Genomic DNA, 57,671 nt, shown 5'->3' on the forward strand with positions numbered 1-57,671 from the left:
CAATGTTCTGGTCACCATGAGTAGTGAGCGGTTTCGCGGGGAAGAAGAACGCGGAGCGAGCTTTCGGGATGAATTGACCCGCCGAAATCCGAAGCTAAGACTCGTCGATGCCAGCGGGGGGCACGGCCTCGACAGGGAAACGGAGAAGCGAGTCAAGCGGGCCGTTGATGCAGAGCGCAAAATTGTCGCGGTCTATTCGATGGGNGGAGGCAACGTTGCAATACTCCGTGCGCTCGGCNCGCTGGGTCAGGCGCCGAAATGTTTTATCGGGCATGACCTTGACAAAGATAACGTTGACTTGCTGCGTGACGGCAAACTGAGCGCTGTGTTGCATCACGACCTCCGGCAGGATATGCGCAGCGCGTGCCACTCCATCATGCATTTTCATAAGCTGTTGCCGGCGTCGGCCGTCGACCTGTCCTCGTCGGTCGTTGTGATTACGCCGACAAATATCCCTCAAACTGTCGAGCATCGCTTTGCAGGCGTGCGACCGGCAGGTACCTGAAAGCAAAGCAAGGAGGCCCAACTAAGGCCGCCTGCTTCAAAGGCAGCATATTGTGAGACAGGCTGCGTTCGCGAGATACGCAGGACAGTACGACCGCAAGTTTCCAATCGTTTCTTGGCCCAGCGGAAGCGGGTGGCTTCAATAGGTCTCCACTAACTGACAGCCTTTGAAGCCATAGCTTCAGGCGCGTTCGGTCGAGTCTAAACGACATCGTCAGCGACGGCAGCACAGTGTCAAAGCTGCCCGCGAAGGATATCCCAGTTGCGTCGAGGTGCTCGTTGACGATGGACTCAGCAACAGCGTCAAATAAGTTCCGATGCTCGCACTGGAACCGCCGGTTCAGGTTACGTGGACGAACCTGATGGGCGTCTCAGGTGTGGGGTATCCGGTATCCGGGTAGCAACCATCCGGGCGCAGAAATGGCGGCCCTTCGCGATGAGTTGCCCGAATCGTTCGAAGAATTTTCAGGAGCGCGCCTTCAATGTCTGGCTTACGCGACTGACAAATGACCTTCCCAAGACCGTGCCCCAATTTGCGATGGCTACCGGTGTGAGAAAGCTTTCGCCGGCCCCAAAGAATCGGCTAGAGGCGTGGTTGAAGAAATCGTGACGACCAGGAATGTTAATCAGGAGCGGGATAGCAAGGGGTAGGGACTAATTTGGCACCAAGTACGTTGTATTCCACTAAGCGCTAGACGAGCCCGGGGGCGGCCCCGGTTCGTCGGATCGAAGAGAGTTCCAGCGGATAGTCCGCGCGCGTCAGCGCGTCAGCGCGTCAGCCCTTGAGATCGTCGGGCACTTTACCACCGTTCTCCGCGAGCTTCTGCATGACCTGCTTGTGCAGCCAGACGTTCATCGCGGCAGAGTCTTCGGTGCTTCCGGTGTAGTGCAGTTCCGATGCCAACTCCTTGCGAGCCGCGAGGCTGCTGTCGAGGCCAAGCAGCTTCAACAGGTCGACGATGGACGTCCGCCAGTTCAGTTTTTCGCTGCTGCTTTCCTGCATCCTGGTGAGAACGGCTTCGACGTCGACCGTTGGCATTGGTGTGACCGGAGGCTGTGAATTTCCGGCGGCGGCGGTGGAGGGCGTCGGTGGCGTTCCCGCCGGAGCATTTGCGCTGCCGGGCGCCGCGGTGGCCGCGGCCGCCGCGCCGGCTACCGCGCCGGAGCCGGTGTTGGCGGGATGATCGTGTGGGAAGATCTTGTTGAGAATTGTCGAAAAAATACTCATTTGTCGCTCCTGGTTCGCGCCGGTCAATGCGGCCGGCGTGTGAGGCGCGCAACGCTCATGCCTGTGCGGCGCACTTTGATGCGGGGCGTCGCCGGTGCTGTGGCTTGAACTCGTCAATGCGTCTAGTCGCGGCGACCGGGAATAATCGTCGTCCTAACTAATAAACCCGAGCGCAACTACGAGGCGTCAATGCATTCCTGAAGGCACGGTGCTTGCTGAATCTTCTCCACTCAACGGAAGAGAGGGAGGTTCAGATGGCCGAGTCTTATCAAAACACGAGTTCGGGTTCCGCCGATGCATCGCGCGACGACAGCCTCGCGGCAAGGTCGAACGGCAGCGATGAAGCGCGTGCACGCAGCGCGCTGAAACTTTCCGAGTTGAAGGACAGGCTTGCCGGTGCGCAGGACGTAGTGAAAACGAAATATCGGGTCGTGTCCGAATCCACCGATGATTTCGTTCACGACAGTCCGTGGAAAGCGGTGACGATGGCGCTGATCGGCGGGCTCATCATCGGTATGCTTGCTGCCCGCTAACGCGCCGTTCCGTGATTTAAAGGTGATTTGAAAAACGCTTGCCGCCTGGGTCCACTGTCCATGCCACCGCATTGCAACGCGGTGGCATGGACGTTCAGGTGCCTGCTGCGGCTGGCGCGCTAATTTGCGTCAGTGCTCGCTTGGCCGGATGGCGGGGTCGTCCTCGACGACGTCACGGGTCGCGGACCAGTACGGCTGCCGGTTGTAATAACTGTAGGTCGACTCGCCCCACGCGATATCAGCCATTGCCGGCCAGTGATCCTTGTCGAAGCCTGGGTCGTCCTTCAGTCGCTGCGCCGTGATATCGACGAAGAAGCACTTCTGATCGGTATCGAGCGTCAGCGCGCTCCACGGAATGGCGTGCAGGTTAGCTCCCATTCCGAGGAAACCGCCTTCCGATAGCACTGCATAGGCGATGCGTCCGTTGCGGACGTCCAGCATGATGTCGGAAACCTTGCCGACATGTTCGCCGTCCGAAGACATCACCTTGGTTCCGTCGAGCGTCGCCGCGGCCATTACATCGGGCCCCGGACCTTCGCCGATGCCGCCGCCGACAATTTTCGCTCCGCCGCCAGCGGCGCCTTGCGGGTTGATTGAGCCCATCTTTCACCTCCTTACGGTTAAAGAGTGCGCAGAGTGGGCGCGCAAGCGTTGTGCCCGCCGGGCGCCGCGTGAGAGCGGCACGCAGCGACATCGTCGCGCAAGAAGGGAATAAGAGAGGGCGCACGCGCGAAGCCGCGCCTAGCGAGAGAGCAACGTAACCGTGGCAATACCGAGCACCGTCATGATCAGCGAGGCGCCCACGTGAATCGCGACTTCGCCGGCGGCCCAGCCAAGGCGGCCGTCCTGCAGATGCTGGACGACTTCGGCGGAGAATGTGGAAAAAGTGGAAAGACCGCCCATCATTCCGGTGATGACGAAGAGCCGCCACTCCGGCGCAATATGCGGCGCGCGCGCGAAGCCCGCGACAGCCACGCCGATCACATATCCGGCGACGACATTCGCCGCGAAAGTGCCGAGCGGCAGCGACGGAAAGAGGCCGTTCAGGCGCAGGCCGAGAAACCAGCGAAACAGCGAACCGAGTGCGCCGCCGATGGCGACCGCGAATATCGACCAATACATGAGTGGGGCCTGGCGAAACGGGAGTGAACAGGCCGGGCTGAGCGGCGAACACGCAATGCCGCTCGCGCGCCGGTCTGGCGAAGCAGGCATCGTTCAGCACCAGGCGGTGAATGGGATATGCGATACCGATGCCGCGGCAAACCCCATTGGACAATGCCTTTTTCAGCGCGCAAGTCTAACATTCGCAGTTCGATGTGGACAGGTCGCATCGAGCCGCGGATGTCAGACGCGCGCGCATCGCTCACGGCCTCAGCCGAGACTTTCGCGCTCCGGCGTCGCGGAGATCTTGTGGATCGACAGGTCGGCGCCGTTGTATTCGTCCTCCTGGTCGAGGCGCAGGCCGACGGTCAGGCGAATCGCGCCGTACACAAGCGTGCCGCCGAGCGTCGCCACGACGATTCCACCCAGCGTGCCGATTAGCTGCGCGCCGAACGAGACGCCGCCCAGCCCGCCCAGCGCCCTCAAGCCGAAGATGCCGGCTGCGATGCCGCCCCAGGCGCCGCACAGGCCATGCAGCGGCCAGACGCCGAGCACGTCGTCGATGCGCCAGCGGTTTTGCACGCACGTGAACATATAGACGAACAGCACGCCGGCCACACCGCCCGTAACGAGCGCGCCGAGCGGGTGCATCAGGTCCGAGCCGGCGCACACGGCGACCAGTCCGGCGAGCGGCCCGTTGTACGTGAAGCCCGGATCGTTGCGTCCGGCGAGCCACGCGGTCAGCGTGCCGCCGACCATCGCCATCAACGAATTGACGGCGACGAGGCCGCTGATCTTGTCGACGGTCTGCGCGCTCATCACGTTAAAGCCGAACCAGCCGACCGCGAGCACCCATGCGCCCAGCGCGAGAAACGGAATGTTCGACGGCGGATGCGCGGCAATGCCGCCATCGCGCTGATAGCGGCCGTGGCGCGCGCCGAGCAGCAGCACCGCGGGCAGCGCGACCCAACCGCCGAACGCGTGCACGACGACGGAGCCGGCAAAGTCGTGGAACGGCGCGCCGAACGCGTGGGTGATCCAGTCCTGCACGCCGAAGCGCGCATTCCACGCGATCCCCTCGAAGAACGGATAGACGAAGCCGACCAGAACGAACGTCGCAAAGAGTTGCGGGTTGAACTTCGAGCGTTCGGCGATACCGCCGGAAACGATCGCAGGGATCGCCGCGGCGAACGTCAGCAGGAAAAAGAAGCGCACGAGTGCATAGCCGTTGTGGGCCGCCAGCGATTGCGCATTGCCGAAAAACTGCACGTCGTACGCGATCGTATAGCCGATGAAGAAGTAGGCGATCGTCGAGACCGAGAAGTCCACCAGAATCTTGACGAGTGCGTTGACCTGGTTCTTCTTGCGCACCGTTCCGAGCTCGAGGAATGCGAATCCCGCATGCATCGCGAGCACCATAGCGGCCCCGAGTAGAAGAAAGAGGGTATCGGTGCCGGTTTTCAAGCTTTCCATCGATTGTTCCGCTCGTGCCAAAAAGACGGGCACCGAACGCAAGAAGCGGGCCAAAACGGTGCTCTCAGGCGCAGGCCCGGTGCAAAGCGGCACCGAATGGGATTTATCAGGCCGGCTTATCTCCCGAGCGCTTCTATGCGCACCTTATTGGGCTCTGGCACGCACAAGATATGTGCGTCGATGTGCCTTTTTGGTTCGCGCGAACCATCGTGGACCGGAAGTTTTCGTTCTGCTTACGCGAACTGCCTGCGTGCTGATCTGCGCCACGTCAGGTTCGCGCCCAAGGTGTCAACCCGTCTTCCGAGCGGGCCCTCGCCTGTGGCACGATCCTTTGTTTCTGAAGCAAACGCCGACATAATGTGCCGTACCGCGCACGATCTGCCGGCTCACACCTCCAATGCGCACGCATGCGACTCACCACTAAAGGCCTGCTGCTGATCGCGATCCCGGCTGTATTCGAGCTGGCGCTGCTGTCCGGGCTGGTCAAGGCGCAGTCCGACGCTGCCGAGGCCCAGCGCCGGGCTATTCATGGGCAGGAAGTGATGCGCCAGACCGCGGCGATCGTCGATCCCGTGCTGGGCGAGTCCGTCGCGCTGCGCGGCGCGGTGCTCGCCGCCGACAACCGCTTCGTGACGCCGCTGTCCGTGTGGGTCGATGTCGATCGCCGCATCGATCAACTCGCGGAACTCGTCTCGGACAATCCCGCGCAGGTCGAGCGTGTGGTCCAGGTGCGTCAGGCGGTGCAGGCGTATCGCCAGTGGTCCGATCGCATACAGGACATGTTGCATTCGGGGCGCCGCAACGACGTCGTCGACCGGTTTCGCGAGTTGGCTCAGGCCGATGCGCTCGATCGCTTCCGCGAGCAGGTGGCTGCCTTTCAGGCAGAAGAGCGGCGCGTCGACACGCAGCGCGCGAGTGTCGCCGATGCCGCGCGCGAGCGGCAGCAGACGCTCGTCGGCGCAGCGGTGTTCGGCTCCCTGCTGTTCGTGGCGCTGGCCGTGTGGCTTTTCACGCGCGGCGTGCGCGGCCGGCTTGCGCTTCTGTCCGACAATGCCGGGCGCCTCGCGGGCAACGAGCCGCTTGCGCCCATCACGCCCGGTCACGATGAGATCGCGCGTCTCGATCTGACCTTGCATGAGACCAGCCGGCGTCTGCTCGAAGCGGAGCGCATCCAGGCGCGCTTTCACGCCGACCTCGCGCGCCGTGCGGACGAACTCTCGCGCATCAACGAGAGCTTGCGTCAGCAGACGCAGGAAAACGAGATGTTCATTTATAGCGTGTCGCATGATTTGCGCGTGCCGCTCGTCAATCTGCAAGGCTTTTCAAAAGAACTGATCCGCGCCTGCGAGGAACTGCGCGCGGCCGTCAGCGACTCCTCGCTCGCGACGCAGACGCGGCAACGCATCGAGCGGGTAGTCGACGAGGATATCGGTGAAGCGCTGCACTATCTGCAGACGGCGGTGCTGCGCGCGTCGCACATCATCGACGCGTTATTGCGGCTTTCACGTATCGGCCGCGTCGAATACAGGCAGCAGAAAGTCGAGGTGCACGATATCGTGCCGCGCGTGATCGACGCGATGCAGGGATCGATTCGTGCCCGGCGTGCGCAGGTGCATGTCGGCGAACTGCCGGCGGTGTGGGGCGACCCGACCGCGCTCGAGCAGGTGTTTGCCAATCTGATCGGCAATGCGGTGAATTATCTCGACCCGTCGCGCGAAGGCCGGATCGAGATCGGCACGACGCCGGCGCCGCCCGGCGTGCAAACGCTGCGGATCTTTTACGTGCGAGACAACGGTTTGGGCATTCCGGCGATTGCGCTGCCGCGGCTATTCAATGCGTTTCAGCGACTGCACGGCACGGCGGCTGCGGGCGAGGGCATCGGCCTTGCGCTCGTGCGGCGCGTCGTCGAGCGGCACGGCGGACGGGTGTGGGCGGAATCGACGGAAGGCGAAGGTACGACGTTCTATCTGTCGCTGCCCGAGGCCGGCGCACGATCCGCATCGACGGCTGGCGAAGCGCGTGCCGCGGCGGCGCAGGCCGCGAACGATCAGGCGATGCGAGGCGAGCAGGGGAATGCACGGATGGGGCCTTGAGTTGGGCGGTGGGGTTGGGCTCTTGATTCGGACGCTCGATTCGGCTCTTGACTCGAGCCTTCAAACCGGGCTCTAAGGTGTGGCCCTAAGCCGGGTCCTCAAGCCAGGCCCAAGACGGCCCGAAGTCAGGCCCTTAAGCCGCGCTCATGAACTGGGTGCTTAAGCCCGTAGCACATCAAGGCGGCTGGCGGCGCGGTTTGAGCACCGCAGCCGATTAGCAAGAAACAAACAGACGGCGCGACTTCAGCAGCCGCCGGCCGCGAATCGACCAGTAGCCGCCGCACGCAAGCAGAATGGCGACGACGAACACCACTTCCTGAAGCGTGAGCCGCAGACCTAACAGACCGTCGAGCGCGAACACGCAGCGCGCTACGATCAGCGATGCTGCCCAGACGGAGCAGGCCGCCTGCGCCAGCATCCGCGTGCCCGCGAGGCGCCGCGCGCGGTTCTCGCGCGACCAGCCGGCGGGCGTGCGTGCGCAGCAAAAAGCAATCGCCGTCAAGGTGACGGCGAGAATGACGATCCAGTCGATCAGTTCCATCGAAAAGCGCTCCAAAGTCAGCCCGTGACTATAGGAAGGCCCACCGGTGCGAACCATAGGACGACTCTCAAATGCCGCGCCGGCTCGCTATCGCCGCGCGCGGCGCTTGAACTGGCTCAAAGCTCGATACGCGTGCCGAGCAGAACGAGGAACTGACGCAGCCACTCCGGATGAGCCGGCCAGGCAGGTGCAGTCACGAAATTGGCGTCGGTGATCGCGGCGTCGACCGGAATGTCGGCGTACTCGCCGCCGGCCAGTTTGACCTCGGGCGCGCACGCCGGGTACGCGGAAATGCGCTTGCCGCGGATTACATCGGCGGCGGCCAGCAATTGCGCGGCGTGACAGAGAGCGGCGATCGGCTTGCCGGCTTCAGCGAACTGCCGCACGATATCGACCACTTTCGGATTGAGCCGCAGATACTCGGGCGCGCGCCCGCCGGCGATTGCAAGCGCATCGTACTGGCGCGGGTCGACATCTTCAAACGACGCATTCAGCGCGAACAGATGCCCCGGCTTTTCCGTGTACGTCTGATCGCCCTCGAAGTCGTGAATCGCGGTCTTGATCCGATCGCCCGCTTTCTTGTCGGGGCACACGGCGTCGACCACATGTCCTACTGCCTGCAGCGCCTGAAACGGCACCATCGTTTCGTAATCCTCGGCGAAATCGCCGGTGAGAAACAGAATCTTCTTTGCCGCCATCGTATGCTCCCGTCGATCAATGGACACAGCGCTTGCTGCGATTGCGCCCGGCCAGTCTACCGCACAATGTTTGACAGAACGGCGACTGCGCCAAGGCCCACCAGTTGCGTCGATTTGTCCTGCATGAATTCGTTGCGCGGCGCTCTTTGGCAACGGCGTATGATGGGCGCGTTTTCGTCAGCTAAGCCGCCTCGCGCGGTTCAAAATACACATGACTTCATCTATCCGTTCTCCGCTGCTGCGCCGTGCCGCCGTGGTCCTCTTCATATTCGGCGGTCTCGCGGCCTGCCAGAAGAACGATGCGTCGGCGGGCCAGGTGGCCGGCAAGCTCAACGACGCTGCGCAAGCCGCCGGTCAAAAGCTCGATCAGGCGGCCAGCTATGTAGGCCAGAAGGTCGATGAGACGAAATCCGCTGCCCAGCAGAATGTCGAATCGGCCTCGGCGCCGTCGGTAACCGTCGACCCGAATGCGCTCGCTTCGAGCGCGCAAGCCAATCTGCAAAACGCCGCCAGCGCGGCCAACGCGCAACTCGGCAAGGCGGCGTCGCTGACCGGCCAGAGCCTCGAGAACGCCGGGCGCAAGCTGCAGGAGTGGTCGGCGCAGAGCACGGCTTCGTCGACGAGCGCGGCTGCATCGTCATCCGGTTCGGGCTACGGCGGCGACGCGCAAAAGCAGATGGACAAGTGAGAGGCGCATGAGTCCGTCGAATCGCATGCGCTCGGTCGAGCCGTTTGGCATTGCGCTTCACATTGCATCTGGCTGCGTGTTTAACAGTACGTTGAGCGACAGGATCGACAGCACGTTTGACATTGCCGGTAAGTGTAATTACTATGGTTACACATTGTCGTCGCAAGGCGGGTTGTTGTGAACACGAGTAGCCGGTTTGCATTTGCGGTGCATGTGCTCGCACTGCTGTCGTTGCAGGAGGGCGCGCCGCTTTCTTCGGAGATGATTGCGGGCAGCGTGAATACGAATCCCGCGCTGATCCGGCGGCTGTTGACCATGCTCGCCGAGGCGGGCCTGACCACCTCGCAACTCGGCGCGGGCGGCGGCGCGCTGCTCGCCCGCGCACCCGAGCAGATTTCTCTCCTCGACGTGTACCGCGCGGTCGACGACGCGCAGTTGTTCGCGCTTCATCGCGAGGAGCCGAATCCGGCGTGCATGGTGGGGCGCAATATCCAGGTCGTGCTGCGCGGAATCATCGACGAGGCGCAGCAGGCTCTCGAGGCGTCGCTCGCGCAACGAACGCTGGCCGATGCGACAGCGGACCTGCGGCGCGCCGAGCGGGCGAGGGAGCGCAAACGGCGGCCGCACGCATGACGCGAACGCTTTGACCGGGAAGCGCGCGCGTCGATTGACGACATACCTGCCAATAAGTTTTTTCGTAATGACGCATGGGGCCTGAGCCCTCTTTTTTCCAATGTATATGTAACTAACTAAGTTACATATAAGTAATAACAGGAGCATTGAAATGAGCAAACAATTGAAGATCGCATTGTTCGGCGCCACCGGCATGATCGGTTCGCGGATCGCGGCCGAAGCGGCCCGTCGCGGGCATCAGGTGTCGGCGCTCGCGCGCAACCCCGCGCGCGTGCCGGCCGACGTGCCGAATCTGAATGCGGCGCAAGCGGACCTGCTCGACGCAGCGAGCGTCGGCGCGGCGGTGCGCGGTCACGACGTGGTGGCGAGCGCCTATGCGCCGCCGCAAGACGACGTCAGCGTGCTCGACAAGGTGACCCGCGCGCTCGTCGACGGTGTGCGGGCGGCGGGCTTGAAGCGGCTCGTCGTGGTGGGCGGCGCGGGTTCACTTGAAATCGCTCCGGGCAAGCAACTTGTCGATACCGAAGGTTTTCCGGACGCCTATAAGGCCGTCGCGTTGGCTCATCGCGAAGTGCTGGGCTACTATCGCGGCGTCGCGGACCTCGACTGGACGTTCTTTTCGCCGGCCGCGCTCATCGCTCCGGGCGAGCGCACCGGTACGTTCCGCACCGGCACCAACTCGCTGATTGCCGACGCGCAAGGCAATAGCCGCATTTCCGCCGAAGATTACGCAATCGCCTTCGTCGACGAACTCGAGCAGGGCCGTTTCATTCGCCAGATCGCGACGGTCGCTTATTGAGCGTGGATGCGGGCTCGTTGCGCGGCGCGGCGGCGGGGCGGCCACCGCGCAGCAGGTCTTGAGAGTCCCACGCGATGGGCGGCCACCGCGCAGCAGCCTAGCCCGTCCGGCGCCGCGTGCTTGCATGAATTCATGCAAGCGTCCTAACAATCGGTTACGCATGTCCGGTTGCCGGCGGGCAAACTGAGGCTACACTGGCGTCTCCCGTTTTCTCACGGATTGCCATGCAGTCATGCCCGTCGCGGCGTGAGTCCGAGGCTGCGCCGTCAAACGGCGGGCTTTCTGCGATTCGCGCTGCATTTCTTCGATTTTTCGCTTATATCGGATGTGTGCTCCGTAGCGGCGCGCGTGCGCGCGGCGCAGGCCGGTTCAGCGCCCGTTGCGCGGCGATCTGCGTCGTGCTCATTGTTTGCGCCGCGTGCATGCCCGCTGCCGCGCAGGCCGCCGGCGCCGGCGCCAGCACGCCCGTCATACCTGCGTTGCAGAGCCTGATCAACAGTGCGACTGTGGCGCCCGCATCGGCCGCGTCCGGCGCATCGGCTGCGGATGCGGCGTCCGCGCCGTCGCCCGCAAGCCAGGCGGAAATCGCGCGTTCGCTCGACAGCGTGATCGCCACGCTCGATAACGACCGGCAACGCAGCGCGCTCGTCGCCCAGCTGAAAAAACTGCGCGACGTCTCCCGAACCGTCGGCCCACTCGCGCCCGCACCTGCGCAGCCGAGCCCCGGTCTGCTCGGCGCAATCGCGTCGGGCATCGCGTCATTCGAATCCGACGTGCATGAAGGCCGCACGCCTGTGCGCTACTGGGGCGGGCGCTTCAACGCGGCCGGCAACGAGCTCTACACGATCATTTCCGGCCAAGGGCACGAAAGCCTCGGCCGCATTCTCTTTTCGATGTTCGCGATGCTGGCCGGCTGGGGCGCATGCGCCGCCGCGCTGATCTATCTCCAGCACAGGCTCTACCGGCGGCTTGGCATCGTGATCGGCCTCAATCCAAATCCGACCACACGCGAGCTGCTGATCTTCGCGTTGAGGCGCGTCGGGCCGTGGATCATCGCGTTCGTCGCCGCGCTGCTGTTCGTGCGCGCGATGCCCGATGCGCTCGGCCGCACGCTCGGCATGGTCGTGGCGTACGCGATTGTCGCGGGCGCGGTGTTTTCCGCGATCTGCCTGATCATGTTTTCGCTGTTCGGCTCGGGGCACCGGCGAATCGCGGTACGTCTGCTGATCGATCACGCGCGGCGCCTGCTATTCGCGGTTGGCATATGCGGCGCGCTCGGCGACGCCGCGGTCAACTACGACGTCGCGCATCAGCTCGGCTCGAATCTGGCCGCGCTGATTTCGACCGCCGCCAACATGACGGCCGCCGTGCTCACCGGCTATTTCGCGCTCGCGTTCCGCCGGCCGGTCGCGCATCTGATCCGTAACCGGCCCTACGAGCAACGTAACGATCATAAGGCGGCGACCGATGCGTTCGACGTGCTTGCAGCGCTCTGGCACGTGCCGGTTCTCGTGCTCGCGACGGCGTCGGTGGTCGCCACGCTCGGCGGATCCGGTTCGAGCGAGAACGTGCTACAAATCTCAGTGGTGACGGCGCTGCTGCTCGTGCTGGCCTTTTTCCTGTCGGCCATCGTGCTGCGCATGACGCGTCCGCGCAGTCCGCGCGCGCGTCGCCGCTCGCCTTACTTGACGCGCTTGCTGCGTTTTTGCGGCACCTTGCTGACGCTTTTCATCTGGCTGTTCTTCTTCGAGCTGGCGGCGCGTTTGTGGGGCGTGTCGCTCGCGGCGGTCGTCGAGGAAAACGTCGCCGCGCGCGGCATCGCCCATGCGGTGACGGCCATCGTGGCCACTGTGTTTATCGCGTGGCTGCTGTGGATTCTCGTCGACACGGCGATTACCGAGGCGCTCAACCCGGGCAGCGCGCGCAACAAGTCGCGCAGTCCGAGCATGCGGGCCCGCACGATGTTGCCGCTCGTGCGCAACGTGCTGCTCGTCAGCATCATGACGATCGCGGGCATCGTCACCGCGGCGAATCTTGGCATCAACGTGACGCCGCTGCTCGCGGGCGCCGGCGTGATCGGCCTTGCAATCGGTTTCGGCGCGCAGTCGCTCGTGACCGACCTGATCACGGGGCTTTTCATCATCATCGAAGACACGATTTCGGTGGGCGACTGGATCGATGTGGACGGCGGCCATGCAGGCACCGTCGAGCATCTGTCGATCCGCACCGTGCGCCTGCGCGACGGCCAGGGCGCGATTCACGCGATTCCGTTTTCGCAGATCAAGATCGTCAAGAACCTGTCGCGCGACTTTGCTTATGCCGTGTTCGAAGTGCGAATGTCGTTCTCGACCGACGTCGACGAAATCACTCAACTGATTCGCGAAGTCGGCGCCGATCTGATGGCCGATTTCCGTTACCGGCGCGAAATGCTCGGGCCAATCGAGGTGTGGGGCCTCGACCGTTTCGATCCGAACTGGATGGTCGTCAAAGGGCAGATCAAGACGCGGCCGCTGCAGCAATGGAGCGTGGCGCGGGCGTTCAATCTGCGGCTGAAGCGCAAGATGGACGAGGCGGGCATTGAAATTCCGGTGCCGCAGATGCGCTTGCACGCGTCGTCGAAAGATAGCGAGGGCCAGCCTTTGCACGACGATGACATGCGCGAGGCTGCTGGGCACGAGCCCAAGCATGCGGGCGAGCACGAGCATGCAGGCGGGCATGTGGAGAAGGCGCCGGCAATGCGCGGCGCGCATCCGGCTGTCGTGGTGGCGCGCGATGTGTCGCATGAACCGCGGCCGGCTCCGCCGCCGACCGGACAGACGGCGCCGATTCCGCCGCAAATTCCCACGGCGGGCGAGGGCAAGGCTTGATTGTCGAGCGAGGCCGGAAGATGCCGCCGCTAGCGGAACGGGCTCGTAGCGCAATGCGCATCGCCTACGAATGAACGGCTGCGTCCAGCTACGGTTGATAAGCAGGAAACTCGATACGATGAGCGCGCAAACGCTCGGGCATTGACGCGCGCCTGCGGTCAGACAAGCGCGGGCGCGGCGCGCACCACATCGTTGACGTGGGTGCCGATGTGCGCGCCCGGAACACCGTAAACATGCAACGACACAGCAGGCGCATCGCTGCTATTGCCCAGCCGATGAATGCTGCCGCGGCCGCCCCGCACGAACGACACCGCGCCGCGGGTGCGCGCCTGCGAGCGCGTTGCCATTGCGCAGTCCTGCGTGTCGTCCCATTCGAAAACCGTTTCGCTCAACGCGCCGTCGATCACCGCGTATCCGCACCAGGTTTGATGCGCATGCACGGGGCTCGCCTGATGCGGCAGCCAGACGAGCGCGGCAATCGCATAGCGACCCTGCGGATCGGCGGCAAGCAGATGCCGCCGGTAGTTCTCCAGCGATGCTTCGCGTTGCCCGGGCTTTAGCAGCGTGGGATCCGCAACAGCTTGCGCGAGAGCAATGCGCATGCTGCGCGCGAAGAAGGTGCAATGCGACGGTTCGCTGACATGCGCGCAGGCTTCGAACATCGCGTCGAGCGCGTTACACAGTCGTACGAGAGGCTCGTGATCAACGGCGTGCGACACGGCGTCGCGCTGACGGCGAGCTTGCGCAAATGCATCGAGGAGGCGAGCGGGGGAAGAGTGATCGTGGTTCAAGGCGGTTGAATGGCAATCGCTGCCGATGTTTTTGAGTTCACACGTTTATACCGTTTTGTCCGGAGAAAGAGTTTCCATATAATTCCCCCTGCAATTTGAAAAGTAGAATAATTTCCTAAAGGGGCGAGACGATGGGAATGGATATCATCGACCGGAAGTTGCTGGAGTTGTTGCAAGAAGACGCGACCATGCCGATTGCCGAACTGGCACAGCGGGTGAACCTGTCGCAAACGCCGTGCTGGAAGCGGCTCCAGCGTCTGAAGGAGACCGGCGTCATCCGCGCGCAAGTGGCGCTGTGCGATGCACGCAAACTTGGTGTGGGCACAACGGTCTTCGTCGCTGTGCGCACGAATCAGCATACCCAGGCGTGGGCGCAAAGCTTCACGCAGGCGGTGCAGGACATTCCGGAAGTCGTCGAGGTCTACCGGATGAGCGGCGAGACGGACTATCTGCTGCGCGTGGTGGTTTCCGACATCGACGACTACGACCGCGTCTACAAACTCTTGATCGCCGCCGTTCCGCTGTATGACGTGAGTTCGAGCTTCGCGATGGAGCAGATCAAATATTCGACGGCGCTGCCGGTGCGGCCTGCCGCCGTCGTGTAGGGCGGCGCTAGAGCGAGGCGCGCGGTTCGCCGCAGACAGACCGTAGCGCTTCGCCATGCCGTTCAGCCCTGCCGGCTGCAAGGCGAGTGCAAGGTGCCTCGGCGTAGAATGCCGCCTTCTCCGCTATCTTCCGCGATTTGCCTCGCGGTCCGAGCCGTCTCATGAACAAACCGCCGCGCAGGAAAAATCCGACCTTGGGCATCGCCGTATTCATCGTGGTCGCGGTACTGCTGGTCATCGCCACGCTGTTCTACAACGCGATCAAGGAAAAGCGCGAGTTCGAGAGCGACAACGCGCCGGCGGCGTCCATTTCATCGGGCGCGGCGGCGGCGGCGACTGCGACGAGCGCGGCGGCTACCGCTGTTAAGCCCGCGAGCGGCACGGCACAGTGAGGTTGCCGCGCGCTCATCGTGCATGAGCGCCGGTAGGCCTATCAAGGGGTGTGTCGCGCGGGGCAGGGGAGCCTCCGCAGTGCGTGTGTCGAACGAGCGTCCGACGATATGTCGGACGAGCGTCGGACGTCTCTGGCCCTGCCGGGCTTATGTCGGACCCGTTCCGATCGCGTCACTCGTCACTCATCAGGCAGGCGAATCACGCTCGCATCCTTGCGAATCAGCGCCGACGCCGCCAGCATCTGCTTGCATTGATGCGCGAGCAGCTTCATGTCGTGCACTGCATCCGCCGAATAGTCCTGCGACTTCTCCGCCTCGACCACCATGTTGTCCAGGTCGCGCGTGAGTTGCTTTATCTGTTCGGCTTGATCGCCCGGCGGCGTACTGCCTGCTTCGGCCTCAGTGAGATTGTCGCGCACGAGGCTCAACGCGCGTTGCAGCGGTTGCAGCGGTCGTAGCGACACGCCGTCGGCCTGTTGCGCGGACGTGCGCAGTAACGGCGCGGCCGCTGTGATCTGCGAAGCGAGCACATGGCTGCGCACCAGCAGCCCGTTGAGTTCGGGCACGAACTTCTGCGCCGATTTCGGTTCGAGCATCATTCGCTGAAACGCCTGTCCGAGATTGGCGAACGCGACGTGGACGTTCTTGCGCGCGAGCCGGTAACGGTAATCGCGATCGAGTGCGGTCGCCGCAGCCGCGGCGGCGGGCGATGCGCCGGCGACGGGCTTCGCCGTCGTATTGCCGAGCGTTGAAACGCCCAAGCCAGCCAGCGCGTTTCGTCCCGCACCGGTCTTTGTTTGAGCGCTGGTATTTGCCGGATCGCCGGTTTGCGAACTGTTTTGACCGGCGTCTCCGACTACGCGGGCTGCAACTGCCCGCGCCGGCTTGCCTAAGTCGATGGCCGGATCCGCCATTGCCGCGACCGGCGCCCGCGCGCCGGCTTCCGTCACCGTGGCGACCGCGGCGGCGGCCGGTTTGCCGCTCCACCACCAGCTTGCTTCAAGAAACTGACGGGTGGCGCCGATCATATTGTTGACGAGCTTGCCCATCAGACGATATTCCCAGTACGGGAACAGGTGGCTCGCGGCAATCGCGATCGCGCAGCCGACCACCGTGTCGATCGCGCGTTCGCCGATGATGCGCATGCTGCCCGGCGCGAGCAGGTGAAACATCAGCAGCACATACGATGAAGTGAACACCACGCTCGCGGTGTAATTGAACAGCAGCAGGCTGTAGCTCATCACCATCGACGCGAACATGACCACCAGCAGAATGTGCGGCTCCTTCACGAAAATCATCAACGCGATGCTCGCCGTACAGCCGATCAACGTTCCGACGATCCGCTGCCCGTTGCGCTGTTTGGTCAGCGAGTAGCCCGGCTTCAAAATGATGACGGTGGTCATCACGATCCAGTATGCGTTGGTGAGCGGCAGCAGGCGACCGAGCCAGAAGCCGACCGCCACCGCGATCGTCACGCGCAGTGCATGACGAAAGCTCGGCGAGGCCATCGTCAGGTTCGAGAAAATCTGGCCGAACGGCACGCGGCGGCTCGACACAAAACGGTTCAGCGCCTGGTCGAGACGCAGCTCGGTTTCCGTCGTGCCCGGATCGCTCGACAGGCTCTTGCGCATCTTGTCGATCAGACGCGTGGCGCTCCAGATGCGGCGGAACGTGGACGACACCGCCGAATAGGCCTCGGGATTCTTCGCTGGCAATTCCTGCTTGCGCATCAGCTCGATCTCGAACTCGATTGCGCGCAACTCGGCCTTCAAGTTCACGCGCGTGCGGGGCGCATGGTTTTGCAACACAGCGAGTCCGATCTCCTCGAGATCCGCGGCGGCCTTGCGGATCAGGTCGCGGTAGAACACCAGCAGGTCCGTGCCGCCGAAGGTATTGCGCACGAGCGGATAGTCCGTATGCGCGCCGACAAATAGCTCGTGCAGATCGACCGTGTTGATGAACAGATTGAACAGCATCGCGCGGCGCGGCTCGAGCTTGCCGCTTTTGAGTTTCGGCAGATTGCGCAGCACGATGTCGCGCGCGGCGTCCTGCCGTTCCACCGCGGCAATCTGCTTGTCGACCAGATCGCGATAACACTCGTCCAGGTCGTTATCGAGATCGTAGAAAGCGGCGCGCGCGAGCAGATAATCGGCGCAGGCAAAGACGCTTTCTGCCAGCGCCTGCTGCTCGATGCGATGCATCATCCAGCGGCTCACGGCGGTCGACCAGTACGTGTACCAGAGACCGCCCAGAAGAATCCACGACGCGTTGACGAGCGCCTGCATCGGCGTGAAATGCTCCTCCAGCGTCATGATCATCATGAACAGCGTAGCGAAGCTGATCTGCGGCCAGCGGTTGCCATACACCACGATCAACGAAAGCACGAACGTGAGTGGCACCACGGTGCACCACAGCGCCACCGGGTTTACGGTGGCAAGACCGGTGGCGAGCGCGGACAGAAAACCGATTACCGAGCACGCCAGCATTTCGTTGTGCTTGTACTTCAGCGGACCGGGCATATCGACGACGCACGCACCGAGCGCGCCGGTTGCAATCGTGAAGCCGAGCTCGCGGTTGTGAAACACGATCAGGCACAGCATCGCTGGCAAAGACACACCGACCGCGATACGCAGGCCGCCATAAAAGTACTGGCTGTAGAGGAATTTTTTTATTTCAACCGAATAGCGCATCGACTGCCTGATTCCATTCACTGACAAAAAGCGGTTGAAGGTACAAGCCCGGAGACAGCCCCAAAACTGCCGACGAGTCTAACTGATTTTGTGTCTGATCTGACCTCGTCCATTCGGCCAGGTTCTATGCGGCGAGCGGCTTTGTTATGCTGTCGCTTCAATGTCTGCCGCGTTTTGCGCGTTTGTCGCAAATGCGGCAAAGCCACGTCGCCTCGTCCCGGATCCATGCTCCAGCTCTTCTACTCGAACCGCTATGAAACGCTTGTCGGCGCGCTGCTCGACGACCTTGCGCAAGCGCCGTCCGATGCGTGGACCGCGCAGCCCGTGATCGTACCGAGCGCCGCTGTGCGGCGCCGGCTCGAGCTCGATATCGCCGCGCGCCAGGGCATCTGCGCGAACGTCAGCTTCGGTTATCTCGCACAGTGGCTGTGGGCGCAAATCGGCGGTGTCATCGAGGTGCCGCGGCATTCGCCGTTCGCGCCGGACCGGCTCGTGTGGCGCTGCTATCGGTTGTTGGGCGATGCGGACGAGGCGCTGCCGTGGAATGCTTCGCCGCGCTTGCGTACCTATCTCGACGCAGCCGATGCATCGATGCGCTATGAACTGGCGCGGCGCGTGGCGACCGTGCTCGATCACTATCTGACCTATCGTCCGGAATGGCTGCTGCAATGGCAAAAGGGCGGTTCGATTTTCGCTAGCGGCGCGGCGGACGGCACGGTCCCGCGCCTCGTCGGCGCGAGTGACGCGGCGCGAGAGGACGAACGCTGGCAAGCGGCGCTGTGGCGCGCGGTGCTGACCGAACTCGCCGGCGACGCGCAAACGCCCGCCGCCGCATTACCGCCCGCGTACCGCTTTCTCGATGAGATCGGCACACTCGATCTCGACGCCATCGCCAAAGCGAATTGGCCCGAAGCGGTGAGCGTATTCGCGCTGCCCACCATGCCGCCGCTGCACGTCGCATTGCTGCGCGCGCTGTCGCGTTGGGTCGACGTGCGTCTGTACGTCATGAACCCGTGCCGCGAATTCTGGTTCGACGTGGTGAGCGAAGGCCGCGTTCAGGCGCTCGACGCGGCAGGTCAGCTCGACTATCAGGAAGTCGGTCATCCGCTGCTTGCGGAGTGGGGGCGTCAAACCCAGGCGCAGTTGCATATGCTGCATGAGCTCACCGAAAGCGCGGCTTCCGGCGAGACGGGAGACTTCTCGGAGAATCCGGAACCGAGCTGGCTCGCCGCCGTGCAGAACGGCATTCTCGATCTGCGTTCGGAGACGGAAGCCGACGAGCCACCGTACGAGCACGGCATTGAAGTTCACGTGTGTCACAGCCTCTCGCGGCAGCTCGAAGTGCTGCATGACTGTCTGCTCGGCTGGTTCGACGAATTCGACGATCTGCAACCGTCGGATGTGCTTGTCGCCGTATCCGATCTGGCCGCCGCCGGTCCATTGATCGACGCGGTGTTCGGCACGACACCCGTTGGTGATACGCGCCGCATTCCGTACCGGATTACCGGCTTGCCGCCTTCGCAGGCCAATCCCGTCGCGCGCCTCGTGCTCGACTGGCTGGCTTTGCCCGAACGCAGCGTCGGCGCGCCGGACCTGATCGAATGGCTGCGCGTCGACGCGGTTGCCGTGCGCTACGGGATCGACGCGAACTCGCTGGAAGCCGCGCAGGAATGGCTAGCGGCGGCCGGCGCGCGCCGTGGGCTGTCGCCTGCCGAGCCGAGCGGCGAACACGTGCCAGTTGCGCGTCATACCTTCGCCGATGCGCTGACCCGTTTGTACCTCGGCTATGCAATGCCGGACGGCGGCGAGCCGGTCGATGCCTGGTTACCTGTCGAGGGCGCCGACGGTTCCGACGCGGAGTTGCTCGGCCGCCTGTCGCGTTTCGTCGACGATATCGATAGCTTCGCGGCGCGTTGCGCGAGCGAACAGACACCGGCCGAATGGACGCAATTGCTGCTCGAAACGCTCGCGCAGTGTTTCGACGGCGGCGTGGAATTCGCGGAGTCGCTCGCCGCCGTGCGCGACGCGATCGACACGATGGGCGACGCGATGCAGGCCGGCGCGCAGGAGGTCACGATGCCCGCGGCGGTCGTGCGTGGCGCGCTCACTGAAGCGCTCGATGATCCCGCGCGCGGCGGCGTGCCCTGGGGCAGCGTGACGTTTTCGTCGCTCACCAGCTTGCGCGGTTTGCCATACCGCGTTGTCTGTCTGCTCGGCATGGACGACGGCGTATTGCCGAGCCTCGCCCGCGCCGACGAATTCGATCTGATGGCCGCGTTCGGCAAAGCCGGCGACCGGCAGCGCCGCGACGACGAGCGCAATCTCTTTCTCGATCTGCTGCTCGCCGCGCGCAGCCGCCTGTTTATCGCTTATACCGGCCGCAGCATTCGCGACAATGCGCCGTTGCCGCCGGCCGCGCTCGTCGACGAACTGCTCGACTATCTGGCACAGGTGTCGGCGGGCGAGGGCGCGAGTCCCGCGCAAGTCGAGCATGCGCGCCGCGCGTTCATTGTCGAACATCCGCTCCAGGCGTTCGCGTCGGAGTACTTTGCCGCGCAGTCCGAGCTTTTTACCTACGACGCCGATCGCGCGGAACTCGCCACCTTGCTGGCGGCGCCGCAACAGCGGACCGCCATGCCGTTCTTCGATCAACCGTTGCCGCCGGAAGATGCCGTGCCCGTCGCGTTCGACGAATTCGTGCGCTTCTGGCGTCACCCGGCGCGCGCACTGCTGCGCGATCGCCTCGGCATTGTCTTGTCGGACGCGCAAGGCGAATTGCTCGACACCGAGCCTTTCGAACTCGATTACACAGGACGCGATGCATTGGCCGGGCGTCTGTTGCCCGTGCTGCTCGATGCCGACATCGAAGACGACGATCTCATGTTCGAGCGCGTACGGCGCGTTGCGGAGGCGAGTCCCGAGTTGCCCGGCGGCGCGACCGGCGCGGTGTGGCGCGCGCGGGAACTCGGCGCGTTGCGCCAGCTCGCCGACAGTGTGCGCCGTGAGGTCGCGGCGGGTGTCGAACGTTTGCCGTTCGTGCTCGACGTCGCGCCGCGCTGGCCGGATCACGCGGACGTTGCGGGCGAGCTGTTCGGCGCTCATGACGCGCAGCTTCGCGAAGCCGCTCTAACGCCGCTGCAACTGCTCGGCACGTTGAATCTGCTGACTGAAACCGGACAAGTGATCTTTCGCTACGCCAAACCCACCGCGCGCGACTATCTGTCTGCATGGCTCGCGCATCTCGTGTACTGTGCGGCTCGTCCTGACGGTCCGCGCCGCACTGTCTGGCATGGCAGCGGTGAGAGCTTCGAGCTCGCGCCCGTTGCTGCGCCACTCGACGAACTCGCGCCGCTCGCGGCGCTGTTCAGATCAGGGCGCAGACTGCCGCTGCGTTTTTTCCCGAAGAGCGCATGGGCGAAAGTAAGCGAAAGCGATTCGGCGGCGCAGGGAGTATGGATCAACGACCGCGTGCGCGGCGAGTCCGACGACCCGGCATTGCGCATCGCGCTGCGAGGTACGTCGCTCACGCTCGACGAACCGTTTGGCAGTCTCGCGTCGATCGTTTTCAAGCCGTTGCTGCAGCATCTGCGGAGCGTGTCATGAGCGGCGCGCTGCATCCTCATGCGCTCGTCGCTGAAGAGCTCGATGTATTCGCGTGTTCGCTCGACGGCGTCAATCAGATCGAGGCGTCGGCGGGCACCGGCAAGACCTGGAACATCTGCGCGCTCTACGTGAGGTTGCTGCTCGAAAAGAATCTCAACGCTGATCAGATTCTCGTCGTGACCTTTACGAAGGCCGCGACCGCAGAATTGCACGAGCGCATTCGCGGGCGGCTCGCCGAATTGCATCGCGCGGTCGAAATGGACGATGACGGCGGCGACCCGTTCATTCGCCGTCTTTTCGAAACGACGCTCGCGCCTGAGCGTGGCATCGACCGTGACGCGGCATTGAAGGTGGTGCGCCGCGCGCTTCGCACATTCGACCAGGCGGCGATCCACACCATCCACGCGTTTTGCCAGCGTGCGTTGCAGGAGGCGCCGTTTGCGGCCGCCATGCCGTTCGCCTTCGAGATGGAAGCTGACGACGCCGCTTTGCGCTTCGAAATGGCCGCCGATTTCTGGCGCGAGCAGGTCGAGCCCGTCGCGCATGCGCATCCTGCATTCGCCGCCTGGCTTGTGGCTAAGCGGGCAGGCCCTGCGTCGCTCGACGAACAACTCGCGCGGCGCCTCAAAAAACCGTTGGCGCAACTGCGCTGGGGCAGGACCGAGGGCGAGGCAAGCGCCGATCCCCAAGCCGGTTTCGACGCTGCGTGCGAACTGTGGCATGCGGAGCGCGATGCGATCATGCGGCTTCTCGAACAGGCGCAAGACCGTTTGAGCAAGACCACGCACAAGCCTGATCATGTCAGCGCAGCGATTGCCGCATGGACCGAGTATTTCGCTCAGGGCGATTGCCATGCACCGCCGCCGCGGGCCGCGCTGAAATTGACGGCTTCCGCGTTGAAAAAGGCCACCAAGGTCAAATTCGAACCGCCCGAGCATGCGTTCTTCGAACACGCGGAAGCGCTGGCGGCGGCCGTCGTTGCTTCGGAAGCGGCGCAACGCGCGCGCTGGCTCGCGTTGATACAGACGTGGCTCGACTACGCGCCCGCGGAACTGGTGGCGCGCAAGCGCACGCGCCGTGTCGTTTCGTTCGACGATCTGCTGTCGAATCTGTATCGGGCGCTTGCCGCGCATCCCTGGCTTGCGGATGCATTGCGCGCACGCTATCCGGCTGCGTTGATCGACGAGTTCCAGGATACCGATCCGCTGCAGTTCGCAATCTTCAACCGCATTTTTGCGCCGACGGGTCCGCTCTTTCTGGTCGGCGATCCGAAGCAGGCCATCTACAGTTTTCGCGCGGCGGATCTGCACACGTATCTGGCGGCGCGCGCGTCGGCTTCGGCGCGCTATACGCTGGCCGTCAACCAGCGCTCCACGGCGCCGATCGTCGAAGCGTGCAATCGGGTCTTCGAGGCGAACCCGCAGGCATTCGTGCTCGATGGGCTCGACTATCAGCCGGTGCGTGCCGGCGAGCGGCGCAGGCCGCCTTTCGTAGACCCGGATGCTGACGCTGGCGACTTCCGCATCTGGACGCTGCCGCAGGGCGAGAACGCGTTGACCAAACGCGAGGCCCAGCGCGAAGCGAGTGAGGCGTGCGCGGCTGAGATCGTGCGACTCCTGCGCGGTGCGCGCGAGGGCACTGTGACGATCGGCGACGCGCCGCTCGCACCGGGCAACATCGCGGTGCTCGTGCAAACGCACAAGCAGGGCAGCCTCATCAAACGCGTGCTGGCGGTGTGGGGCGTCGGCAGTGTGGAGCTCGCGCAGGCTTCGGTGTTCGCAACGCTCGACGCCGAACAGATCGAGCGCGTACTTGCGGCTGTCGATACGCCTGGCGACCTGCGCCGTTTGCGCGCGGCGCTCGCAACCGACTGGCTCGGTCTCGACGCCGCGGCGCTGTGGCGTCTCGAACAGGTTGCCGACGCACCCGCCGTCGCGGACGATCCCGCGCACGCGGCAGACGCAATGGGCTGGGTCGAGCGGTTTTCGCGCTACCGCACGCTCTGGCATGAGCGCGGCTTTGCCGTCATGTGGCGAACGCTGATGCGCGAGCTGCGGGTCGCGCAACGGCTCGTCGCCGCGCCGGACGGCGAGCGGCGTCTTACCAACGTCAATCATCTTGCGGAGCTCACGCAGGCGCGCGCGGCTACGCAGCCGGGCATTGCGCCGACGTTGCGCTGGCTCGCCGCGCAGCGCACCCAGGGTGGAGGCGAGGAGGCGCAACTGCGGCTGGAGTCGGACCGCAACCTTGTGCAGATCGTCACGGTGCATAAGTCGAAGGGGCTCGAATATGCTGTCGTGTTCTGTCCGTTTCTGAACGACGGCGGCTTGCGCGAGCCGCCGTCATCGGGCCTGCCGGACGCGCGCGAGTATCACGATCCGACCGGCGACGCGGTGCTCCACTACGGCTGCGACGACGAAGAGGCCGAACGCGCGGCCCGTCACGCGGCGCGCGAGCAGGCGGCCGAACGGGCGCGGCTCGTCTATGTTGCGCTGACGCGCGCGGTATACCGCTGTTATCTGGTCGCGGGCACGTATCTGTCGTCGCGGTCCACGAAAGAGTCGCGACGCAGCGTGTTGAACTGGCTGGTGGCCGGCAGTGGCTACAACTTCGACGACTGGCTCGCCGATCCGCCCGACGAGGCTGCACTATCCGCGCGATGGCAAGCGTTGGCGGGTGGTCCGATCGCATTGCAGGCGTTGCCGAAGGTCGAGCGCCGCAAGCCGCTCGAGAGCACGCAGGAAAGCGGCGTGGACAAACGCGCGCGCACCAATCGCCGGCCCTTGCGCGATCAGTGGCGCATGGCGAGTTTCAGCGGTCTGATTGTCGCGGGCAGCAAGGCCGAAGAGGCGCAGCCGCCGGTGGAGGACGTGCGTCCCGATCACGATGAAATCGCCGATGCGCTCGTTGCGGCGCCGATGCCGGTGTCCGCGCCGGCGCCCCAGTCACCGCCCATTGCCGCCGACGACATTCTTGCGTTCCCGCGCGGAGCGGCGGCGGGCGAATGTCTGCATCGCATGTTCGAGCTTGCGGATTTCAGCGACTCGAAAACGTGGCCGGATGCGATCCGCGGTGCGTTGCGCGAGCGCCCCGCGCCGGCGTCACCCGAGCTTGCTCCGCGTTTGCCGGCGATGATGCATAGGCTGATCGCGGACGTCGTCAGCGCGGAGCTCGTGCCTGGCATGACGCTGGCGCAACTGAATCCGCGGCGGCGTCTGAATGAACTCGAATTCCTGTTCGCGGCGCCATCGCTCGATTTCGCTGCGCTGCGAGAGTTGCTAGTCGCGCACGGCTATCCGGACGTCGCGCTTGAGCCGGGCGTGCTGCGAGGTTTCGTGAAGGGATTCATCGACATGATCGTCGAACACGACGGACGCTTCTGGATCGTCGACTGGAAGTCGAACCACCTGGGCGATACCGCGCAGGATTACGCAGCCGCGCCGGTCGAAGCGGCGATGGCGAGCCACGCGTACCACCTGCAAGCGTTGCTCTATACGGTGGCGTTGCATCGTTATCTGAAGACTCGCGTGCGCGATTACGCGTACGAGACGCACATTGGCGGCTATCTGTATCTGTTCGTGCGCGGCGTTCGTCCGCATTGGCGCGACGCCGGGGCGCAAGCCGGCGTGCATGTCAGGCGCCCCGCATTCGAACTTGTCGCGCTGCTCGACGCGGCGATGATCGGAGGCGCGGCATGAGCACGTTCGATCAAACGGTGTCGGCGCCTCTGCAACTCGACGATCTCGGCGTCAATCTGCCGGCGCCGGCGGATTTCAGCATTGCGCTAGCCGAAGGCTTCGCGCGGCGCATCGGCGCATTGGCGCGGCGCGGCGGGGCATCGGCGGAAGCGGTCAAGTGGGCGGCGCGCGCTGCTTTTGCGGCGAGCCGCGCGACCGCGGAGGGGCACGTGTGTGTGCCGCTTGCGGCGCTCGCGCGCCGGTTCGAGGCGTCCACCGCCGAGGTGCGCGCGGCCTTGTTCGCGAGCGGCATGGCGAGCGATGGGTTCCAAGCGGCCGCCGCGCTACGGCCGCTGGTGATCGACGCACAAGGGCGGTTGTACCTCGCGCGTTACTACGACTACGAGCGGCGTCTCGCGCGCGCGCTGGTCGCGCATGCGGGTGTGGGTGAGAGCGCGTTCGAGGGTGCACGCGGCGCTGCTGATGCGGTTTTGCGGGTGGCTGAGCACGGCGCAGAAGTGGTGCGCGCAGGCGATGGCGGACGAGCCGGCGTAGAAGCGGGCACTGCCGGCGATAGCGGGGTGAACGCGGACACCGGCGCCAACGTGAAGGCAAGCACCAACGCCAAAGTGGACTCAAACGCCAACGCCAACGCCAACGCCACCCAAACACTTGACCAACGCCTTCTACGCTACTTCGGCCCTCCCAAGGACGAAGAAGTCGACTGGCAGCGTGTGGCCGCAGTCATGGCATTGTCGGGGCGGCTCACCATCGTCAGCGGCGGTCCGGGCACGGGCAAGACCACGACGGTCGTCGGCGTGCTCGCGTGCTTGCTCGACGCGCACGCCGATCTGCGGATCGCCTTGGCGGCGCCCACCGGCAAGGCGGCGCAGCGCATGCAGGAAGCCCTGCTTGCGCGTGCCGGAGATTTGCCGCCGGAACTCGCCGCGCGTTTGCCGCAAACTTCGTACACATTGCATCGTCTGCTCGGCTCGGGACCGGGCGGGCGCTTCCGGCATCATCGCGACAATCCTCTGCCTTACGACGTCGTGGTGATCGACGAAGCGTCAATGATCGACGTCGCGATGGCCGCGCATCTGCTGGACGCGATCGCGCCGCACACGCGGCTCGTGATGCTCGGCGATAAAGATCAGCTCGCGGCTGTCGAAGCCGGCGCCGTGTTCGCCGAATTGAGCGCACGGCCCGCATTCAGCGCGCAGGGCGTAAAGCGAATTGCCGGTGCGCTGGGCATCGGCGAAATGCGACTGACGCAAGCGCTGCCAGGAGTCGCGGAAGACCTCGACGAACAGCCGGATCGCCTTCTGCAAACCGATCATTCGGCAGATCGTGCATCCGATCTTTTCGATGAGCCACCCGACGACCTCTTCGCCGAGCCCGGCACGGTCGGCAACCTCGGCGAACCGCGCAATGCAGATATGTACCTCGCCGATGCATCGGGCGGCATTGCACAATCCGCGATGCCGGCTCAGCCGTCGCAAAACCCGCTCGCGGATTGCGTCGTCTGGCTGGAGCGCAATTACCGGTTCGGGCTCGAATCGCCGATTGGCCGTTTGTCGCTTGCGATTCGCAATGGCGCGGCAAGCGCAGCACTCGACGTTCTGCTTGCCGACGCCACGCAACATGCCGCTTCGCTTCACGAAGACGCGCAGGTTGCGCTGGCCGAACGCACCGTCGAACGCCTGTCGGCCGGCTTCGCTCCGTACGCGAATGCGCTGGCCGCCGTGCTCGCCGCGGGGAACCCGGACCCGTTGCCGCTATTCGACGCGTTGAATCGCTTCCGGGTTTTGTGTGCAACCCGCTCGGGCCCGCGCGGCGTCGATCAGGTGAATGCGCTAATGGCCGCGCAGGTGCGGCGTTCGGCGGGCGTCACGCTCGCGGTCGGTGCCCAGTGGTTCGCCGGGCGGCCGGTAATGGTCACGCGCAACGACTATGCGCTGGGGCTCTTCAATGGCGACATCGGCATTGCGTTGCCTGGCGCGGGCGGCGCGCTACGAGTCTATTTCCGGACCGGCGACGGCGGTCTGCGCGCCGTGTCGCCGGCCGCGCTGCCGCCGCACGACACTGCGTTCGCGTTGACGGTTCACAAGTCCCAAGGCTCGGAGTTCGAGCATGCGGTGTTGATGCTGCCGTCCACATTCAGCAGGGTGTTGTCGCGCGAGCTGGTTTATACGGCGATCACCCGCGCGCGTGAGCGCGTGGAAGTGATCGGCGCGCGCGCGGTGCTGGCGCAGGCCATTGCGACGCCGACCGAGCGGGACTCCGGTCTCGCCACGAGAATCACGGAGGCATCGCGCGGACGTTAGCCGCTGAATCGCGATCGCGCGAGCCAGCGCTTCAGCGGCCAACCGGGCGCGAACCGTGCGCCCGTCCGTTCACGCTGCACCGTTTTTGCCGCTCCGGCCGATGTCGCAGATCGTGCTATGAGCCGGACCGGACGGGCCCAGAGCGCGACGCTTGCGCGGCTATGTACACTTGCATTTCTTCCTCGATCTCGCGTCATGACATCCCGCTATCCCATTCCGTTGAACGAAGTTGAGCTGACCGCAGTGCGCGCGCAAGGAGCGGGCGGACAGAACGTCAACAAGGTGTCGAGCGCGATCCAGTTGCGCTTCGACGTGCGGGCTTCGTCGTTGCCCGAAGTGCTCAAGATGCGCCTGCTCGCGTTGTCCGATCGCCGGATCACGCGTGAGGGCGTGGTGGTCATCAAGGCCCAGGAGCACCGGACTCAGGAACTGAACCGCGCGGCGGCGCTCGCGCGGCTAGATGAACTGGTGGAAAGCGTGAGCGTGACGCGCAAGCCTCGCGTTGCAACGCGACCGACGCGCGCATCGAACGTGCGGCGTCTCGAAAGCAAGTTGAAGCGCAGCGAGATCAAATCCGGCCGCAGCCGCGTGGACGACTAGCGATGTCGTCCGCCCGGGCCCGATCCTGTTGCAAGCCCGCTCGGCACCTTCGGCACCGTCGGCACGAAGTCGACGCACAGCACATGCGTGTTGCCGTCACGCTCGAAGGCGAGCGCTGCGGTGTAGCAGTCTTCGCCATCCGCGAGCGAGTAGTGCGGACCCATCATCGCGACGCGTCCGCGCGCGGCCAGTGCATGCTTCAGATACGCGCGCCGCGACCAGTTGCTGCGACCGCTGCTCGCGAGCGGCGCAAGCCGCTGCGGAGGCGGCGACACCGAGGCCGCCGTCACTGATTCCTGAGTCTGTTGACCCTGCTCGTCGGTGATGAATACGCGGCGTGCTTCGCTCAGATGCCACACGTTTTGCGCCGCCTGGTCCAGATCGCCGGTGGTCTTGTAAGCCTCGGCGGCCGCCAGCACCGCTTCGGCGAAGCCTTCGAAGCCGAGCTGTCTGTGACGCGCGTGCGCGCGCTCGTAGTCCGCGAACTTGCCCCACATCGACTCGATCTGTGCCGGCACGCCCGCAATCGCGGCCTCGACAGAACCGTTCGGCTGGCCGAGCCAGAAGCCCTGCACGAAATCGACGTCGGCCTGCATCAGGATCATCAGTTCCTCGTCCGTTTCGACGCCTTCCGCGAGCACCAGCGTGCCGGACTGATGCAGCATCGCGATCAGGTGGCCGATCATCGAGTCGTCGCCTTCGCGTTTGCCGGCGCGCGCGACGAGCGAACGGTCGAGCTTGACGATGTCCGGCCGGAAGCGCCAGACGCGATCGAAGTTCGAAAAGCCGGTGCCGAAGTCGTCGATCGCGATCAGGAAATCGCGCGGATGCGAGGCGGCGAGCATGCTGGCGACGGCGGACTCGTCGTCGGCGGGCTGCTCGAGCACCTCGATCACGATACGTTCCTGCGGCAAGCCGAAGTGTGCGGAAAGCTCGTCGATGAACGTGCGCTGCGGCCAGCCGGTTTCGAACACCTGCGGCCGCGTATTTAAAAACAGCCATCCTGTACTGACGCCCTGTTCCATGAAATTCGCGACATGCAGGCAACGCGCGATGCGGTCGATCTCGCGCGCGTCGGCCGCCGAACGGGTGCCTGAGAACAGAACTTCGGGCGACACCGGCAAGCCGACAGGATCGAACGCGCGCAGCAGTGCCTCATAGCCGACCACGCATTGATGCGTGACCGAGAGCACCGGCTGAAACACGCTGTGCAGCGTGAGAGCGCGCCACGTTGCGGTCCAGCCCGATTCATCCCGCACGAGGTGCGGAAGCAGGCCGCTCAGACTCACTTCGCTGACGGATGGCATAAAGGCGGGCATGAGAGCGGACATGGTGGCATCACGGCAATCGGGTGACGGGGCGCGCACGCGGACTCGGCGTACAGCGAATGTGCAACGGAATATTCGACGCGCACGCCCGCACGGCGAAGCGGATCGAACCCTGGGACTCGAGGAGCAGTACCAGCCATGCGGGACTCCGGCGGAGTGGTCAAAATGAGTCTAGCAGCCGGCAATTCGCACGAATGTGCGGGCTATCACAGAGCGGCGAAGCGGCCGCGCGGCACGGCGAACCTGTTTGACCGCGCGCGGATGACGCAGGCCGCGGCGTCTGGCGTGCGTAGCCGGCGCTCACTGATATTCAGGCTTGCGACAATTGCCGCCGATCGCCATCGAGCATTCGTAAGCTTGCATGAGCCGAGGGTAGCAGGGCGGCACGTAGATGCCCGCCAAACTTCAGTCGGCGACGGTACTCAGACGTTAGGCGGATCGGCCCGAGTTGCGTCGGCGGGGCGGCGTGAGTGCGTTGCGTCGCCGCCTGCAGCGTCGGCGGGCGGCGGGTATGCTGCTGCTTTTCGTGAAATGGAGAGGAAGGATGTCGGAAATCGCGGTAGTCGCAATTTCAGTGGCGAAACCTGGCTACGAAGAGCAGTTGCGCGAGGCGCTCGAAGGCATTGTCGGCCCGACGCGCAATGAGCAGGGTGCGCTTCAGTACGATCTGCATCGGGACGTTCAGGAGCCGCGCCGGTTCGTATTTTTCGAGCGCTGGGAAAGTCAGGAGGCGCTCGCGGCGCATGCGAAATCTGCGCACATCAGGGCCTACAGGGAGGCGGTGGCGGATTGGGTCGAACACGCGGAAATTCGCGTGGTGTCGAGAATCGTGTAAGTCGTCCACGCGCGGTACGGAGCGTCTTCCCTGCGCCGGGTGGCTCGCAAGGCGAGTGATTGCCGGGCGGATGCGGCCCGCGCGACACTCGCCGCAGACGTCAATGCGTGGCTTGTGGCACGTCGAGGATCAGGATGATGGTCCAGTCGGCTTCGCCATCGTGATGATACTGGCGCTCCGCGACGATAAACGGCTGCTGCTTGCCGTCCGGACCCAGGAACAGCACGTCGCCTTCCATCGGCAGGCATTCGACGGGCGGCAGCGCAAGGAACGCTTCCTGACCGCCGCGCGGCATCAGTTTTTCGATTTTGCGGGATGCTGCTTCAGTCCATTCGATATCTAGCTGGATGTTGCTCATGCTGTCCTCCGCACCAGGGTGCGCACGGGTTAGATTCCGGCAGGGCGCCGGTCGGTGCGCGACTTTAGCATACCGGGCTTGGGGCGCCGGCCGGTCCATTAGACAATAAAAAGCCGAAACCGGCGGCGCCGGCTTCGGCTTTTCCACGTCGCGCCGAGGGCGCAGGTGCGGTGACGCAGTGCGCCGGGAACGCTGCTGCTCGCGACGCTCGTGACGCCGGCGATCGCGCTTACGAGCTCGACGCGTCGGCTTTCGCACCCTTCTTGTGATGATGCGGCGACATCTTGTGATGCTTCATGGGCGCGGCCGGTGCGCTTTCCACGGTTTGCTGGCGGCTTTGCAAATCCTGCGCGCGTTGTTCGACGTCGGCAGCCCTTGCCGGGTCGGTACTCATCGTGACGCCGCCGTCCTGTGCGTATGCCGCGCCGGCTACGGCGCCGAGGGAAATCAGGATCGCGAGGGACACTTTCTTCATTGCTACCTCCGCAGAGTGGTTGTGGACCCGAGTACTTGTCTGCCCATTCGGAAAGACAATGTATTCTAGGCAGCAATATCCGCTCCAGATGGCGGTGTGTAACGGCCGGCGCGATTGCTTACATCTTGTTACTCCTAGCCGATGCAGGATGCTTAAATGCACCGCTCGAGGGTTCATCGTCGCTTGCGCGTCTGTCGGACTCGTTCGCATGGCTAAGTGAATTAGCTTCCGTGCGCGAATCGCGCTTTCAGAACAGCCCAATGGCGCAATACACATGGAATTGTGCAATGCCGATCAGCTCATGCAAGGCGATTTCCGCATTCACCAGATTGGAATAGCGCGGCAGCAAGCCGAGACGGGCACGGCGCACGCTCGAGATCAATGGCTGCGGCGCGAGGCCGAAATGGCGAAAGTCGAGCAACGCGCGCGGCATGTGATACGCGGACGTGACCAGTATCAAGGAATCGTAACGTGACTGGCCGACAATAGCGGATACGTTGCGCGCGTTTTCATACGTCGTGAGGCTGCGGTCTTCAAGGACGATGTCCGCACGCGGCACGTGTTCGCGTAGCAGGTACGGCAGATAGGTGTCGGCTTCCGTTGCGGCATGCCGCTGTGGATTGCCGCCGCTGACAATCACGCTGCAGGTCGTCGCGGCGCGCTTGCATGCCGCGTAGTTCTTCGCGCTGAGCGTAATGCGGGTGAGCACGTCGCGTGGCGGTACGAGCACCCTTTCGCGGTTGTACACCGTGCCGCCCCCGAGCAGGATGATCGCCGTGCGCGGCGCGAACTCGCCGAGCGCGCTGGTTTGCACTTGCGGTTGCGCAAGATGCAGCAACGGAGCGGTGAGCCAGCCGGCTGAAAGCAGCCAGAACAAGGCGATTGTGCAAAAGGCGAGGGGGCGTCGAGCGCGCTTCCATATCACGATTGCTGCAAAAAAAAGCGCCAATAAAGTGAATAGAATCAATTTAGATGGGGTAACGTATGTCTTTCGGGATTAATCTTCGAGCCTGCTATCGCGCCGCAGCGGTTGCATCGTCGGCTCGCGGGTAGAACGCTAACATGCCGTTCTCACGGGGGTTCCGAAACCAAGACCAGGCAGCACCTGGCAGAACTCGGTCGTAGCGCTTACGGCCAGCTTCCAGCCACGGGCGGGTGCCAAGCGCGTCACTGGTGGCGCGGTGACGTGTTGGCATAGATGTGTCATAGCTGCACTTTAAGAAAGAAGTGAGATGACCACGTATTCCAACGAAGCGGTACTCGAAGCGCTGCGGCGAGCGCAATATCGCCAGGTGCCGTGGGCCAAGCGCCCCGGCGTTTTCCAATATCTTCGCGCGTTGGGCCTCATGGACACCGTTCGGCAGCGCACCGTCGCGCCGGCGCCGGGCTTTCATGCTCCTGTCGACATCGCCGTCCTCACGGATCGCGGCCGCGCCGAATTCGCGCGGCTCTCACACGACGAAGGCCTTCTCACCTGGACCGCGCAGCGAATGAACGACTATGTCCTCGCTGCAGCAGAAACGCGCTCTGCCGCGCCGCTCGAAGCCCGCACATAGCGGGGCGGCGCAAACTAGATGGGCGTTGCGTGGCTTTGGCCTAAGGCGCGTTATGGCGTCAGCGCCTAAGGGCCTACTAAGGGCCTAAGCGCCTTATCGGCCGAGCTCGCACGGCTGCTGTCGGGTCATCGCGTTACACGCTCAGTTTTCCGGCCGCGCCTCGCGGGCGGAGACGGCTTATGCCTTTTTCCTTGCATCTGTAACCACTCAGCCTTGCAGCGAGCGCCAATCCGGCGCTCGCAAAAAAAAGCCCGTATCACAAGGATACGGGCGTACCGGAATTACTGCTGCCACGCTGTGCTAATGGCGTTAAGTCAGACCGGTCGCGTGAGTTGTGGTTCCCGGATATTCGCTTCCCATTCGTCGCGCTCGCCGGAGCGCACGGCGCAACGGGCGCGCATGGCCGGCCCGGCCGCCTAACGGCGCCTCGAGGGCTCAGCGTGCGGCGATTCCGGTCGCGTGCGCACATTGCTCGCGATATCGCCGCGCAAGTCGCCCCGCGGCGCAGGCGGAGTGAAGTCGCGGCTACGCGCGGCGCTTTGCTGCCACGCCTCGACGGAAGCCGTGCGATCGGGCCGCCAGTTCCAGCCTTGCGGGCGCTGTTGACCGAGCGCCGATGCGGCCATTGATGAAATCACAATGCCGCACAGAAGCAGTGACATTGGTTTCATGCTGAGCTCCCGTCCAAGCCCCCTGGACACCAGGCCTGTTTGCATACGTATAAGGTATGTCCACTGACGAAAGCACGCTGTAAGTAATAGTAAATGGATGTTTCACCCGCAACTCTCGCGCAGCGTCAGGCGTCTGAGGCGGCACAAAGAAGCGAAAGGCAGCGCAAGCGGGCGAAGGGCGACAGCGGCGGACGGCCGTTTCGGGGCAGTCGCTCTGATGCCGGCAGACATCGACGGCGATTATTCAGGGGATCGTCGAACCGTGGGCGTCGCAAGGAAGCCGCCGGGCCAGACGCCGGGCGGTCAGATATGCTCCGGGCGCCCGCAGGCGCCCGGAGAAAGACGATTTTACTCAGGCCATCTTGACCGGCGCGCGCCACGATTCCGGGTTGGTCCAGAATGCGCCGCGCAGACGGTCGCGGCTCGGCGGCGCCGGCGGCTTCGCGGCGGTCGCGCCAATGCGTCCGCGCAGCGAGATTTCGCGCCCGCTCGTGCCTAGTCGCTTGACTATTTCGGCGAGCGTACCATCGGCTTGCCACTCGTCGAAACGGCGGCGGCAGGTCGGCGGTGACGGATAGCGGCCCGGCAGTTTGGACCACCCTTCGCCTGTCGATAGCACCCACAGCACGGCGTTGACGACGGCGCGCGCTTCGACGCGCGGTCGACCGCGACGCTCGCTCCGTGCTGGCTCCGCACAGAACAACGCCTCGACCAGCGCCCACTCGTTGTCTCTCAAATCGTCGAACAGCATCATGTTTCACCTCAGCGAAGCTAACTCCGGTGCGCTGCCCCGCGCCGCGCACTCTCCATGCACTCGATAGGCGAGTGCCAAGGGGTCGGGTTTGCCACGGTCTGCTATGCAGTCAGAAGTCATGGCGCCGACCCTGTGTGCATGTAAATGCAGGATGTGTGCCAAGTTGAGTCCAACCGCCTGAAAGCCCTGTGACAGCGGGCCAGCGCGGGCGCTAGCTAGGGCCGTATAAGAATCCAAAAAACCCATCTCGCAAATCGGGACAATCACCAATCTTGTGCACCAAGGCCCGCGCGGCGTGCGTTTGCGCCTCTTTGCTGCATTGCAGCGAGTACCCAGGAAGCCGGTGCCGGTTGGGCTCAGCGGTTACAATGCGCATCAAAATATGTCATTGATGAATCGACTAAATGAATGTAACGCTGCGCCAGCTAAGGGTTTTCATCGAGGTCGCGCGCCTGCAGAGCTTCAGTCGCGCGGGCGAGGAGATCGGCTTGACGCAGTCCGCGGTGAGCCGGTGCGTGCGTGAGCTGGAGGGGGAAATCGGCCTCAAACTGATCGACCGGACGACGCGCGAGGTGCAACTGACCGACGTCGGCGGCAATTTGGTGTCGAGCGTGTCGCGTCTTTTGACGGATCTCGACGACGCGTTGCGCGAGATTCGCGAAATGGGCGAGCAGCGTCGCGGACGCGTTGTCGTAGCCGCCAGTCCGACCGTCGCATGCCGGCTGATGCCTCGCGTGCTGGCGTCGTGCGGGGGGCGCTATCCCCACATCGCGCTCGGCTTGCGCGACGACGTGCAGAGCGACGTGGTGCGCAAGGTCAAATCGGGTGAGGTGGATTTCGGCGTGATCATCGGCCCATTCGCTTCGGACGACCTGTTGAGCGAATCGCTGATGACTGACTCTTTCTGCCTCGTATGTCGGGACGATCATCCGCTCGCGCAGAAGAAGCAGGTCGGCTGGGCCGATCTCGAAGGTCAGCAACTGGTGATGCTCGATTACGCGTCGGGCAGCCGGCCGATCATCGACGCGGTGATGCAGGAGTACGGCGTGAACGCCAGCGTGGTGCAGGAGCTGGGGCATTCGGCGACCGTTTTTGGGCTCGTCGAGGCTGGCATTGGCGTGAGCGTGCTGCCGTGGCTCGCGTTGCCGTTGCCGGCGGGCGCCGCGCTGACCGCGCGCCCGCTAATGCCGCGGGCCGAGCGTACGGTCGAACTGGTGCGGCGTCGCGATCGCTCGCTGTCGCCGGCGGCTGAGGCAGTGTGGAATCTGATCCGCGAATTGCCGGCGCGGGCCGAGGATCTGGTCTGATCCGACGCACGGACGGCACCCTTTCGCGCTCGCGTTGCAACAGCTGTCGAGATGCTTCTGGTCGGCTGCCGTGTGCCTCTGCCTGTGTGCGGCTCGATGTTTCAGTATCTGGCGCTGGGCTAAACTCGCGTCTGCGCTCACTGCGGCATGTGCCGGGCCCATAGCGCTTCAACTGACATAGCTCTTTCTCTATCTGGATATCACCTGGAAGCTTCGATGAGCGAACCGGAATTCCCCGCGCGACCCCATCCCGATGCGCGCGACGCCGTGCGCGCGCTGCGTCCCTCGCAGATCCGTGAAGTGGCCAACGCCGGCTTTGGCGTGGCCGATATGCTGCCGTTCTGGTTCGGCGAATCGGACCGCGTGACGCCGGCCTTCATTCGCGACGCCGCGAGCGCCGCGCTGTCCGCAGGCGCAACCTTCTACACGCATAACCTTGGCGTTGCACCGCTGCGCGCGGCGCTCGCGGATTACGTCAGCGGACTGCACGGCGAAACTTCCCCGAACCATATCGCGGTGACGAGCGCAGGCGTCAACGCGCTGATGCTCGCGGCGCAGCTGGTGGTCGGCGCGGGCGACCGCGTGGTTGCAGTGACGCCGCTGTGGCCGAATCTGGTCGAAATTCCGAAAATTCTCGGCGCGCATGTGGAAACCGTCTCGCTCGGCTACGGCGAGCATGGTTGGCAGCTCGACTTGGAGCACCTGCTGGCAACCCTCACGCCCGACACGAAAATGCTGCTTGTCAACTCGCCGAACAACCCGACCGGCTGGGTGATGAATCGGGAGCAGCAGCGCGCGGTGCTCGCGCATTGCCGGCGGCACGGCATCTGGATCGTCGCTGATGAGGTCTACGAGCGTCTTTATTATCCGGAGGACCACCCCCACGACGGCGAAAGCGCCGCGCTCGCTCGCACCGCGCCGTCGTTTCTCGATCTCGCCACGCGCGACGAGCGGGTGATTTGCGTCAACTCGTTTTCCAAGGCGTGGCTGATGACGGGCTGGCGGCTCGGCTGGATCGTCGCGCCCGCTGGCTTGATGGGCGACCTGGGCAAGCTGGTGGAGTACAACACGTCTTGCGCGCCGGCGTTCGTGCAGCAGGCGGGAATCGCCGCCGTGCAGCAGGGCGAGCGCTTCACGCAGGAACTGGTGCGCGAGCTGAAGGCGTCGCGCGATCATCTGGTGCAGGCGTTGTCGGCCGTGTCCGGCGTCGACGTGAAGGCACCTCCCGGCGCGATGTATCTCTTTTTCTCGATGCCGGATGCCTCGCGCAGCCTGGAGCTGTGCAAAGCGATGGTCCGCGAAGTAGGCTTGGGGCTCGCGCCGGGCAGCGCCTTTGGTCCGCAGGGCGAAGGCTTTTTGCGCTGGTGCTACGCGTGCGACACCGCGCGGCTCGACGCCGGTGTCGAGCGCCTGAAGCGGTTCGTAGCGCAGCATCGGATGACATAGTCTGCCGTGGGTGCGCGAGGGAACCTGGGCGACAAGCGCGGATCTGACAAATGCGCTTGCATTCTGTAGGCGGCCGTCGGCCCAGGTGTTACGCGGCAATGCGCCGGGCATTTTGTCCGGGGGTTCAGCTTTACGCACCGATTGTTTTTGCGTAATATGGCGCTCAGTCACGCGATTCCTGTCCGGAATATCGCTGCTCCGTCCGGCTGGGTTTGGCTCGATAGTCTGTTTCGCCTCCCCCCGGTGCGTGCTCCCATCAATATGACCGATCAGAATCGGGCGAGCGCGTCTTCAGTTCCACATCGTCTGTTTGATCCGGTTCTTTGACCACAGGGTCTGACCTAGCTGCATGAATACCCAAGAGGCGAAGATCGTCCTCGAGACAGCCTTGATCTGTGCGCAGGAGCCGTTAAAACTCGGCGATTTGCGCAAGCTCTTTGCCGACGGCGTGTCGGCAGACACCGTTAGGACTCTGCTCGAAGACCTGAAACACGATTGGTCGGGGCGCGGTGTGGAGTTGGTCGGGCTGGCGTCGGGCTGGCGGTTTCAAAGCAAGCCCGCGATGCGCTCGTATCTGGATCGTCTGCATCCCGAGAAACCGCCGAAATACTCGCGCGCGGTGCTCGAAACGCTCGCGATCATTGCATATAGGCAACCGGTTACGCGCGGCGACATCGAGGAGATTCGCGGTGTGACCGTGAACACGCAAGTCGTGAAGCAGCTCGAGGATCGCGGCTGGATCGAGGTCATCGGGCATCGGGACGTGCCGGGACGTCCGGCGCTGTATGCGACCACGCGGCAGTTTCTCGACGACCTCGGTTTGCGGGCGCTGGACGAACTGCCGCCGCTCGCCGACCCGTCGGCGCAATTGAACGCGGATCTACTCGGACAACACGCAATCGAGTTTTCCGACGCCGAAGCCGCGCAGGTACTTGCGTCGAATGAAGTGAACCCGGGCGACGCGCCTGAACAGCCGGAGATAGCCGGCGCAGAAGCAACAAGCGGCGCGCAACGGGTGGCAGGAACAGAAATCGCTGCGCAACAGACTGAAGGGCGTGAAGTGCAGCATGTCGAGGGTGTGCAGCGCGACGCTGCTGAACCGGTGGAAGCGGTGGCTGAGAGCACCGATAACCCCGGTAGCATTGAGAGCGTCGGCAGTCCCGAGACTGCTGAACACGTCGCGCCCGAATTCCAGTCAGCGCCGGAAGCGGCAGATGAACCAGACGGGGCGGCTTCGCAGACGCACACGGAAGCGCCAAACGTTGCACCGCTGTCCGGCGCCGCGCAGCCCGAAGTGAATCAAGATCCGGCCTCCCAGGCCGATCTGGCAATACCCGCGCACGGTTCGGGCGTACTCCGCGATACGGAGCACGCCGCCGAACCGAACCCGACCACGGCGGCGCGCGGCGATCACGAAGATCGTCGCGATGCTGCACAGGACGCAGGCATTCTGACCGACGACGAACCCGAGTCGCGCAGCGCCTGACGTAACCGAACTTTTTTTGCCGCGCCCGCAACGGGCGCGCGCGACCTGACATTTTGAGGTTGTTTTGACACATACCCACGACACCGATTCGTCCGAATCCGAGCGCGCCGTGCCGTCGGCGCGCGCTGACGAAACGCGCACCACGCAAGCGTCGGCAGGCGACAGCGAGCGCCCGGCGCAGACCACGGAAGCAGACGGCGAGGACCGTCCGCGCCGCGGCCTGCGTCGCGGACCGCGCAGCCTGATTGCCCGGCGCCGCGCCGGCGCCAAGACGAAGGCGGCGGAAGGCGCGCCCGGACAGGCAGCGCCTGCTGTCGCCGAAGCTCCGCCGGACGGCGAAGTGGTGGCGAAGGTGCGCATACCGCGTAAAGAGGGGGGTGCGAAGGGGCAAGGGCCGCGACGCAATGCGGGCGGCCAAAAGCGCGAAGGCGCAGCACGCGAAGGCGCGCCGCGCGAGGGCGGCCCACGTGAAGCCGCTGGTCGCGAAGGCCAGCGGGAACGTCAGCCGCGCGCAGGCGCTCAGCGCCAGAATCGCCGCGGCGGCGAAGTGCCGGCGGCCACGGCAGGGGCCGACGCGACTCAGGACGACCTGTTCTCGTATGTCACGTCGCCTGCCTTCGACGCCGACAACAGCACGACGGGCGGCGTGCGCGCACCGATGCTGCGCCGAGGCAAGCCGGCCGCGCCCAAGCGCGTGCTTGCCGCCGACGACGACGCGCCGAAGCTTCACAAGGTGCTGGCTGAAGCCGGCATGGGTTCGCGCCGCGATATGGAAGAGTTGATTGTCGCCGGCCGTGTGTCGGTGAACGGTGAGCCGGCTCACATCGGCCAGCGCATCATGCCGACCGACCAGGTGCGCATCAACGGCAAGCCGGTCAAGCGCAAGCTCGCCAACAAGCCGCCGCGCGTGTTGCTGTATCACAAACCGACCGGCGAAATCGTGAGTCATGCCGATCCGGAAGGGCGTCCGTCGGTGTTCGACAAGCTGCCGCCGATGAAAACCGCCAAGTGGCTCGCGGTCGGCCGCCTCGACTTCAATACCGAAGGTCTGCTGATGCTGACCACCTCCGGCGATCTGGCGAACCGCTTCATGCATCCGCGCTACAGCGTCGAGCGTGAATATGCGGTGCGGGTCGTCGGCGAGCTGGCAGAAGGCATGCGTCAGAAGCTGCTGCACGGCGTCGAACTGGAGGACGGTCCGGCGAACTTCCTGCGTATCCGCGACGGCGGCGGCGAGGGCACCAATCACTGGTATCACGTCGCGCTCGCGGAAGGGCGTAATCGCGAAGTGCGCCGGATGTTCGAAGCCGCTGGCCTGATGGTCAGCCGCCTGATCCGCACGCGTCACGGCCCGATTTCGCTGCCGAAGGGCCTCAAGCGCGGCCGTTGGGAAGAACTCGAAGACAACCAGGTGCGCGCGCTGATGGCCTCGGTGGGACTCAAAGCGCCGAGCGAGGAGCGCGGCAGCCGCGGCTCCGCGCCGGAGCGCAAGCAGCCCGATCCGATGCAGACGTCGATGGGCTTCATCAGCCGCGAACCGGTGCTCATGTCGCATAGCCGCTTCGAACAGCAGCCGCGCGGCCAAGGCCGGCGCGGTGCGGCGGGCGGCGGGTTTGGCGGCGGTGCCGGCGCGGGGACGGGCTTTGGAGGCGGTTACGGCAATCGAGGCGCTGGCCGTGGCGCGGGCGGCTTTGGTGGCGCGGGCGGCGGCGCGGGTGGTCCGCGCGGTGGCCGTGACGTCGACGGCAATCGCGCGCCTTCCGGTGGCGCCAATCGCGCGGCGGATGGCGGTAAGCGTGCCGGCGGCAACGGCCCCAATCCGGGCGGCGGCAATCGTGCGCCGGGTGGCAATCGGCCGAATTCAGGCGGTGGCAATCGCACGGGTGGCGGCAACGCCAATCCCGGCGGTGCGAACCGTGGCGGCGGCGCACCTCGCGGCCGTTCGCGCGGGCGATAATCGCTAGCATGATGGCGCTTAGGGATCGCGTTTAAAGCACGACGAGCGCTTGCGAGCCACGTTCTAACGAGGAGCCGCAACGGTCGCCGGCATGAGCCGGTCGGCGGGCGTCCTTGCGTTGGCAAGCTACATATGAAGGCTGCGCGGGCGGAAGTAGGGGCAGGTCACTCTGCCCCCGCCTTGCAATAGCCGGGAAGCGCCGCCATATCGTCCAAAGATTCCCATGAAATCAAGCGGAAATGCGCTTGGCGCGGCGTTCTGCGGTTTGCGTTTGTCCTGAAAAATGGCTACAATCGCGAAGTCGCTGGGCGTGCGGCTTTTTATGTGCGGCTCAGGTGCGACCACCGGTAATAAGATGATGGGCGTTTAGCCCATTTTTTTTTGCCGCTAAGTTCATCGTGGTTCGTCATCTCGGGTAGCACGAACGTGCGCCGGCCAGGCGCGCGGCCCGCATTGGTTGTTTGCAGAACAAGCGGCAGGCTCGCTGCGCGAACATCTAAGAGGGCACTGTGCAACTGACGGAACTGATTGAAACCACGGTCGTGGGACTCGGCTACGAGCTCGTCGATCTCGAGCGCACCGGGCGCGGCATGCTGTGTATTTATATCGACCAGCCGGCCGGCATCGCGATCGAAGACTGCGAGAAAGTCACGCGTCAGCTCCAGCACGTACTGACGGTCGAAAATATCGATTATGAGCGACTCGAAGTATCGTCGCCGGGGCTCGACCGTCCGCTGAAAAAACTGGCGGATTTTGAACGCTTTGCAGGCAGCGAAGTGGTAATCACATTGAAAAAGCCATTGGACGGACGGAAATCGTACCGGGGTATTTTGCATGCTCCGCAAGGCGAGACCATCGGTCTGGAATTTGAAGGGAAGGAAGGCGCCGCGATGCTCGATTTCACGCTCGCGGACATGGACAAAGCACGCCTCGTTCCGAAAGTTGACTTTAGGAGCCGCAAACAATGAGTCGCGAAGTGTTGATGCTGGTGGATGCGCTGGCACGCGAGAAGAACGTCGATAAAGACGTGGTATTTGCCGCGCTCGAAGCGGCTCTCGCTTCGGCCTCCAAGAAACTCTTCGAAGAAGACGCGGATATTCGCGTCCATATCGACCGTGAAAGCGGCGAGCACGAAACGTTTCGCCGCTGGAAAGTGGTGCCGGACGAAGCCGGTCTGCAGGAACCGGATCAGGAAATCCTGCTGTTCGAAGCACGCGAGCAGAAGCCCGAAATCCAGCTCGACGAATACATCGAAGAACCGGTGCCGTCGATCGAATTCGGCCGTATCGGCGCGCAGGCCGCCAAGCAGGTGATCCTGCAGAAGGTGCGCGACGCCGAGCGCGAGCAGATTCTGAACGACTTCCTCGAGCGCGGCGAGCACATCATGACCGGCTCGGTGAAGCGTCTGGACAAGGGCAACTTCATCGTCGAAACCGGCCGGGTCGAAGCACTGCTGCGCCGCGATCAGTTGATTCCGAAGGAAAACCTGCGCGTGGGCGACCGCGTGCGCGCCTATATTGCAAAGGTTGATCGCACCGCACGTGGTCCGCAGATCGAACTGTCGCGTACGGCGCCCGAATTCCTGATGAAGCTGTTCGAAATGGAAGTGCCGGAAATCGAACAGGGCCTGCTGGAAATCAAGGCGGCGGCGCGCGATCCCGGCGTGCGCGCCAAAATCGGCGTGGTCGCTTATGACAAGCGTATCGATCCGATCGGCACCTGCGTTGGCATTCGCGGTTCGCGCGTGCAGGCGGTGCGTAACGAGCTCGGTGGCGAAAACGTCGACATCGTGCTATGGTCGGAGGATCCCGCTCAGTTCGTGATCGGCGCGCTCGCGCCGGCAGCCGTCCAATCGATCGTCGTCGACGAAGAAAAGCATTCGATGGACGTCGTCGTGGACGAAAACGAACTGGCGGTCGCGATCGGCCGCAGCGGCCAGAACGTGCGTCTTGCCAGCGAACTCACCGGCTGGCAGATCAACATCATGACGCCGGACGAATCTGCGCAAAAGCAGAATCAGGAACGCGGCGTTCTGCGCGACCTGTTCATGGCGCGTCTCGATGTCGACGAGGAAGTCGCTGACATCCTGATCGACGAAGGCTTTACGAGCCTCGAAGAGATTGCCTATGTGCCGCTCAACGAAATGCTCGAAATCGAAGCGTTCGACGAAGACACCGTCCACGAACTGCGTAACCGCTCGCGCGACGCGTTGTTGACACAGGCGATCGCGAACGAAGAAAAGGTCGAAAATGTAGCGCTCGACCTGAAGAGCCTGGACGGCATGGACGCCGACCTGCTCGCGAAGCTGGCCGAACATCAGATCCAGACGCGCGACGAACTCGCCGAGCTGGCTGTGGATGAACTGGTCGAAATGACCGGAATGGAAGAGGATGCCGCTAAGGCGTTGATCATGAAAGCACGTGAACATTGGTTCCAGTGAGAAATGACCATGGCGCACTAAATTGAACGCGGCCGTCAGGCCGCATGACCCGATGCTAACCGCAAGGAATCGGTCCTTGCATTAAGAGGAATGAATGGCGAGTAACAACGTAGCCCAATTTGCCGCGGAACTGAAAATGCCTGCAGGCGTGCTGCTCGAGCAGCTGCAGGCGGCAGGCGTCACAAAAGCGAGCGAAGCCGACTCCTTGTCCGAAACGGACAAGGCGCGTCTGCTCGACCACTTGCGCAAGTCTCACGGCTCGACTGATGCAGACAAGCGCAAGATCACGCTGACGAAACGGCATACGTCGGAGATCAAGCAGTCCGATGCGACGGGCAAAGCTCGCACCATTCAGGTCGAGGTGCGTAAGAAGCGTACCTTCGTCCGCCGCGACGAAACCTCCGCTGATGGCGGAGATGCATCGAATCATGTGGTCGAGGCCGCCGAAGTCGACGAGCTCGAACTCCAGCGCCGTGAAGAGCAAGCTCGCCACGAAGCCGAGCTGCTCGAGAAGCAGGCTCAGGAACTGAAGGCTCGCCAGGAGCAACTCGAACGCGAAGAGGCCGAACGTCAGGCGCGCGAGCAGGCTGCGGAAGCCGAACGTCGTCGCGCGGAAGAAGACGCGGCGAAGAAGCGTGCTGCGGCCGAGGCCGCAGTTCGCGAGAAGGCCCAGCCGGCACCCCAAGTCGCGAAGGCTGAAACGGCGCCTGCCAAGGCAGCAGAGCCGGTGGTCGCGAAAGACACCGAGCAGGACGACGAGCGCGCTGCAGCGGAACGCGCGGCGCAACGCGAAGCGGCAAAGAAGGCGGAAGACGCTGCGCGTCAGGCTGCCGAGAAGGCGCGTGCCGAACAGGAAGAAATCGCCAAGCGCCGTGCGGCGGCTGAAGCCGAAGCGCGCGCGATTCGCGAAATGATGAACACGCCGCGCAAGGCGCAGGTGAAGGCGCCGGAACCGGCACCGAAGCCCGCTGAGCCGGCCAAGGCCGCGGAAGCGAAGGGCACGCTGCACAAGCCGGCGCGTCCGGCTGGCGAAGCTCCGGCGCGTCCGGCAGCCCGGAAGCCGGCTGCGGCCGCTCCGGCTGCTACGACCACGCCCTCCGTCGGCGACAAGAAGAAGCCGGGCGGCAAGGGCGGCTGGCAGGACGACGCAGCCAAACGCCGCGGTATCAAGACGCGCGGCGATACGAGCGGCGGCGTCGACCGCGGCTGGCGCGGCGGCCCGAAGGGTCGCGGCAAGCATCAGGACCAGAACACTACGTTCCAGGCGCCGACCGAACCGATCGTGCGTGAAGTGCACGTGCCGGAAACCATCACCGTCGCCGATCTGGCGCACAAGATGGCGGTGAAGGCGTCGGAAGTCATCAAGTCGATGATGAAGCTCGGCCAGATGGTCACGATCAACCAGATGCTGGACCAGGAAACGGCGATGATCATCGTCGAGGAACTGGGCCATCACGCGGTTGCGGCCAAGCTGGACGATCCGGAAGCCATGCTCGTCGAAGGCGAAGTGTCGGACGCAGAGGCATTGCCGCGTCCGCCGGTCGTCACGGTCATGGGTCACGTCGACCACGGCAAGACGTCGCTGCTCGACTACATCCGCCGCGCGAAGGTTGCAGCAGGCGAAGCGGGCGGCATTACGCAGCACATCGGCGCTTACCACGTCGAAACGCCGCGCGGCGTGATCACGTTCCTCGACACGCCGGGTCACGAGGCCTTCACGGCCATGCGTGCCCGCGGTGCGAAGGCAACGGACATCGTCATTCTGGTGGTCGCAGCCGACGACGGCGTCATGCCGCAAACGAAGGAAGCGATCGCCCATGCGAAGGCAGGCGGCGTGCCGCTCGTCGTCGCGATCAACAAGATCGACAAGCCGGATGCGAATCCGGACCGCGTGAAGCAGGAACTCGTCGCGGAAGGCGTCGTACCGGAAGAATACGGTGGCGATTCGCCGTTCGTGTCGGTGTCGGCAAAGACCGGCGCGGGCATCGACGACCTGCTGGAAAACGTGCTGCTGCAAGCCGAAGTGCTGGAATTGAAGGCGCCGATCGAAGCACCGGCCAAGGGCCTCGTTATCGAAGCGAAGCTCGACAAGGGTAAGGGTCCGGTTGCAACGATCCTGGTCCAGTCGGGTACGTTGAACCGCGGCGACGTGGTGCTGGCCGGTAGCGCTTACGGTCGCGTGCGAGCCATGCTGGACGAAACCGGCAAGCCGACCAAGTCCGCTGGCCCGTCGATCCCGGTAGAAATTCAGGGTCTGTCGGAAGTCCCGCAAGCAGGCGAGGAAGTCATCGTCATGCCGGACGACCGTAAGGCGCGCGAAGTCGCGCTGTTCCGTCAAGGCAAGTTCCGCGACGTCAAGCTGGCCAAGCAACAGGCCGCGAAGCTCGAGAACATGCTGGAGCAGATGGGCGAAGGCGAAGTGCAGTACATGCCGCTCATCGTCAAGGCCGACGTGCAGGGCTCGCAGGAGGCGTTGGTGCAGTCGCTGCTCAAGCTTTCCACCGACGAAGTGCGCGTGCAGATCGTGCACGGCGCCGTGGGCGGTATCAGCGAGTCCGACGTCAACCTGGCAACGGCTTCGAAGGCGGTCATCATCGGCTTCAACACCCGTGCGGACGCACAGGCTCGCAAGCTGGCGGAATCGAACGGCGTCGACATTCGCTACTACAACATCATCTATGACGCAGTGGATGAGGTGAAGGCCGCGATGTCGGGCATGCTGGCTCCGGAGAAGCGCGAAGTCGTCACAGGCACGGTCGAAGTGCGCCAGGTCTTCAAGGTGCCGAAAATCGGCGCGGTGGCCGGCTGTATGGTCACGGACGGTTTCGTCAAGCGCTCGTCGTCGGTGCGCGTGCTGCGCAACAACGTCGTCATCTTTACGGGCGAGCTCGATTCGCTCAAGCGCTTCAAGGACGACGTGAAGGAAGTCCGCCAGGGCTTCGAGTGCGGTATGTCGATCAAGAACTTCAACGACATCGTCGAAGGCGATCAGTTCGAAGTCTTCGAGGTCACCGAAGTCGCGCGTACGCTGTAATTCACGCGGCACGGTTCCAGGGGCGGAGCGGGCATCAACGCCCGCTCCGCCCGTTGTTTTTGGGCCTGCCGTTTCGCGCGCCCGCGGCCGTCGCGCCGCGCGCATGCCGCGATCTTTTTGAACCTCGCGGCCCGCGACCTTTTTGCATCCGTCAGATCGGATCACACAACACCATGCCTAAAAAACGTTCTTCACCCAATCGCAACGTTCAGATCGCCGATCAGATCCAGCGCGATCTGTCGGAGCTACTGCGCGAGGTCAAGGATCCGCGCATCGGCATCGTCACGATTCAAAGCGTCGAACTGACGCCGGACTACGCGCACGCAAAGGTCTATTTCACGACATTGACCGGCGACCCGCAGCAGACGCTCGCGGCGCTCACGCATGCGGCCGGCCATCTGCACAATCAGCTATTCAAACGCCTGCATATTCACACGGTGCCGACGCTGCATTTCCATTACGACCAGACGATCGAGCGCGCCGTCGAAATGTCGCGTCTGATCGACGAGGCGAACGCGAATCGAGCGAAAGACGACTGACTAAGCGCAGTCGGCCCACGCGACACGAGCCGCGCTGCAACCGCCGGGTCGTAGCGCGCTCGATGCTGTTCCGGATTCCATAGAAAACCCGTCTTCCGACATGACCGCACCTCAACGCCCCCGCGTGCCGCGCCGCGCGCTCGACGGCGTGCTGTTGCTGGACAAGCCGCTCGGCCTGTCGAGCAACGACGCACTGATTCGCGCCAAGCGTCTCTATCTGGCAAAAAAGGCGGGCCATACCGGCACGCTCGATCCACTCGCCACCGGCTTGCTGCCGCTGTGTTTCGGCGAAGCCACCAAGTTCTCGCAGGACCTCCTCGAAGCCGACAAGACCTACGAGGCCACGATGCGCCTCGGCATTCGCACGACCACTGGCGACGCCGAAGGCGAGCCGGTCGACACGCGCGCGGTGACGTGCGACGAAGCGGCGGTTCTCGCCGCTTTGCCGGCGTTTCTGGGCGAGATCGTTCAGGTGCCGCCGATGTACTCGGCGCTCAAGCGCGACGGCAAGCCGCTCTACGAATATGCGCGCGCAGGTCAGACAGTCGAGCGGGAAGGGCGTCAGGTGACGATTCTCGCTCTGAAACTGCTCGCTTGCGCGCTGCCCGATGTGACGTTCCGCGTCACGTGCAGCAAGGGCACCTATGTGCGCACGCTGGCGGAGGATATCGGTGAGGCGTTGGGTTGCGGCGCACATCTGGTTGCCTTGCGGCGCACCGGTGTCGGCGCACTGACGCTCGAGCATTCGGTGACGCTCGACGCGTTATCGGACGCAACGGAGAGCGAGCGCGACGCGTGGTTGCAACCGGTCGACGCGTTGCTGTCGACGTTCCCCTCGGTGCATCTCGACGAAGATGCGACGCGCCGCTTCCTGCACGGCCAGCGCTTGAAGCTTTCGGAGCTGGTACTGAACGATGAAGCGGTGAATGCGCCACGCGTGAGAGTCTACGCAGCGCAAGGCCGTCTGCTGGGAGTTGCAAAGCAGGGCGAGGGTGTGCTCGCACCCGAACGTCTGGTCGTGACGACGGAGAGCTAATCCGGTCACAGCGCGAAAACAGTAACCGTCCGACCACGCCCGTTCTTGACAGCATGTTGATATCGGACAGTTGAACGCAGCGCGCTGAGTTCAGGCGGCGTCGTGGTGAAGCTGATCAGCGACGACCCATGGCAACAACTCGTCGACGCGATTGACAGGATGCTCGGCGATGCGAGCGATGACGTGGCGCAGGTAGGCCTCGGGATCAAGGCCGTTCAGTTTGGCAGTGCCGACGAGGGTATAGATTGCGGCGCCACGTTCGCCGCCGCTGTCGGAACCGAAGTGCAGGAAGTTTTTTCTGCCGAGAGCGACGGCACGTAAAGCGCGTTCGGCTGCGTTGTTATCGATTTCCACGGCACCGTCATCGATGTACAGCGTGAGCGCTGCCCACTGATTCAGAGCGTAGTTGATGGCTTTGGCGGTATCGCCTTTTTGCGACACCGTAGCCAATGTCGAGCGCAGCCACATCTCGAAGGCATCGAGTAGCGGCCGCGCCTGCTCCTGCCTGACACGTCTTCGTTCGTCCGGTGGCTTGCCTCGAATTGCGGTCTCAATTGCGTACAGTTCGCCGATCCGGCGCAACGCTTCAGTGTTGACTTCGTTTCTGCGCGCGACGAACAGATCGTGGAATTTTCGACGCGCGTGCGCCATGCATGCAGCCTCCCGCACATCACCACTTTCGTAGATCGCGTTGTACCCCGCGAACGCATCGGCCTGCAACGTTCCGCTGAAGTCCTTCAGATGGGCCTGCGGATATTCTCCAGCCCTTGTAGGACTGTATGCGAACCAGACCGCTGGCGCGTCCTTGGAGCCCGCCGGCCGGTCATCCCGGACGTATGTCCAGAGACGTGCGGTACGGGTCTTGCCATTGCCGGGCTCGAGCACCGGTACCGGGGTGTCATCCGCGTGGATCTTCGAGGCGGCCATCACGTATCGGCGAACGACATCGACCAGTGGCCGGAGCAACGCACTGCACTGGCCGACCCAGTCCGCAAGTGTCGAACGGCTGAGTTCCACGCCGTCTCGCGCATAGATCACTGACTGTCGGTACAGGGGAAGGTGGTCACAGAATTTGCCGACCAGAACATGTGCGAGCAACCCGGGTCCGGGCATGCCGCGATCGATTGGCCGATTGGGTGCAGCCGCCTGCACAATGCAATCGCAACAAGTACAGGCCTTCTTGAGTCGGCGGTGACGAATCACTCGCCAATGCCCCGGTACATAGTCGAGTTGCTCGGAAACGTCCTCGCCGAGGTCGCCAAGCGCGCCACCGCATTGCGGACAGCACGCGTCCTCGGGCTGATGTACAACGTCTTCGCGGTGGAGATGTTGCGGAAGCGGCTTGCGCCCCGTCGACTTGCCGGTCTCAGAGCGAGGCCTTGTTGGTGTGTCGACCGTTGCCGCGCCATCGTCGACCTGCAGATCTTCAAGACGCAATTCGAGTTGCTCGATCTGACGATCAATCTTCTCTGACTTGCGCCCGAACTGCATGCGCTGCAGCTTCGCGATCCACAGCTTCAGGTGCTCGATCTCGAGCGCCCGGTCGGAGAGTGTCTTCCGGAGCATCGTTACAGTGTCGCGCAGACCCGTGAGCTCGCCTTCGTGCTCACGTAACGCCGCCTCACGCGCGATCAAGAGAGCCTTCAAGGCCTCGATATCGTCCGGAAGGGTAGCGTCGCTGGATGCCATGCACGCAGTTTACGCGCGTGCATTGCGCCATGCCTGCGTTGTCACATACGTTTACAAAGCGCTGGAGGGGCGCGCTGCATCGACGGGCTGTCGCCAGTCGAAACCTTCGAGTAGGAGGCCAAGTTGAGCGCTGGTCAGCGAAACAACACCGCCGTCAGCACGAGGCCACGCAAAGCGCCCGCGCTCCAGGCGTTTGGCGAACAGGCATAGGCCGCCGTCGCGCCAGTACAGGCACTTGATAAGGTCGCCACGTTTGCCCCTGAACACGAAGATGTGGCCAGAGAATGGATCTTTCGCCAGCACGGTCTGCACCTTCGCGGCCAGGCCGTCGAAGCCGCAGCGCATATCCGTAAATCCGGCGGCAACCCAGATGCGCGTGTTTGCGAGCGGATCAATCATCGGCTCAGGCACTGGATCACCACGCGCAGCGTGTCGGGATCGACGCTCCTTTCAACGTGTATCTCGCCTCGTGGCAACTGGATACGTATCTTGCCGGGCATCGATACCGGAGCCACACATGCTGCCGGTTCGGCCACGCCGCTGTCACCGGCCTCATCCACGGTGACTGGCAGCAACGCGCATTCGCGACCGTTCACGCCAAGGCGCCCATCCAGATACTGCTTGCGCCAGTCGAACAGCTGATTCGCATTCAGGTCGTGACTGCGCGCAATCTCCGCCACCGAACGTCCACTGGATAACGTCTCTTCGACGATCTGCCGCTTCTCGTCCACGGTACGCCGACGATACTTCCGGGCGCCTTTGATTTCGGTGAATTCAGTCACTCTGTCCATGATTCCTTTGTGGACACAGTCACATTTGTGCCCCGGGAAAGCATGGCTTCGCCTTCATCAGCCGTCTATACGGTCGGGGTCGGACGGTTACCGAAAACTCATCGGACGCGCAGACGGGATAGGCAACGCAGCGAGCTTGTCGGGCCGCTGCAATGAAAAAGGCGGAACCGCTATCGAGCGGTCCCGCCTTTTTTCCATCGCCTGACTATTGGGGAATAGAACGCGGAATCAATGCGCCGCCGCGGCTGCGGCACCAGCGTCGCCACCGGCTTTTTCCGGCTTCGTGATCCAGATCAGCGCAATCAGCGCCACGAAAATGCCGGCCGAAACGAAGAACAGGTCGTTCACGCCTAGCTGCGCGGCCTGCTGCGTGGCCATCGAATTGAAGAGCCCGTACGCTTGCGGTTGACTGTAGCCGGCCGCGCCCATCTGCCGGATCGACTGGTCGAAGACCGGGTTATAAGCATTAGCGCGCTCAGTCAATTGCGCGTGATGCATGATCGTCCGATGATCCCACGCCGTCTGGAAGATCGACGTGCCAATACCGCCGCACATTATCCGCACGAAGTTCGACAAACCCGAGGCCGCCGGTATGCGATTACCCGGCAAGCCCGACAGCGTGATCGAAACCAGCGGGATAAAGAACCCAGCCATGCCGATGCCCTGGATCAGCGTGGGCAATAGCAGCGAGTACGTATCCACGCCGGTCGTATAACGCGAGCGCATCCAGAAGCACAGCGCGAACACGAGGAACGACAAGGTCGCGATATAGCGCGGATCGGTGCGCGGCAATATCTTGCCCGTGATCGGCGACAGCAGCACGGCAAAGAGTCCGACCGGCGCCATCACGAGACCGGCCTCGGTCGCCGTGTAGCCGATATCGGTTTGCAGCCACAGCGGCAGCAGAACGAGATTGCCGAAGTAGAGCCCGTAGCCGACCGACAGCGCGATCGTGCCACCCGTGAAGTTGCGTTTGCTGAACAGCGACAGGTCGACCACCGGATGCTCGGCCGTCAATTCCCACACGATAAAGAACGCGAGCGCGATCACCGCGACCAGCGTCAACACGACGATTGTCGTCGACGAAAACCAGTCGAGGTCCTTGCCCTTGTCGAGCATGACCTGCAACGAGCCGACCCAGACGATCAGCAGGCCCAGACCGACGCCGTCGATCGGCGCTTTCCTGATGACGGAATCGCGGTTGCGAAAGATCACCCACGTTGCTAGCGCGGCGACAGCGCCGACCGGAATGTTGACGTAGAAGATCCAGGGCCACGAGATGTTGTCCGAAATCCAGCCGCCCAGAATCGGGCCGGCAACCGGCGCGATCAGCGTGGTCATCGCCCACATCGAAAGTGCCATCGGCGCCTTCGCTCGCGGATAACTCGCGAGCAGCAGCGTTTGCGACAGCGGAATCATGGGGCCCGCCACCGCGCCTTGCAGCACGCGCGAGGCGAGCAGGAAGGGCAGTGTCGGCGCGAGGCCGCACATCCATGACGAAATCACGAACAGCACGATCGACGCCATGAAAAGGCGCACCTGGCCGATGCGGTCAGTGAGCCAGCCGGTGAGCGGCACTGAGATCGCGTTGGCGACCGCGAACGACGTGATCACCCACGTGCCCTGGTCGGCCGACACGCCCAGGTCGCCGGAAATGGACGGGATCGAAACATTCGCGATCGACGTGTCCAGCACATTCATGAAAACGGCGAGCGACACCGCGATGGTGCCGATCACCAGTTGCGCGCCCTCGAGCGGCGGATGAGGGACCTGCGCCTGAGCCTGAGCCATTCAAAAAGCCTTGTATGAGTCGCCGCGCGGCTTACATCAGTTTTGCAGCAGCGGGCTTGCCGGTGCCCGACTGCGCGGCTTTCTGCGTGCCTGCGTTCGGACCGGCGTTTTCCGCGATGATGCGAGCGATTTCCGCGTCCGCTTCGTCGCCGTATTTGGCGAACACGTTGGTCTGATAGACGGTGTTCTGCGCGTCGCCGAGCTGGCCGCCGTTCGCATCCTTGATAGTCACGTCGGCTTGCATGGACAGGCCGATACGCAGCGGATGCTTCTCGAGTTCCTGCGGATCGAGCGCGATACGCACTGGCAGACGCTGCACCACCTTGATCCAGTTGCCGGTGGCGTTCTGCGCGGGCAGCAGCGAGAACGCCGAACCCGTGCCCGCCGAGAAACCGACGACCTTGCCGTGATAGACGACCGACGAACCGTACACGTCGGCTGTCAGTTCGACCGGCTGGCCGATGCGCATGTGCTTGAGCTGCACTTCCTTGAAGTTCGCGTCGACCCAGACGGCGCCGAGCGGCACGATGGCCATGAGCGGTGTGCCCGGCGACACGCGCTGTCCGACCTGCACCGAGCGTTTCGCGACGTAGCCGGTGACCGGCGCGGGCAGCATGTTGCGCGCATTGTTTAGATACGCGTCGCGGACTTTCGCGGCGGACGCCTGCACGTTCGGGTGATTGGCGATCGTTGTGTTGGCGGTCAGCGCGCGGTTGGACGCCAGTTGCTGCTGGGCGGCCTCCACGGCGGCTTGCGCGCTCTTCACGGCGTCGCGTGCGTGCGAGATTTCCTCCTGCGACACGGCGCCGGTCTGTGCAACCGTCAGACGGCGCTTCAGATCGTCTTGAGCGCGCGACAGGTCTGACTGGCGTTGTGCCACTTGAGCCTGATACTGGTTGTCGTCGGCGAAGAGACCGCGTACCTGGCGCACCGTCTGCGCGAGGTTCGCTTCGGCCTGTTCGAGTGCGACGCGAGCGTCGGCCGGATCCAGCACGACAAGCGGGTCGCCGGCCTTGACGGTTTGCGTGTCGTCCGCGTTGACCGCGACCACCGTGCCGGTGACTTGCGGCGTGATCTGCACGACGTTGCCGTTCACGTAGGCGTCGTCGGTGTCTTCGTGGAAGCGGGCCACGAGGAAATAGTAGAGGCCGTAGGCAATCGCGGCGATCAGAATCACGATGACGAGCAGCGTCATCATGCGCTTGCGTTTGCCGTTGTTCGCCGGTTGTGCCGGTTTGTTCGGCTGTGCCGGCTGGTTGTTAGCCGCGGGCTGCTGGGGGGTGCTCATTGATGTGCTCCGGGTTCTCTCAAACGTCGTCGTTTATTCGGATGTTCGTGTGTGGCTTGTTGCAGTCGATCCTGTTGCGTTCAGTCCGCTCAGTTCGCCGCTGCGGTCGTGGCCGTAGCCGTGGCGCCCGATGTTGCCGCCGCCGGTGCGGGCGCTGCTGCGGGCGCGGGTGCCGGCGCGTCCGTCGGCACTACGAGGCCCGTCTGCGTTGCGTCGAAACCGCCGCCGAGCGCCTTGACGAGGCCGATCTGCAAATCGCGGCGGCGCATCTTCAGCGCCGTGACGGCCTGCTCGGCCGCAAGGCGGTTCTGATCGGCGGTCAGCACTTGCAACTGCGGCGACAGGCCAGCCTTATAGCGGATCACGGCGAGTTGATACGCCTTTGTCGACGCGTCGAGCGCGCGCTGGGCGTCGCCCGATTGCTGGTCGATCGAGCGGATCGACGACACTTGCGTCGCGACATCCGACAAAGCGTTGATCAGCGTCTGGTTGTAATTCGCGACGTCCAGATCGAAATCGGCGTAACGGCCCTTCAATTGCGAGCGCAGCGCGCCGGCGTCGAAGATCGGCAAGTGAATCGCCGGGCCGAATTGCATCTGACGGCTGCCGGCTTTCAGGAAGCGGCCCCAGCCAAACGCGTCGAAGCCGAAGCCCGCCGCGAGATTCACGTCGGGGAAGAACTCGGCCTTCGCTTCCTTGACGTCGTGCATCGCCGCTTCGACCTGCCAGCGTGCCGCGACGATGTCCGCCCGGCGCGCGACGAGGTCCGCCGGCAGGTTGTCCGGCAATGCGACCGTGGCGCCGGCGCCGAGCACCGGTTGCGTGATCTGCAATCCACGGTCCGGGCCCTTGCCCAGCAGCGCGCCCAATTGATAGCGCACGACGGTGATCTGACCGTCGAGGTCGGTCAGGTTCGACTGACTGGTCGCAATATTGCCGTTCGCGGTCTGACGTTCGACATTCGTGTCGAGGCCGGCGGCGACGCGCCCATTCGTGATGCGGCCAATATCCTGGCGATTGGCGATCTCGCGTGCGGCGATGTCGCGCAACGCATAAAGCTGGGCAAGCTGGTTGTACGTGCTCGCCACCGACGCCGCCAGCGTCACGCGCGCCTGCTGCATGTCCGCCTCGGCCGCCTTTTCTTGCGACACAGCCTGGCCGAGCCGCTGACGATTCTTGCCCCACAGGTCGAGGTCCCACGAAGCGCTCGCGAGCACGTTGTTCTCGCTATACCAGGCGCCGCCGTACGGAGGCGGGTAGAGCGCGTTGCCGGAGAAAAGCTCGCGCGTCCACGAATAGCTGCCGTTGACTTTGGGATAAAGCGCCGAGCGCGAGCTTTCGATGTACGACGAAGCCTTTGCAAGGCGCGCCTGCGCCTGCGCGATGGACGGGTTGCCTTCCAGCGCTTCCGAAATCAGCTTGGGCAACTGCGGATCGCCGAACTGGTTGGCCCAGTCGAGCGACGGCCACTGGCCGCCCTGGCCTGCGAGACTCTGCGTGGATTCATACTGCCCCGGCGACGAGATCTGCTTGTCGCTTTTGACACCGAAGTAGTTCGCGCACCCTGTGAGGGCGAGCGCCGTCACCACGGCAGCGACGGCGGCCCGGCTCGAAAGCGCGGACGCGGACAGGGAAAGGGATTTCATCGCTCGACTCTTGAGTGGAATGTAATGATGGACGCTGCAAGCAATTTATTACGATTTGCTGTCGCTATTGCTTGCCGCATCACGAGTCAATCCCGCGTGTTCGCCGGAATTGATCAGCACGCGACGCAGCATGCTCTTCAGAAAGCCCACTTCTTCCGGGGTAAAGCCCGAAAGCAGGCTGTCCAGCACACCGTTGAAGATCTTCGGCATTTTTGCTGCGATCGCGTGGCCGTCCGGCGTCAGCGCAAGCCGCACGACCCGCCGGTCTTCGTTGCTGCGCACCCGCGTGAGCAGGCCGCGCTTTTCCAGACGGTCTATCAGACGCGTGACCGCACTTGCGTCAATGCCGTATTCGCGGGCCAGCTCGGCCGCCAGCAGGCACTTGCCGCTCGCCACCATGAACAGGATGCTGCCCTGCTGGCTCGTGATGCCAAGTTCCGCCATGCTGCGCTGGGTAACCAGGTTCGACATGGTCGATTTCACGCGCGAGAGCAGATAGCCGACGCTTTCGCCTAGCTGATATTCGCTGATCTCCGGCGCTGGAATTGAGGACGGCTCCGTCATGATTCTCGTGCGAATGCAATGGTTGACTAGGCACGATTATAAGAGTCGGATGATTGACGCGGCAAGCGTTATTACAGCTTAGGCAAAGAATTTTCCGCGCTCAAGCAAGAATCGGCGCGTTTTCACGTAGGACTGCTGGAAGTTCCCGGTAGATCTTTGCTCATGGCCGAAGCGCCGCGGCAGCGTCGGCTATCGGGGAATACCAGAAACCGTCACCGGTGCGTGCTATAATGTTGGGTTCCCAAAAGTGCGCTTTGGGCTTGTCGTGGTGTTGTCCTCACATTGCTCTCATAAAGAGTAAGCGGCATGAGCAAGCGGCGCACTCAACTGTCTTCAGGTTTCCTATGACCCGCGCCCTACGCAACATCGCCATTATTGCCCACGTCGACCACGGCAAGACCACGCTCGTCGACCAGCTCCTTCGCCAGACCGCCACGTTCCGTGACAACCAGCAGGTTGCCGAGCGTGTGATGGACTCGAACGATATCGAAAAAGAACGTGGTATCACGATTCTTTCGAAGAACTGCGCGGTCGAGTACGAAGGCACGCACATCAACATCGTCGACACGCCGGGCCACGCCGACTTCGGCGGTGAAGTGGAGCGCGTACTGTCGATGGTCGATTCCGTGCTGCTGCTGGTGGACGCGGTCGAAGGCCCGATGCCGCAAACGCGCTTCGTGACCAAGAAGGCGCTGGCGCTCGGCCTGAAGCCGATCGTCGTGATCAACAAGGTGGACCGTCCGGGCGCGCGCATCGACTGGGTGATCAACCAGACGTTCGACCTGTTCGACAAGCTGGGCGCGACCGACGAACAGCTCGACTTCCCGATCGTCTACGCATCGGGCCTGAACGGTTATGCGGGCCTTACGCCGGACGTGCGCGAAGGCGACATGCGCCCGCTGTTCGAAGCCGTGCTCGAACACGTGCCGGTGCGCGCAGCCGATCCGGAAGGTCCGCTGCAACTGCAGATTACCTCGCTCGACTACTCGTCGTATGTCGGCCGTATCGGCGTCGGTCGTATCACGCGTGGCCGCATCAAGCCGGGCATGGCGGTGGCGGTGCGTTCGGGTCCGGATGGCGCGATTCTGAACCGCAAGATCAATCAGGTGCTGTCGTTCAAGGGCCTCGAGCGCGTGCAGGTGGAGTCGGCTGAAGCGGGCGACATCGTGCTGATCAACGGCATTGAGGAAATCGGCATCGGCGTGACCATCTGCTCGCCGGAACAGCCGGAAGCGCTGCCCATGATCACCGTCGACGAACCGACGCTGACCATGAACTTCCTCGTCAACTCGTCGCCGCTCGCCGGCCGCGAAGGCAAGTTCGTCACGAGCCGTCAGATTCGTGACCGCCTGATGAAGGAATTGAATCACAACGTCGCGCTGCGGGTGAAGGAAACCGGCGACGAAACGACGTTCGAAGTGGCGGGCCGCGGTGAACTGCACCTGACCATTCTCGTGGAAAACATGCGTCGTGAAGGCTACGAGCTGGCGGTGTCGCGTCCGCGCGTGGTGATGCAAGAAATCGACGGCGTGAAGCACGAGCCGTACGAAAACCTGACCGTCGACATGGAAGACGCCCATCAGGGCGGCGTCATGGAAGAGTTGGGCCGCCGCAAGGGCGAAATGCTCGACATGGCTTCCGACGGCCGCGGCCGCACGCGTCTCGAGTACCGTATTTCGGCGCGTGGCCTGATCGGTTTCCAGTCGGAATTCCTCACGCTCACGCGAGGCACGGGCCTGATGAGCCACACGTTCGACTCGTATCAACCGGTCAAGGAAGGCTCGGTAGGCGAGCGCCGCAACGGCGTGCTGATCTCGCAGGACGACGGCGCGGCCGTCGCTTACGCGCTGTGGAAGCTGCAAGATCGCGGCCGCATGTTCGTGTCGCCGGGCGAGCCGCTGTATGAAGGCATGATCATCGGCATTCACAGCCGTGACAACGACCTGGTCGTGAACCCGATCAAGGGCAAGCAACTCACCAACGTGCGCTCGTCGGGCACCGACGAAGCTGTGCGCCTCGTGCCGCCGATCCAGATGTCGCTGGAATACGCGGTCGAATTCATCGACGACGACGAACTGGTCGAAGTCACGCCGCAATCCATCCGTCTGCGCAAGCGCTATCTGAAGGAACATGAGCGCCGCAGCGCGAGCCGCAAGGGCGCGGTGGATTAAGTAGCGCTCAAGCGGTCCCGGCCGCTTTGCTCAAGCTGTTGGACGGAAGCCACCCTCGGGTGGCTTCCGTCATTTTCGGGAGTGGTAACGGCGTTGTGAGCAGTTGCCGCAGGTTCGCTGTCCGTTCTCCCCGTTTGTCCTGCTTTGCCGCAAAAGACCTTCGCGAATCGCGACAATTGCCGCCGAAGCCCGTCGCTACGGGCCCGAGCGGCAATCCGTCTGCTATCTGGACTATCGGTTCTGTGATATGCTCCCCGGGTGCCAGTTTTAGGTCCTTCCAAGCAAGACTTGATTCGCGCAATCCGCTAAACGGTCAGGCCGTGTCGCGGAAGGTTCTGTAACCCGCTATTTCTCGAGAAACTCGAAGAAAGGTGAGCGTAAAAATGATGAAGCAACTCCAGTCGAACTCTTATCTGTTCGGCGGCAATGCTCCGTACGTAGAAGAAATGTACGAAGCATATCTCGACAATCCGGCGTCAGTGCCCGAGAACTGGCGCAGCTATTTCGACGCGTTGCAGAACGTTCCTGCATCGGACGGCACCAATGCCAACGACGTGGCCCACGGCCCGATCGTCGAATCGTTTGCACAACGGGCCAAGGCCAATGCCTTCATCCCGCGCACGGCAACCGGCGGCGAAGACCTCGCTACCGCGCGAAAGCAAGTCTATG

The 57,671-nt window shown here is 63.7% G+C and carries 47 protein-coding genes and 1 pseudogene (1 of these 48 running past the window's edge); 27 read left to right on the forward strand and 21 right to left on the reverse strand.

What is annotated here, in order from left to right; translation table 11 throughout:
• Positions 1-16: 16 nt before the first annotated feature.
• Positions 17-505, forward strand: coding sequence for a substrate-binding domain-containing protein (locus F759_RS44150; RefSeq protein ID WP_456088825.1), 489 nt, complete (start codon positions 17-19; stop codon positions 503-505).
• Between the two features lie 774 nt (positions 506-1,279).
• Here the strand turns inward: F759_RS44150 and F759_RS0119335 are convergent.
• Positions 1,280-1,732 carry a DUF3597 domain-containing protein gene (locus tag F759_RS0119335; RefSeq protein ID WP_027801331.1) on the reverse strand — a complete coding sequence of 151 codons (453 nt, stop codon included), beginning with the start codon at positions 1,730-1,732 and terminating at the stop codon, positions 1,280-1,282.
• Between the two features lie 254 nt (positions 1,733-1,986).
• On the opposite strand from F759_RS0119335, the gene F759_RS0119340 reads away from it, so the two are divergent.
• On the forward strand, positions 1,987-2,265 hold the full coding sequence (locus F759_RS0119340; RefSeq protein WP_027801332.1) for a DUF883 family protein: 279 nt from the start codon (positions 1,987-1,989) through the stop codon (positions 2,263-2,265).
• Positions 2,266-2,394: 129 nt separating this feature from the next.
• On the opposite strand, the gene F759_RS0119345 is transcribed toward F759_RS0119340, so the two are convergent.
• From F759_RS0119345 to F759_RS0119355, 3 genes are all read right to left on the reverse strand, one after another.
• Positions 2,395-2,868 (reverse strand): PRC-barrel domain-containing protein, encoded by a 474-nt coding sequence (locus F759_RS0119345; RefSeq protein ID WP_027801333.1) that lies wholly within the window; start codon positions 2,866-2,868, stop codon positions 2,395-2,397.
• A gap of 138 nt (positions 2,869-3,006) precedes the next feature.
• A complete protein-coding gene (crcB, locus tag F759_RS0119350; protein WP_027801334.1) occupies positions 3,007-3,387 on the reverse strand; it encodes a fluoride efflux transporter CrcB in 381 nt (126 codons plus the stop codon).
• A 249-nt stretch (positions 3,388-3,636) separates the two neighbouring features.
• On the reverse strand, positions 3,637-4,839 hold the full coding sequence (locus F759_RS0119355; protein WP_027801335.1) for an ammonium transporter: 1,203 nt from the start codon (positions 4,837-4,839) through the stop codon (positions 3,637-3,639).
• Between the two features lie 407 nt (positions 4,840-5,246).
• Here F759_RS0119355 and F759_RS0119360 point away from each other — a divergent pair, with 407 nt between their 5' ends.
• Positions 5,247-6,932, forward strand: a complete 1,686-nt coding sequence (locus F759_RS0119360) for a sensor histidine kinase (RefSeq protein ID WP_027801336.1) — start codon at positions 5,247-5,249, stop codon at positions 6,930-6,932.
• 214 nt (positions 6,933-7,146) lie between these two features.
• Here the strand turns inward: F759_RS0119360 and F759_RS0119365 are convergent, their stop codons facing one another.
• Both F759_RS0119365 and F759_RS0119370 read right to left on the reverse strand, forming a co-directional pair.
• Complete coding sequence (locus tag F759_RS0119365; protein ID WP_027801337.1) at positions 7,147-7,473, reverse strand: hypothetical protein; 327 nt, start codon at positions 7,471-7,473, stop codon at positions 7,147-7,149.
• A gap of 116 nt (positions 7,474-7,589) precedes the next feature.
• The gene (locus F759_RS0119370; RefSeq protein ID WP_027801338.1) at positions 7,590-8,171 is read right to left on the reverse strand and encodes a DJ-1/PfpI family protein; all 582 of its coding nucleotides are present in this window, start codon (positions 8,169-8,171) and stop codon (positions 7,590-7,592) included.
• A gap of 211 nt (positions 8,172-8,382) precedes the next feature.
• Between F759_RS0119370 and F759_RS0119375 the strand changes: the two genes are divergently transcribed.
• The 4 genes from F759_RS0119375 to F759_RS0119395 all read left to right on the forward strand — a co-directional run bounded on the left by F759_RS0119375 (position 8,383) and on the right by F759_RS0119395 (position 13,158).
• Positions 8,383-8,859, forward strand: a complete 477-nt coding sequence (locus tag F759_RS0119375; RefSeq protein ID WP_027801339.1) for a hypothetical protein — start codon at positions 8,383-8,385, stop codon at positions 8,857-8,859.
• Positions 8,860-9,036: 177 nt separating this feature from the next.
• Complete coding sequence (locus tag F759_RS0119385) at positions 9,037-9,492, forward strand: Rrf2 family transcriptional regulator (RefSeq protein ID WP_027801340.1); 456 nt, start codon at positions 9,037-9,039, stop codon at positions 9,490-9,492.
• A gap of 151 nt (positions 9,493-9,643) precedes the next feature.
• Positions 9,644-10,291 (forward strand): NAD(P)-dependent oxidoreductase, encoded by a 648-nt coding sequence (locus tag F759_RS0119390; protein ID WP_027801341.1) that lies wholly within the window; start codon positions 9,644-9,646, stop codon positions 10,289-10,291.
• Positions 10,292-10,515: 224 nt separating this feature from the next.
• A complete protein-coding gene (locus F759_RS0119395; RefSeq protein WP_027801342.1) occupies positions 10,516-13,158 on the forward strand; it encodes a mechanosensitive ion channel family protein in 2,643 nt (880 codons plus the stop codon).
• A gap of 158 nt (positions 13,159-13,316) precedes the next feature.
• On the opposite strand, the gene F759_RS0119400 is transcribed toward F759_RS0119395, so the two are convergent.
• A complete protein-coding gene (locus F759_RS0119400) occupies positions 13,317-13,820 on the reverse strand; it encodes a cysteine dioxygenase family protein (RefSeq protein WP_051377349.1) in 504 nt (167 codons plus the stop codon).
• Here F759_RS0119400 and F759_RS43350 point away from each other — a divergent pair.
• The 3 genes from F759_RS43350 to F759_RS0119410 all read left to right on the forward strand — a co-directional run bounded on the left by F759_RS43350 (position 13,782) and on the right by F759_RS0119410 (position 14,946).
• Positions 13,782-13,958 (forward strand): hypothetical protein, encoded by a 177-nt coding sequence (locus tag F759_RS43350; protein WP_167334028.1) that lies wholly within the window; start codon positions 13,782-13,784, stop codon positions 13,956-13,958. The genes F759_RS0119400 and F759_RS43350 overlap by 39 nt on opposite strands.
• Before the next feature lie 122 nt (positions 13,959-14,080).
• Complete coding sequence (locus F759_RS0119405; RefSeq protein ID WP_027801344.1) at positions 14,081-14,554, forward strand: Lrp/AsnC family transcriptional regulator; 474 nt, start codon at positions 14,081-14,083, stop codon at positions 14,552-14,554.
• 161 nt (positions 14,555-14,715) lie between these two features.
• A complete protein-coding gene (locus F759_RS0119410; RefSeq protein ID WP_027801345.1) occupies positions 14,716-14,946 on the forward strand; it encodes a hypothetical protein in 231 nt (76 codons plus the stop codon).
• A gap of 179 nt (positions 14,947-15,125) precedes the next feature.
• Here F759_RS0119410 and F759_RS0119415 read toward each other — a convergent pair whose 3' ends face one another.
• Positions 15,126-17,636: an FUSC family protein gene (locus F759_RS0119415; protein ID WP_027801346.1), complete on the reverse strand. Its 2,511-nt coding sequence runs from the start codon at positions 17,634-17,636 to the stop codon at positions 15,126-15,128.
• A 225-nt stretch (positions 17,637-17,861) separates the two neighbouring features.
• Here F759_RS0119415 and recC point away from each other — a divergent pair, with 225 nt between their 5' ends.
• The 4 genes from recC (at position 17,862) to arfB (ending at position 27,840) form a co-directional block, all read left to right on the forward strand.
• Positions 17,862-21,239, forward strand: a complete 3,378-nt coding sequence (gene recC, locus F759_RS0119420) for an exodeoxyribonuclease V subunit gamma (protein ID WP_027801347.1) — start codon at positions 17,862-17,864, stop codon at positions 21,237-21,239.
• Entirely contained in the window at positions 21,236-24,937 is a 3,702-nt protein-coding gene (recB, locus tag F759_RS0119425; RefSeq protein ID WP_027801348.1) for an exodeoxyribonuclease V subunit beta, read from the forward strand. The genes recC and recB overlap by 4 nt, the downstream gene beginning before the upstream one ends.
• Entirely contained in the window at positions 24,934-27,240 is a 2,307-nt protein-coding gene (locus F759_RS0119430) for an AAA family ATPase (RefSeq protein ID WP_027801349.1), read from the forward strand. Before recB ends, F759_RS0119430 begins: the two co-directional genes overlap by 4 nt.
• A 195-nt stretch (positions 27,241-27,435) precedes the next feature.
• Entirely contained in the window at positions 27,436-27,840 is a 405-nt protein-coding gene (gene arfB / locus F759_RS0119435; RefSeq protein ID WP_027801350.1) for an alternative ribosome rescue aminoacyl-tRNA hydrolase ArfB, read from the forward strand.
• Here arfB and F759_RS0119440 read toward each other — a convergent pair.
• Positions 27,837-29,171, reverse strand: coding sequence for an EAL domain-containing protein (locus tag F759_RS0119440; RefSeq protein ID WP_027801351.1), 1,335 nt, complete (start codon positions 29,169-29,171; stop codon positions 27,837-27,839). The two genes, arfB and F759_RS0119440, sit on opposite strands and share 4 nt — an antisense overlap.
• Before the next feature lie 541 nt (positions 29,172-29,712).
• Between F759_RS0119440 and F759_RS0119445 the strand changes: the two genes are divergently transcribed.
• Entirely contained in the window at positions 29,713-30,003 is a 291-nt protein-coding gene (locus F759_RS0119445; protein WP_027801352.1) for a putative quinol monooxygenase, read from the forward strand.
• 100 nt (positions 30,004-30,103) lie between these two features.
• On the opposite strand, the gene F759_RS0119450 is transcribed toward F759_RS0119445, so the two are convergent.
• The 3 genes from F759_RS0119450 to F759_RS0119460 all read right to left on the reverse strand — a co-directional run bounded on the left by F759_RS0119450 (position 30,104) and on the right by F759_RS0119460 (position 31,761).
• Positions 30,104-30,361: a hypothetical protein gene (locus F759_RS0119450; RefSeq protein ID WP_006052974.1), complete on the reverse strand. Its 258-nt coding sequence runs from the start codon at positions 30,359-30,361 to the stop codon at positions 30,104-30,106.
• Between the two features lie 229 nt (positions 30,362-30,590).
• Positions 30,591-30,836, reverse strand: coding sequence for a hypothetical protein (locus F759_RS0119455; RefSeq protein WP_027801353.1), 246 nt, complete (start codon positions 30,834-30,836; stop codon positions 30,591-30,593).
• 247 nt (positions 30,837-31,083) lie between these two features.
• Positions 31,084-31,761: a YdcF family protein gene (locus F759_RS0119460; RefSeq protein WP_036024786.1), complete on the reverse strand. Its 678-nt coding sequence runs from the start codon at positions 31,759-31,761 to the stop codon at positions 31,084-31,086.
• Between the two features lie 307 nt (positions 31,762-32,068).
• Between F759_RS0119460 and F759_RS0119465 the strand changes: the two genes are divergently transcribed.
• Positions 32,069-32,392: a hypothetical protein gene (locus F759_RS0119465; protein ID WP_027801355.1), complete on the forward strand. Its 324-nt coding sequence runs from the start codon at positions 32,069-32,071 to the stop codon at positions 32,390-32,392.
• Between the two features lie 416 nt (positions 32,393-32,808).
• On the opposite strand, the gene F759_RS0119470 is transcribed toward F759_RS0119465, so the two are convergent.
• Entirely contained in the window at positions 32,809-33,063 is a 255-nt protein-coding gene (locus F759_RS0119470; RefSeq protein ID WP_027801356.1) for a hypothetical protein, read from the reverse strand.
• 355 nt (positions 33,064-33,418) lie between these two features.
• A pseudogene (locus F759_RS0119475) lies at positions 33,419-33,814 on the reverse strand (transposase); the annotation flags it as partial.
• 407 nt (positions 33,815-34,221) lie between these two features.
• Here F759_RS0119475 and F759_RS0119480 point away from each other — a divergent pair.
• The 9 genes from F759_RS0119480 to truB all read left to right on the forward strand — a co-directional run bounded on the left by F759_RS0119480 (position 34,222) and on the right by truB (position 47,062).
• Positions 34,222-35,124, forward strand: coding sequence for a LysR family transcriptional regulator (locus F759_RS0119480; protein WP_027801357.1), 903 nt, complete (start codon positions 34,222-34,224; stop codon positions 35,122-35,124).
• A 216-nt stretch (positions 35,125-35,340) separates the two neighbouring features.
• Positions 35,341-36,570, forward strand: coding sequence for a pyridoxal phosphate-dependent aminotransferase (locus tag F759_RS0119485; RefSeq protein ID WP_027801358.1), 1,230 nt, complete (start codon positions 35,341-35,343; stop codon positions 36,568-36,570).
• A gap of 349 nt (positions 36,571-36,919) precedes the next feature.
• Entirely contained in the window at positions 36,920-38,056 is a 1,137-nt protein-coding gene (gene scpB, locus F759_RS0119490) for an SMC-Scp complex subunit ScpB (RefSeq protein ID WP_027801359.1), read from the forward strand.
• A 64-nt stretch (positions 38,057-38,120) separates the two neighbouring features.
• Positions 38,121-40,013, forward strand: coding sequence for a 23S rRNA pseudouridine(2605) synthase RluB (gene rluB / locus F759_RS0119495; protein WP_027801360.1), 1,893 nt, complete (start codon positions 38,121-38,123; stop codon positions 40,011-40,013).
• Positions 40,014-40,522: 509 nt separating this feature from the next.
• Entirely contained in the window at positions 40,523-40,981 is a 459-nt protein-coding gene (rimP, locus tag F759_RS0119500; protein WP_007182297.1) for a ribosome maturation factor RimP, read from the forward strand.
• A complete protein-coding gene (gene nusA, locus F759_RS0119505; RefSeq protein ID WP_027801361.1) occupies positions 40,978-42,453 on the forward strand; it encodes a transcription termination factor NusA in 1,476 nt (491 codons plus the stop codon). The genes rimP and nusA overlap by 4 nt, the downstream gene beginning before the upstream one ends.
• Positions 42,454-42,547: 94 nt before the next feature.
• On the forward strand, positions 42,548-45,487 hold the full coding sequence (infB, locus tag F759_RS0119510; protein ID WP_027801362.1) for a translation initiation factor IF-2: 2,940 nt from the start codon (positions 42,548-42,550) through the stop codon (positions 45,485-45,487).
• Positions 45,488-45,660: 173 nt separating this feature from the next.
• Entirely contained in the window at positions 45,661-46,026 is a 366-nt protein-coding gene (gene rbfA, locus F759_RS0119515) for a 30S ribosome-binding factor RbfA (RefSeq protein ID WP_027777275.1), read from the forward strand.
• A 100-nt stretch (positions 46,027-46,126) separates the two neighbouring features.
• Complete coding sequence (gene truB, locus F759_RS0119520) at positions 46,127-47,062, forward strand: tRNA pseudouridine(55) synthase TruB (RefSeq protein ID WP_027801363.1); 936 nt, start codon at positions 46,127-46,129, stop codon at positions 47,060-47,062.
• A 90-nt stretch (positions 47,063-47,152) separates the two neighbouring features.
• On the opposite strand, the gene tnpC is transcribed toward truB, so the two are convergent.
• From tnpC to F759_RS0119555, 7 genes are all read right to left on the reverse strand, one after another.
• Positions 47,153-48,751 (reverse strand): IS66 family transposase, encoded by a 1,599-nt coding sequence (gene tnpC, locus F759_RS0119525; protein WP_027801364.1) that lies wholly within the window; start codon positions 48,749-48,751, stop codon positions 47,153-47,155.
• A 51-nt stretch (positions 48,752-48,802) separates the two neighbouring features.
• Positions 48,803-49,150 (reverse strand): IS66 family insertion sequence element accessory protein TnpB, encoded by a 348-nt coding sequence (gene tnpB, locus F759_RS0119530; protein WP_027801365.1) that lies wholly within the window; start codon positions 49,148-49,150, stop codon positions 48,803-48,805.
• On the reverse strand, positions 49,147-49,542 hold the full coding sequence (tnpA, locus tag F759_RS0119535) for an IS66-like element accessory protein TnpA (protein ID WP_027801366.1): 396 nt from the start codon (positions 49,540-49,542) through the stop codon (positions 49,147-49,149). The genes tnpB and tnpA overlap by 4 nt, the downstream gene beginning before the upstream one ends.
• Before the next feature lie 228 nt (positions 49,543-49,770).
• Positions 49,771-51,333, reverse strand: coding sequence for a DHA2 family efflux MFS transporter permease subunit (locus tag F759_RS0119540; protein WP_027801367.1), 1,563 nt, complete (start codon positions 51,331-51,333; stop codon positions 49,771-49,773).
• Positions 51,334-51,364: 31 nt separating this feature from the next.
• Positions 51,365-52,621, reverse strand: a complete 1,257-nt coding sequence (locus F759_RS0119545; protein WP_027801368.1) for an EmrA/EmrK family multidrug efflux transporter periplasmic adaptor subunit — start codon at positions 52,619-52,621, stop codon at positions 51,365-51,367.
• A gap of 89 nt (positions 52,622-52,710) precedes the next feature.
• Complete coding sequence (locus F759_RS0119550) at positions 52,711-54,267, reverse strand: efflux transporter outer membrane subunit (RefSeq protein ID WP_027801369.1); 1,557 nt, start codon at positions 54,265-54,267, stop codon at positions 52,711-52,713.
• Positions 54,268-54,315: 48 nt separating this feature from the next.
• Positions 54,316-54,831 carry a MarR family winged helix-turn-helix transcriptional regulator gene (locus F759_RS0119555; protein ID WP_027801370.1) on the reverse strand — a complete coding sequence of 172 codons (516 nt, stop codon included), beginning with the start codon at positions 54,829-54,831 and terminating at the stop codon, positions 54,316-54,318.
• 344 nt (positions 54,832-55,175) lie between these two features.
• On the opposite strand from F759_RS0119555, the gene typA reads away from it, so the two are divergent.
• On the forward strand, positions 55,176-57,002 hold the full coding sequence (gene typA / locus F759_RS0119560) for a translational GTPase TypA (RefSeq protein ID WP_020070123.1): 1,827 nt from the start codon (positions 55,176-55,178) through the stop codon (positions 57,000-57,002).
• A 383-nt stretch (positions 57,003-57,385) separates the two neighbouring features.
• On the forward strand, positions 57,386-57,671 hold the 5' portion of the coding sequence (locus F759_RS0119565; RefSeq protein WP_027801371.1) for a 2-oxoglutarate dehydrogenase E1 component. 2,576 nt of this gene lie beyond the right edge of the window; the window shows 286 of its 2,862 coding nt (coding positions 1-286); it begins with the start codon at positions 57,386-57,388; the stop codon falls past the right edge of the window.

Source organism: Paraburkholderia dilworthii, assembly GCF_000472525.1.
Taxonomy (GTDB): Bacteria; Pseudomonadota; Gammaproteobacteria; order Burkholderiales; family Burkholderiaceae; genus Paraburkholderia; species Paraburkholderia dilworthii.

Coding starts and splice junctions, on each gene's coding strand:
- F759_RS0119395 (WP_027801342.1), top strand. CDS start 10,516: ATGCAGTCATGCCCGTCGCGGCGTGAGTCCGAGGCTGCGCCGTCAAAC.
- F759_RS0119365 (WP_027801337.1), bottom strand. CDS start 7,473: ATGGAACTGATCGACTGGATCGTCATTCTCGCCGTCACCTTGACGGCG.
- F759_RS0119375 (WP_027801339.1), top strand. CDS start 8,383: ATGACTTCATCTATCCGTTCTCCGCTGCTGCGCCGTGCCGCCGTGGTC.
- F759_RS0119415 (WP_027801346.1), bottom strand. CDS start 17,636: ATGCGCTATTCGGTTGAAATAAAAAAATTCCTCTACAGCCAGTACTTT.
- F759_RS0119550 (WP_027801369.1), bottom strand. CDS start 54,267: ATGAAATCCCTTTCCCTGTCCGCGTCCGCGCTTTCGAGCCGGGCCGCC.
- F759_RS0119335 (WP_027801331.1), bottom strand. CDS start 1,732: ATGAGTATTTTTTCGACAATTCTCAACAAGATCTTCCCACACGATCAT.
- infB (WP_027801362.1), top strand. CDS start 42,548: ATGGCGAGTAACAACGTAGCCCAATTTGCCGCGGAACTGAAAATGCCT.
- F759_RS0119400 (WP_051377349.1), bottom strand. CDS start 13,820: ATGTTCGAAGCCTGCGCGCATGTCAGCGAACCGTCGCATTGCACCTTC.
- tnpB (WP_027801365.1), bottom strand. CDS start 49,150: ATGATTGATCCGCTCGCAAACACGCGCATCTGGGTTGCCGCCGGATTT.
- F759_RS0119445 (WP_027801352.1), top strand. CDS start 29,713: ATGTCGGAAATCGCGGTAGTCGCAATTTCAGTGGCGAAACCTGGCTAC.
- F759_RS0119440 (WP_027801351.1), bottom strand. CDS start 29,171: ATGTCCGCTCTCATGCCCGCCTTTATGCCATCCGTCAGCGAAGTGAGT.
- F759_RS0119470 (WP_027801356.1), bottom strand. CDS start 33,063: ATGAAACCAATGTCACTGCTTCTGTGCGGCATTGTGATTTCATCAATG.
- F759_RS0119480 (WP_027801357.1), top strand. CDS start 34,222: ATGAATGTAACGCTGCGCCAGCTAAGGGTTTTCATCGAGGTCGCGCGC.
- F759_RS43350 (WP_167334028.1), top strand. CDS start 13,782: ATGCGACGGTTCGCTGACATGCGCGCAGGCTTCGAACATCGCGTCGAG.
- recB (WP_027801348.1), top strand. CDS start 21,236: ATGAGCGGCGCGCTGCATCCTCATGCGCTCGTCGCTGAAGAGCTCGAT.
- F759_RS0119485 (WP_027801358.1), top strand. CDS start 35,341: ATGAGCGAACCGGAATTCCCCGCGCGACCCCATCCCGATGCGCGCGAC.
- truB (WP_027801363.1), top strand. CDS start 46,127: ATGACCGCACCTCAACGCCCCCGCGTGCCGCGCCGCGCGCTCGACGGC.
- F759_RS0119345 (WP_027801333.1), bottom strand. CDS start 2,868: ATGGGCTCAATCAACCCGCAAGGCGCCGCTGGCGGCGGAGCGAAAATT.
- F759_RS0119370 (WP_027801338.1), bottom strand. CDS start 8,171: ATGGCGGCAAAGAAGATTCTGTTTCTCACCGGCGATTTCGCCGAGGAT.
- F759_RS0119430 (WP_027801349.1), top strand. CDS start 24,934: ATGAGCACGTTCGATCAAACGGTGTCGGCGCCTCTGCAACTCGACGAT.
- tnpA (WP_027801366.1), bottom strand. CDS start 49,542: ATGGACAGAGTGACTGAATTCACCGAAATCAAAGGCGCCCGGAAGTAT.
- F759_RS0119355 (WP_027801335.1), bottom strand. CDS start 4,839: ATGGAAAGCTTGAAAACCGGCACCGATACCCTCTTTCTTCTACTCGGG.
- crcB (WP_027801334.1), bottom strand. CDS start 3,387: ATGTATTGGTCGATATTCGCGGTCGCCATCGGCGGCGCACTCGGTTCG.
- nusA (WP_027801361.1), top strand. CDS start 40,978: ATGAGTCGCGAAGTGTTGATGCTGGTGGATGCGCTGGCACGCGAGAAG.
- F759_RS0119555 (WP_027801370.1), bottom strand. CDS start 54,831: ATGACGGAGCCGTCCTCAATTCCAGCGCCGGAGATCAGCGAATATCAG.
- F759_RS0119540 (WP_027801367.1), bottom strand. CDS start 51,333: ATGGCTCAGGCTCAGGCGCAGGTCCCTCATCCGCCGCTCGAGGGCGCG.
- F759_RS0119360 (WP_027801336.1), top strand. CDS start 5,247: ATGCGACTCACCACTAAAGGCCTGCTGCTGATCGCGATCCCGGCTGTA.
- typA (WP_020070123.1), top strand. CDS start 55,176: ATGACCCGCGCCCTACGCAACATCGCCATTATTGCCCACGTCGACCAC.
- F759_RS0119450 (WP_006052974.1), bottom strand. CDS start 30,361: ATGAGCAACATCCAGCTAGATATCGAATGGACTGAAGCAGCATCCCGC.
- tnpC (WP_027801364.1), bottom strand. CDS start 48,751: ATGGCATCCAGCGACGCTACCCTTCCGGACGATATCGAGGCCTTGAAG.
- F759_RS0119465 (WP_027801355.1), top strand. CDS start 32,069: ATGACCACGTATTCCAACGAAGCGGTACTCGAAGCGCTGCGGCGAGCG.
- arfB (WP_027801350.1), top strand. CDS start 27,436: ATGACATCCCGCTATCCCATTCCGTTGAACGAAGTTGAGCTGACCGCA.
- F759_RS0119390 (WP_027801341.1), top strand. CDS start 9,644: ATGAGCAAACAATTGAAGATCGCATTGTTCGGCGCCACCGGCATGATC.
- F759_RS0119340 (WP_027801332.1), top strand. CDS start 1,987: ATGGCCGAGTCTTATCAAAACACGAGTTCGGGTTCCGCCGATGCATCG.
- F759_RS0119410 (WP_027801345.1), top strand. CDS start 14,716: ATGAACAAACCGCCGCGCAGGAAAAATCCGACCTTGGGCATCGCCGTA.
- recC (WP_027801347.1), top strand. CDS start 17,862: ATGCTCCAGCTCTTCTACTCGAACCGCTATGAAACGCTTGTCGGCGCG.
- rbfA (WP_027777275.1), top strand. CDS start 45,661: ATGCCTAAAAAACGTTCTTCACCCAATCGCAACGTTCAGATCGCCGAT.
- scpB (WP_027801359.1), top strand. CDS start 36,920: ATGAATACCCAAGAGGCGAAGATCGTCCTCGAGACAGCCTTGATCTGT.
- F759_RS0119405 (WP_027801344.1), top strand. CDS start 14,081: ATGGGAATGGATATCATCGACCGGAAGTTGCTGGAGTTGTTGCAAGAA.
- F759_RS0119455 (WP_027801353.1), bottom strand. CDS start 30,836: ATGAAGAAAGTGTCCCTCGCGATCCTGATTTCCCTCGGCGCCGTAGCC.
- F759_RS0119545 (WP_027801368.1), bottom strand. CDS start 52,621: ATGAGCACCCCCCAGCAGCCCGCGGCTAACAACCAGCCGGCACAGCCG.